Source organism: Caballeronia sp. A2-2 (genome assembly GCF_057612605.2).
Genome location: NZ_CM172587.1, coordinates 3249226 through 3304685, shown reverse-complemented (window position 1 = coordinate 3304685; position 55460 = coordinate 3249226). Strand labels below are relative to the sequence as shown.

Sequence of the window (55460 nt, the reverse complement as noted above, 5' to 3'; positions counted from 1 at the left end):
CCACGCGTGTTTCGCCGGCACCGCGATACGGCCCCACGCGGTTGCCGCGACTTCGAAGGAACAGACGGCATCGGCGCGATCGCGGCAATAGAACGACTTGAAGCGCTCGCTCCCCACGCCGAGATCGAAGTCTTTGTCACGTTCGAGCGCCCAGCGCACCGTGCGCTCGACAGCGATGATCCCCGGCCCGAACTTGGCGAACTGCGCTTCGAAGGTCGTCAGAATGCCCGTCACGGATGTCGATGCCACGCCCATCAGCCCGGCCGCGATGGGTTCGCCGTCGAGCATGACGGCGAGAATCTCGGCGCGCTCCGGACCCGCCGACGCGCTCAATATGTCCAGCAAGTACTGTCGATAACCTTCGGTCTGAAGCCAGCGCGCGCGGCGCGTGGTCTGCTCCGCCCAGTCGCGTTTGCGTTCGAGCAGCCAGTCCACCCAGCGCGGATGGTCGGCCGTGTCGCCGGGGCCGATCGCGCGGAACGTCAGCGCGCCTTCCTTCGCCAGACGCCGCTCCCGCGCGCCGGGCCGCGATGCGTTGTTGCCGCCGAGCGCTTTCCGATAAACGTCCCAGTCGGATTCGCCGCGCAGGCGCGCGGTCCATGCCTCGCCCTCGACCGCGACCAGCAAACCGCGATCGGCGCGGGCGAGCGCGTTGAGCATGGTTCCATCGGCGACGTAGGGCAGCATGAGCACGTCGGCGCCGCATTCGTGTTTCGCGGCCTGCCACGCGCGCGCGGTGGCCGCGAGGCCGATGCTGCCGGACTCGGCGAGCACGGCGGTGTGTTCGGCCGTGCCCGGCGTCAGCGGACGCAACATCGACCAGCACAACTGACGTTCGACGACCATCGGCCAGGCCAGCACGAGTTGCGTATCGTCGAACACAGCGATGATCCGCAAACGTTGTCCGCGTGGCTGTGCGACTCGCTGCCAGCTCGCACGGCATACATTGAACGCTTGCTGATGCGTGCCCGCCGCGCGCTGCCAGAGCGCATCCCATTGCGGTTGCAACGCCAGCCATGCGTCGATGTCGCGGATCACGCGCACGGTGAGGCGCGTGGCGATCGCCTCGTCGATGCCACCCAACGCCAACGCCAACGCCGGCGCACGCGTGGCGCGCTGGGTCACGTGCGCGTCGGGTGGCAGATCAGCGCGCATCGTCGGCGATCCGGTAACGCTCGAGCGCGGCGAGGATATCTCTGGGCACGGCCGGCACGTAACGTCCGGTCAGCAGCTTGGCGAACAGTCGCGTGCCGCGCGCGGCGCAATGCAGCGTGGCGCGCACGGCGGCGACCCGTGCGAGCGTGGACCGATACGCGATTTCGTTCGTTTCCAGAAAGCCCGCGGCGCGCAGCCGGCGCGTTTTCTGTTCCGGGTAATAGCGCATGCACGAGAGAAAGCGCGGCACGTGCGCGATACGCGTGGCCTGCGCGAAGCGGTCCCACAGATCGGCATCCATCGCGAGGTTGAAGCGCGGGTCCAGACCGCCCACGCGTTCGAACAGGCTGCGGCGCCAGAACATCGACGGCTGCGGCACGTAGTTGTGGTCGAAGCGCATGAGGAACTGGAAATACGGAATCTCACGCTTCTGGCGAATCAGCTTGCCGTGACCGTCGATCCACAACGCGTCGCCGTACACGGCCTGAACTTCGGGATGCTGCTCGAAGAAGTCGGAAACCGCCTGCAGCGCGCCCGGCAGCAAAAGATCGTCCGAGCACAGCCAGCCCATGATCTCGCCACGGCATCGCTGGAAGCCTTTGATGAGGGCATCCGTCTGCCCCTTGTCCGGCTCCGACACCCAGTAGTCGATGCGTGAGTCGTGCTGCCTGAGTATGTCGATGGTGCCGTCGCTCGAACCACCGTCGATGACGATGTACTCGAGTTGTGGATAGTCCTGCTCTAACACGGAGCGAATCGTCGAATCGATGAACTTGCCTTGTTGATACGAGCAAGTGACGATCGAGATGGGAAACGATGTGCTCATCGGGTGGGTCCTGAAATTGTGTTCTCTGTAGACGGTTGACGTACGCACATGCCCAGCAACAGGCCAAGGCACACCCAGATCAACATGCCCTTGTCGGGCTGAAGCATTAACGGATTGAAGGCATAGACGAACAGCGCGGTCACGCTCATGCAGGCGAACATGTGCGCCGCCGCGCCGCTTTCGCTGCGTGGCGTCAAACCGCGCGGCCCACGCTGGACGCGCAGGAACAGGCGCGTGATCCGCAGATAACCCCATGCGAGCAGACCGATGGCGACCGCGCCGCCGTTGGCGAGCAGATCGAGCACGTCGCTATGCGTCGGCAACTGGTTGCTGCCGCCTTCCACGGCCACCTCGAACGCCGTGAATAGTGTGGTCGAACGCTGTGAGAACGAAACGCCGACGATCGGCGATGCCTCGAAGCGTGCCAGCGCTTTCTCGTACGCGCGCACGCGATAGCCCGGATTGCCGTCGGGCAGCGAGACATCGTTGACCAGCATCGGTCCGGTGGCGAACCATGCCGCCAGCACGGTGGCGCACAGCAAACCGCCCGCTGTCACCACGCGATACAGCCGGGCGGGATGTTTGCGCAGCGCGATGCGCCAGTCGACGATAAACAGGTACGCGAGCGTCATCGCCATGACGATGAAGCCGGTGTTCTTCAGAAACACGATGCCGCTCGCGAGGAAGAACAGCGTGAGCGGCGTTCGCCAGCGCGGCGCGATCCTCGGACTCAACGCCATGTACACCGCGATCGGCGGGACCAGGAACTCCATCTCGTGATAGCGTCCGCCGGTCAGTTCATGCTCGACGAGCATCACGCCGATCATGATCGTCGCGCTGATCGCGAGGATCACGACGGCGCCGTGAATCAAGCGCTGCGGCGCGCGCGACAACACGACGCAACGCGCGGTGGACAGCGTCAGCAACATATAGATGCCGCTGTTCAGGAACGTGTCCGATGCGCCATTGACGAAGCGCGCGACCATCGATCCGCAGACGATCCAGACGGCAAGCAGCAAAAACGGCAGACCCGCGCGAACGACGCTCCGGCGTTGGCGGTTCGACGCGCCGAAAGCCGCAGGCCCGGCACCGGACACGTGCAACGCGCGCCCCAGATTCGCGAGCACGAAGGCGATGAGCGACACGATCAGCGGCAGATGGCGCGTGGGCGCCTGATCCTGCCAGTTCGGATTGAACGGGTTATCGACGATCACAAGCGCCAGCGTGAGCCCGACCAGCAACAGTTTGTCGGCCAGCGCCATGCCACGGTCCGCGCGGTCGAAGCGCACCGCGCCGTGGGATGAAAGGAGGTGTTCTGGCTGCGACATGGTGTCCGTTGGAAAAGGCGCGTGGTGGTGAGGGCGCGTGCATCGTGTGACCGTGTGACCTTGTGACCTTGTGACCGTTCGGTCGGGCGATGCCGCGCCGGGGCCTTACTCGACGAACACCGCGCCCGCGACCGGCACATGCGCGGCGGACAACGCCGTGGCCATGCGGCTCAACGACCGGGCGAGTGTCCGATGCCGGCGCAACAGCACCAGTGCACCGCCTGCCGCGCTCGCCACGATGCTGGCTTCGAGGAAGCGGCCGCGCGCGGGCGCGGTGAGCAGGATGACATCGAAGGAATCCGCGGCTTCGTCGAGGATGGCGCGCAACGCGTCCTGCGTCAGCAGACGCGCGACGCCATGCGCCGGCCGGCCGGCGGGAAGCGTGGCGAGCCTGCCCTGATGACTGAACTGAAGCGCCACTTCGAGCTCCACTTCGCCCGCCAGCACTTGCGCGAGACCAGGTAATTGCTGCCACGAATGACGCGACTGCACATCGTTGCCGGATTCGACCAGTTGCGTGTCGATGAGCAAGGTGCGCTGGCCGAATTCGGTGAACGACTGCGCGAGTGGCGCGCCGAGCGGCGGCGATTCTTCTTCCATCTGCAGCAACGCGAGCGCGCGCACATCGGGCTTGGCGAACCAGCCTAGTTGCAACTGAAGACGCAACGCCTCGACGTCCGTTTGCAACGGCACGGGTTCATGAGCCTGTTCACCCGTCGTGCGGCGAGCGGCGCCGGTCTGAGCGCCGGCGGCGTCGCTCGACGCATCGAGCAGACGCGGATAGTTCTGATCGATCACTTGCGACGGAAGGGGCGTCGACATGGTGTCGTAGTTCATGTGCAATCCTTATGGGTTGATGCAGTTTCCGAATCCGTTCGTTCAGGCGTTCGACCAGGCCGCGATGCGCCGCGCGAATGACGGGCGGCCGGCCAGCGGCGCACCCAGCACCGGCGCGCCGAGCAGGTCTTCGACGTCGTCGTCCGTGCGCACGCGACGGTCCAGCAATTCGCACGCGAAGGCCAGGCCCATGCCCAGCAGCAGCCCGAGCGCGAGGCCGGCGAGAAGCCACGCCTTGAGCGACAGCGAACTCGGCACCGTGGGCTCGGCGGCGGGCGTCATGACGGACACGTTGGTCTGAACCGCGTGCGCCAGCAGGCTGGCCTGCGCGTAGCGCTGCGCGACATCGCGGAAGGTGGCTTGCGCGTTGTCGCGCTCGGCGATCAGCGTTTGCAGATCGGCACGGCGCGCGGCGGATTCGATGGCGCGGTTGCGCTGCGCATCGAGCGATGCATCGACGCGTTCTTCGCGCAGGCGGCCTGCATCCGAATCGGTGCGCACGGCGCCGGTTTGCCGGCGTTGCTCTGCCGCGCGTTGAGCCTGCAATGCGTTCAGCCGCGCCTGCAGTTGCCTGAACACCGGATGCTGCGTGCCGAGATTCAAGGCTGCTTCATCCAGCCTGGCCTGTGCGTCGGCGATTTCGGTGCGCAGTTTCGAGGAAACATCGCTCGATGTCGAAGCGGGCTGACCCGCCGCCAGCTTGCTCGCCAGATCGGTGTTTTCGCCCTGCACCGCGACGAGTTGCTGCGCCAGTTGCGCAAGCCGGCCGAGGTCGGTGTCCACGCGTTCGTCCACGCTTGCCAGACCGTTCTCACGCTGAAACGCGACCAGCTTCTGCTGCGAGCGCTCGACATCCGCCTGAGCCGATTTGAGGCGTTCGGCAAGCCATTGCGCGGTCTGACGCGCGGGCGCGTTGCGCACATCGATCATGATCTGACGATATTCCTGCGCGAAGGCGTTGACGACCTGCGCGGCGAACGCCGGATCGGTGGATCGATAGGAGAGCGTGACGATGTTCGAATCCAGCTTGGGCTGAACCACGAGATCCTTCACCAGTTGGCGGCCGATCCAGGTGGCTTCGTCGCCGCGTCCGTTGGTGGCCGCGAGCCACGCCGCGTGCTGCACGGGCGATGCCGTCAGATGCAGGCGCGCCACCACGCGTTGCGCCACGGCGTCGCTGGTCATGACTTCGACCTGCGTCGGCAGATAGCTGGGCGAGCTGTTCGGCGATTGCTGCGAGCCGGTGCCACCGACGACATCGCTTGCCAGCACGTCGAAGTAGAGCATGGTGTGCGCGCTGTAATAGCGCGGCAACGCGGCGCCCAGCGCGAGCGCCAGCGCGACGCAGGCAAGAATGGTCGCCAGCACGATGCGATACCGCGCGCGCGCGACGACCCAGATCTGGATGAGTGACATGGCGGATTCCGTCAAAAGAGGCTTTCGGGCACGTACACGACGTCATCGGCGCGCACGAGATCGTTCATCTGCGGCCGGATTTCATCGGCCTTGCCTTCGTCGCCCGTGCGTTCGATATGCAGGCCGCGTTCGGTGCCGCGCTGCGTCGGTCCGCCTGCGAGCGCGAGCGCCTGCCGCACCGTCATGCCCGGCTTGATGCGATACGCGCCCGGCCGCTGCACTTCGCCGTAGATGTAGTAGATGCGCGCAGGCGGCACATACACGGTGTCGCCGTTGGCGACGGTCATGTCGTCCGCTTCGTTCGCGCCCGTCAGCAGCGTGGAGAGATCCACGCGGCGACGAAACGGCTGGCCGTCCCGCACGCCGGTGATGATGACTTCGTCGGCGCCCGAGCCATCCGCGCCCAGCGAGTTTTGCGCGTTGACGACGCCGCCTGCTGCCGCGAGGACTTCCGACAGACGCATGCCCGTAGTTTCGAGCGGAATGCGTCCCGGCTTGCTGACCTGACCGAGCACCGACACCTGATTGCCGCGCACCTGAAGCAGCGTCACCGTGACCTGCGGATGCACGACGAGATTGCGCTTGGTCAACTCCTGCGCGATGACATCGGCCGCGCCATCCAGCGTGCGCCCGCCGATCTTCACGCGGCCGATGAGCGGGTAGCTCATGTCGCCGGTTTCCCCGACGCGCGTTTCGAGCGTCAGGTCCGGATTCTGATAGACCGTGATGCGAACGGTATCGCCGCCGCCGAGCCGGTAATCGATCGAGGGTAGCTCGGCGGTATCCCGCGGTGCTTGCTCGACAGGCTCTCGCGCGGGCGCGGGGCGCGCCTTCGCCGCCGCCAGCGGCGGGAGGGGCGGCACGGCCGCCATCATCTGCGCGTACTGGGGCGCAGTGCCCGATCCTGCATGGACTGTCAGCGGTACAAGCACGCAGACGGCCGATCCCACCGTGAACATGAGCTTCTTCATGCTGCCAACTCCTCGGTAACCGTCACTCAAAAAGTGAAACTGGCCGAAATGCCCGCCACCTTGGCGGCATAGCCGAAACTGGACACATTGGAAACACGCCTGCGCCACTGTCCGTACAGCGAAACCGATGTGCGGCGCAACGGCTTCCAGTCCAGACTGATGGTGGCGTCGGCGACCTTGTCCGTGCGCAACTCCGGCGTCGCCGCCACGGGCTGACGGAACCGGTTGTAGGCCAGATCGAGCTTGCCGCTGAGCGCGAGCTTGTCGGTGAAGTTCCAGACCGGCGCGAGGCGAATCACATCGGTCACGTAGTAGCTGCTCGAATCGTCTTCGTAGTCGATCAGGTCGTGCACATAGGACAGCGAGACATCCGTTCTGGCCGTGGGTGTCCAACGCACGCTGACGCTGCCGATCGGGCCGCTGAAATCGCGCACGCTGAAACTCGATGAACGGCGCTGCATGTATCCCGCCCATGCCTGCATCGTCGTGTGACCGCCGAGCCGGTAATCGACCACGAAGCGCACGCGCTGCTGCGAATAGTGGTTATCAAGAAGCGCCTGCGGCTGCGCGTCGCGGTCGAAGTCTCCGACCGAATTACGAAAGATCACGGTCAGGCGGTTATCGGCCGTGCTGACATAGCGCAGACCGATATCGACGCTGTCCTCCGTGAACGAACCCACCTGCGTGAACGCATCCGGGTTCTCCAGCTTGAAGCGGCTCACGCCACCCACCACGTGCCAGTGGTTGGCGGCGATGGCATCGAAGGTGAAGTGCTGTTCGGTGGCCGTTTCGAGATTGCGCTGCGTGTACTGCTGGAAGTCGGAGTAATCGCTCAGCTGCTGCGTGCGCGATGCGCCCAGCGTGCCGGTGAAGCGCGGTCCGAGCGTCCAGTCCCAGTTGGCGTTGTAGTCGAGCCCGGTGAAATCGAGATAGTGGAAGTCCTGGAACGACTGATGAGTGACGTCCGCATCGACCTTGAAATGCTGTTGCGAGAACGTTTTATCGAACGACAGTGCGGCCTGCTCACTGTAAATGAAGGTCGAGCGCGTCGACTTTCCCAACAGTGCCTGCGTGTCCGCGTTGGATGGCAGATCGAAAATATTGCTGTCGTATTTCATGTCGAGTTTGGTAGTCACACTCAGTACGTCGTCTGCGTGAGCCGTTTGCATGGCGACCGCCAGCAACGCAACGGCATGGGCGGCCCCTCGAACAATGAAGCGACCGCGCGCGCTTCGCGGACTCGGGCGCGATTCGATCACAGGGTGTCGCGCGCCTCGTGCCGTGCTTTTAATGCCAATGACTTTGGATCCGCGTTCTTGTCCGGTCACCATTAACCCTGTATATGTTGTTATTTGCGGTGCTAAACGTCCGAAGAAATTGATCGCGTGAAAGTTATTGATTCCTTTATCGATTTTTAGCTGACGCCGGACTAGAAAGTGGCTGAAAGCAAACGCCGGCGGGTGCGTCGAAAATCATGGATACCGGCAGACAGGCAGGAAGTCTGAAGGCCCCATGTGACAGTCAAAGTATGCGCTGATACGATCACCCAACATATCGGATGGTCTTTTTCCGCTATGTGCGCTTATTCACACTTCCCGCATTGATGCGGCGTTCCCGCGTAACAAATACCGAGACTTGTGCTAAAAATGCGTATGGCCGCCGAAGGGCGCGCTTCCGCAGTCACCGCAAGCGGCTATCATGCTGTGGAGGCAGTCGTGCCGGGCGTTCCGGGCGGCAAAGCCACTATTTGGTTTGATTAACTTATCATAAGACGAGTTGCTTTCGCGACCCGCTGGTTTTACAAAAAAGCTTTCAAAGGGTCTTTAGCGCCTTAATTAGGACGATCGATCTTTGAGATATGTCAGAAATGTGGATCGGCAGCGGGTTTAAAAGGTTCTCAATCGAAATACTTTTTGGCGGATGTGCATCTGAAGATTTCTATGGCATGATTCGCCTGACTTTGGTTTGATCCTTGAATTAGGATACCTACAAACTAAAAAAACATTTGAGAGCGCATTTTCCGCATCTTCTTTTGGGGTAGGTATTCCCCGGCGCCGGTTTATTTGGCAGGCTGTTCAATCGCCACCAAGCAGTATTGCTTAGCTGAAACTTATTGAAGACGTGCGTTGAACGAGTTCCTTGCGACTGCCTGAATCCCTTAGGACGAGCATGAGAAGGATAACTGTGCCTGCATGTGTTCGATCCTTGATCCGATTGAGGCTCTGGTTCGCCGCAACGTTGGCATTGAGCGTATTCGTGGCTGTTCCGGCCGGAGCGCGCGAGCTTCGCGTGACACCGCGCGCTATGTCGAGCGCCGCCGCGAGCCCGTCCAATGGCGGAGCCGCTGTGTTTGCGTCGATCGGATCGGCCATGGCGGCGCTGCAACCCGGCGATCATCTCGTCATCGCGGCAGGCGTGTATCGGGAAAGCATGGTGTTTCCGAAGCGTGACTGGTCCAGCGCGGCCGCCACGGTGATCGAAGGGGAAGGGACGGTCGAGATTCGCGGTGCGGACGTCGTCACGACGTGGCGGCAGGCGGATGGCGGTGCGTGGACCACCGGCTGGCCCAGCGAGCCCGCTCAGGTCGCGGTGGACGGCAAGCTGTTGCAGCAGATCAACGGAACGGTGTTCGACAGTTATCCGGTCAACCCGCGCAGTGAGTGGGCGAACTTCATGAAGGCCGAGGGCGGAATCTGGCCGGGTCGCGTTTCCGGCAGCGCCGATAATCTGCCGGCAGGCAGCTTTGCCTATGTCGCGGGCACGCATCGATTGTATGTCCGTCCGGCGGAAGGAACGTTGGCCGGTCGCGTGGTGGAAGTCAGTAGCAGGCCTTATGGCGTGTTTGGTGAAGACCTGAGCAACGTGACGCTCAGAAACGTGTCGTTCCGTTATGGCAATACGTCGACGCAGAGCCGCGCGGCGTTCGTCACGCTGGTGGGAAAGCGGCTCGTCCTCGATCGCATCACGGTGCGCGACGCGGACAGCGTGGGAATCGAGATCAGTGGCGACGACAACATCCTGCGCGATTCAGCGGCGCTGGGTTGCGGCCAACTCGGCGTGAAGGCGCGAGGAAACCGCGTGACGATCACGCGCGTGCAGGCCGAGAACAACAACACGCGGGGCTTCAACAAATGGTGGGAAGCGGGCGGCGCGAAGTTCACGGGTGAGGGCGGCCTGCGCGATTCGGTCGTGAGCCGCTTCGAGGCGCTGAGGAACCATGGCGACGGCATCTGGTTCGACTGGGATAACCGCAACAATCTCGTCGAGGCAAACATCGCCGCTTATAACTCGGGCTTCGGCATTCAGTACGAGGCGAGCAGCGGCGGCAAGATCGTTCGCAATCGCGTGATAGGAAACGGGCAACGCGGTATCTATTTGCCGCACAGTTCGGATTCGCTGGTGGCGTGGAATCTTGTCGCGTCGAACGGACTGCAAGGCATTGCGGTAATCGACGAAGGCCGCGTGGACCCGGAGCATCGGCTCGATCTGCGTGCGCGCGACAATCGAATCTTCGCCAACGTGATCGCATGGAACCGCGGGACGCTCGTGCTTCCCGAGCAGGACGCCGACAACACGGCGAACAACAACGTGTTCGTCGATCGGGCCGGCGCGTCGCAATTCTCGCTGGGCTGGAAGGCATACCGCACCAGTTCGCTCTCGCAGTGGATTGGCCGGAGCGGGCAGGACAAGGCGTCCGTGACATACACACGAACGATCGATGACCGTTTCGAAAGCGATGTGGAAAAGGGCCGCGAGCCGCCGGACCTCACGTGGTATCACGCTTTGCGTGCCAGCCTCGCGCCGCTGCCGGCGCAAACGATCGCGATGATGGGCGCGGTGAATATCGGCCCGTCCGACGCAAAGCCGGGCCCATGAATGAAACGAACTTTCGTTAGCGTCGCGGTGACGGATATCGGTCCCGTTCACTACCCGAAGCTCTATTGCAGTTGGCGAAACTACTCCGGGATTTTCCATGGCCAACGAGTACATGAGATCGTTCGACCATCGTCTGATCGAGGCGCAGTCGCGTCCAAGCGGTTTCGACTACCTGCGCATCACGCTGGCGCTTCTGGTGCTGTTTTATAGCGCATTGACGATCACTTACGGCGAGGGTCTTTCCACGCAGTTATGGCACGGGCCGTTGCGGCCGTTGATCGCCATCGTCGGACCCATGTTCTTCTCGATGAGCGGGTTTCTCGTCGCGGGCAGTCTCGCGCGCTGCCGCAGCCTCGTGGAATTCGCGGGTCTGCGCATTCTGCGCATTCTGCCGGCGCTGATCGTCGAAGTCTTGCTCAGCGCGATGCTGCTCGGCCCGTTCTTCACCACGTTGCAGCTCGGCCAGTACTTCACCGATTTGCGCGTCTATGGCTATCTTTTGAATGTGGTCGGCTCGCTGCACTTCGAGTTGCCCGGCGTGTTCAACAGCAACTCGATGCCGAGCGTGGTCAATATTCAACTCTGGGTGTTGCCGCGCGAAGTGCGCTGCTATTTGCTGATCGCTTTCCTCGCGGCGTTCGGCTGCATGAAGCCGACACGCCAGAGCTTGCTCATGCTGGTGCTGGTCCACGTCGCGGCGTCGCTCTATTTGCTGTTTACGCATCGGCATGTACACGATCTGCCGACGATGTTCAACGGCTATCTGCTGCTGCTTTGTTTTATCGATGGCATGGCCATGTACGTGCATCGTCATCGCATTGTGCATACGCGCTTTTTGTTGCTCGGCGCCGCGCTGACTTCGCTTGCGCTGCTGACGTTTTCCGATGGCGCGTGGTTCGCGTCGCTACCCGTGAGCTACGTCGCCATCTGGCTCGGATTGTGTAATCCGCGTCGCTGGAGTCTGCTCGAAGGTCAGGACTACTCGTACGGAATTTTTCTGTACGCGTATCCGGTTCAGCAAGCCGTCGTGGCGGCCATGCCGGCGCTCTCGCATCGGCTGACGAGTCTGGCGATCGGCATGCCCTGCACGCTTGCGCTGGCCGCGGCGTCGTGGTGGCTGGTCGAGCGGCCGATGCAGCGCCTGCGGCCGCGTCTCGGGCGCATCGGCGACGAAGCGCTGGAGATGCAGAACGCCGTGCGCCTCAGGATGAGCGACTGGCTGCGTCGCAAGCTATCCAATGAATGAGCCGCGTGCGTCGCGCCCTGTGCGAAAGACCGGAGTAGATGTCATGAACCTGATTCGCCGCCGGTGGCAAGACCCGCGCGCACTGGCGTTGATCGACCAATCGCTGTTGTCCGGCACCAACTTCGTCACGCTGCTCTGGGTGAGCCGGCACGTCGATGCGGACGCGTTCGGACACTTCAGTCTCTCGGCGCTCGTGCTGCTGTTTCTTGCCAACGTGCATCGCGCGGTGATCACGCAGCAGTTGAATCTGCTCGGCGCGCGCGACGAACCCGAACGCCTGCGCGTGCGCATCGCGGTATGCCTGTGGGCGCATCTGGCGCTCGTGCCGCTTTCCGTCGTGTTCCTCGGCCTGATTGCGTGGCGCTATTTTCCGGATCCTCGCTTGTTCGTGGCCACGGCTGCCTATGCGGTCTGTTTCATGTTGCAGGAGACACTCAGACGCTATTGGTACACGATCGGTCGAATCCATTCCGCTCTGCTAAACGATATCGTCAGCTATGGTGGTCAGCTCGTTGCCATATTCGCGATGAGCCGCTTCATGCTGGTCGATGGAAATGTGACGCTTTTCATCATGGCGGCAACTTCCTTCGCTGCCTTTATGTTTGGATTACCGCAGATCGACATGGCCCGCTCGATTACGCTTCGTCATGTACGCGAAATCTCGGCGCAACATCTTGAAGCGAGTGGCTGGCTCTTTATGACCGTACTGGCGCTTTGGGGTGCGACCCAATTGCATCCGTTCTTGCTGGCGCCGCTCGGGCCGGCGGCCATCGCGGTGTTCTCGGCCAGCCGCAATCCGTTGAATGTGATCGGTGTCGCCGTGCAGAGCGTCGGCAATCTTCTGCCGATTCGCGCCGCGAGCATTCTGGGTTCACGCGGTCCGGTAGCGTTGCGCGGGCATCTCATTACCACGATCAGTCAGGCTTTCGTGGCGAGCATCGCGATTGTCGTCGTGATGCAACTGGCCGCACCGTTCGTGCTCAAGGTGTTGTACGGAGGCCGGTATGACGATGCGACGCCGATCCTGCGCATCTTGTCGTTCGGAATCGTGTTCGCGCTGAGCGGCACCGTGCTCGGCGCCTACGCCCTGGCGTTGAACGATGCACGTTCCAATTTTCTCTCGAACCTGGCGGCCACGGCCTTTACGTTCACGGGCGGTTTGCTTCTGATTCACACGCATGGGCTGGTTGGGGCGGCGGTCGGCGGCTGTCTGAGCGTGGCCATCGCGACCCTGGTGCAAGGCGCTTTCGTCTGGCGTCGTCTGCAAGTGCTGGAGAAGCAGGGCGACTCGATCGACCGGTCGCGCGCGTCGGAAGGGAGTGTGGCCGCGATGCCCATTCTCAAGGCCGGAATTGCCGAAACGGGAGCGGATAGATGAGCAGTGCGGTGCCCACAGTTCTGCATGTCGAGGATACCCGGCTCGATCGACCGTTACGGGTGCTGGTCGCGCACACCGCTTATCACTGGCGCGGCGGCGAGGATGTCGTGCGCGACCGCGAAGTCGAGTTGCTCAAGGCGGCTGGCCATCACGTCGAAACGCTCAGCCGCCATAACGATGAAATCGCCGGGATGAATCCCGTCGACATTGCCCGGCAAACGATCTGGTCCGGCGAGACGACATCCACGCTGCGCGAGCAGATCGCGCGTTTCAGGCCCGATGTCATTCACGCGCACAACACCTTTCCCTTGCTCTCGCCGTCCTTGTATTGGGAAGCGGCGCGCCACAACGTGCCCGTCGTGCAAACGCTGCACAATTTCCGCCTGCTGTGCCCGCAGGCAATGTTTCTGCGCGACGGAAAAATCTGCGAAGCGTGCAAGGGAAAGCTGCCCTGGCGCGCGGTCACGCACGGTTGCTATCGAAACTCGAAATCGCAGACGGCGGTCGTCGCGACCATGCTCGCGACGCATTGGCGGTTGCAGAGCTACACGCGCAAGGTGACGCGCTATGTCGCGCTGAGCGAGTTCAGCCGGCAAAAGTTCATCGAAGGTGGACTGCCTGCGAACCGCATCGTGGTGAAGCCGAATTTTGTCGACATCGACGATTGCGAGACTTCGGCGTCGAACGGTCCGATGTTCGCGGCGGCGCGTCATGGCGGCTTGTTCGTCGGGCGGCTGTCGGAGGAAAAGGGCATCGCCGTGCTGATGAAGGCGCTCGACCGCCTGAACGATGCGACGATCGACGTGATCGGCGACGGTCCCTTGTCGGCGGATGTGGAACGTCATCCGCGTCTGCAAGCGCTGGGCCGGCGTTCACCCGCCGAGGTGCGCGACGCGATGCGGCGCGCGTCCTATCTCGTGATGCCGAGCGTCTGGCACGAAATGATGCCGCTGACCTTGCTCGAAGCGTTCGCGTGCCGCCTGCCGGTGATCGGAAGCCGTTGCGGCGCATTGGCCGAGATGATCGACGAAGGACGCACGGGTCTGCTTTTCGATCAGGGCAATGCCGAGGATCTCGCGCGCAAACTCGAATGGTGCAATGCGCATCCGGCGGCCATGCGCGAGATGGGCAACAACGCACGTGCGGAGTATGAGCGGCGCTACACGCCCGAACGCAGTCTGCAGGACCTGATCGGCATCTATCAAGACGCAATGCATGACGCGGAAGTGTTCGCGTTAAAGGACAAGAAGATTCGGATGCAGCCGAGCGTCGAAGCGTTGGATCGCGAGGGCAGAATGAAACAAAGTGATATTCCATTATTACGACAGCCATTCGACACTCAGAAGCGCAGCGGCGGACCTGTCCCGGGTGCGCCGGGCGTCAATCTGCCGTCAGGTCCGAACAAGGCAGCAGGCTCGCTTGAGACGAACAGGCGTGCTCATCCTTTGTCGGCTGTGACGCCGGTCGTTCCCACGATGCCGGCCGCATCGGGCGACGTCGCCGATGCTTCTTCGGTGAACGCATCGCTTTCGCTTGCGTCCGAGCGCTCGGTTTTTCAGGAGCCGTGGTGGCTCGATATCGCCGCCGACGGAAACTGGAGCACGGCGGTGGTGCGTCAAAAGGGCGAAGTGGTGGGCGAGCTTCCCTATGCGTTGAGCCGCAAAGGCTTTCTGAAAATGTCGGGCATGCCCACGCTCACCCGAACGCTCGGGCCGGTGCTCAAACCATTCGAGGGCGATGAACAGAAAGCGCTGCAATTCCGTCTGGAAATGACTCATTCGCTTATTGCGCAATTGCCGCGCTTCGACAGCTTCTATCAGATCTGCGATCCGCGCATGAGCGATGCCCTCGCGTTCGGCCTCAACGGCTTCACGATCACGACGCGCTACACCTTCCAGTTCGATGGCAAGAGCAACAGCGATCAACTCTGGCGCGGACTGCGCGGCAAGACGCGCAATCTGATCAAGACAGCCGGCACGTTGATGCGTGTGGCGACGATCGAATCGCCCGAGGAATTCCTGCGCTTCTATGAAGGCAACCTCACGAATCGCGGACACGCCAACGCTTACGACAGCAGCGTGATGCGCAGGCTCGTGCTCGCGTTCGCCGAGCGCGGACAAGGCTATCTTCTCGGCGCGTATTCGCCGGACGGCAAACTCGTGGCGGCGATCGCGGTCGTGGCGGACAAATATTCGGCCTACTATCTGCTTTCGTCGCGGCTGAGCGATTCACACAGCGGCTCGATCAGCTTGCTCATCTGGACCGCCATCCGCAATGCAATGGAAAAAAGGCTGACCTTCGATTTCGATGGCATTCCGAATCCTGCGACCTTCCGCTTCCTGATGGGCTTCAACGCAACGTTGCGTCAACGCCTGGCGGTGGAGCGCTCGTCGATGACCTGCTCGGTGGCGCGCGCGGTCAGACGCTCGTGGCTCGCACGCGGTCAGGGGCCGTTCATGCCGACCATCTGACGCGCGTGGTACGGTGTTTCGTCACGATGAACGTGCCGTGCTTTCCCAGATGATGACCGAATGCTCCTCTTCGCTGCCATAGCCGATCTCGGCAGGTTCATAGGGCATGGAGCCTGAAAAACGGCGCGTGAGCAGCGGGGAAGCATCGATGAGTTCGGCGCAGGTCGGGACGATGTAGATGATAAAGAGGCGCTCGATTTCTCCCGAACGCAGCCCCGTGTGCAAGCGTTCGAGCAGCGCCGCGAGCGGCTCGGCGCCGAAGGGATTGAATAGATAAATGACGACATGCCGCGCGAATTCCTTGATGTGAGCGGCATTGGCTTCGAACACGGTGATCGGTTTGCGATCGGGAAAGCGACGCGCCACGATGAGCGCATTCTCCCGCGCGACGGCAACGAGCGGGGCGCTGATGTCGTAACCGCAGACAGCTGCAAAAGGAAACTCGGATGCAATGATCAGGGCGCGTCCCTTGCCGCAACCGATATCCATGAAAGCGAAGTTCTCGATATCGCCGAGCGATCGCAAAGCACGCCGAACGATGCTGGGTTGCGATCCCATGTAGGGATGATGTTCTTTACCGTGGGCATCGCGTTTGTCCCGCTTGTCCACGACGACGATGCCGCTCGTATCCGTGCCGAGTTGACGATCGAGCGGATGCGCGCGAAAGCAGCCGGTATAGACCGCGCGCACCAGCGGAAGATGACGCAGCACCGAACGCATTTCCGGCTTGAACATGATGTCCTGTACACCATCGGGAAGTCGTGCAATAGCTGCGATAAGCCCTGATTTGACGTCGCGTGAGAGGTTCCGCATTGAGTCGAGCATTTGGTCTTTTATCATGATGTATCGAACTGTTGACGGACGAAGCACGTTGAACTTTAACGACTTTTTTAATGCCGAGTAAGTTCGTTGCCTGGTAAATCGAAACAATTTTCGAGTAGGTCGGTCCATATGAAAATATTGCTTTCGGCGTCAGCCTGCTCGTCCGAGTGGGGCTCGGAACCGGGCGTCGCATGGAGATGGGCACAGATTCTCGGGCGCGAGCATGAGGTCATCGTGCTCACGCATCAGTATTTCGAGCGGCATCTTTCGCGGGCGAAGATCGAAGCGGGATCGAATATCACGTTCAGGTATCTCTCTATCCCGACATTCGGTTTGAGTGAAACCGTGTATCTCAACTCACGCATCTATTACGTGCTGTGGCAATTGCGCGCCTTTCTGTTTTGTCTGAGCACGGGCCTGCATCGGGATGTGGATCTCATCCATCACATGACGCTGGGAACCTTCAGATTTCCTACGTTTCTCGGCCTACTTGGCAAGCCATACGTGATGGGTCCGCTAGGCGGTGGTGATCGCGCGCCCATGCGTTTGTTCCGTCATTTGCCGTGGCGCGATAGAGCTTACGAGCGGGTGCGTCTGATCGGCGTATTGATGAGCAAGATCGATCCGGGCGTCTGGATCAATTGCCTCACGGCGGATCTCATTCTTTGCAAGACAGAGGAATCGAAGACGGCGTTGCCTTCGCGTTTTTGGGAAAAGTGCCGCATCCGTCAGGAGATCGGTGTGCAACTGCCGATCGATTCCGAACAGGCTCAAGCATCGCGCAATCGTATCGCCGAAGAAGAAACGAATACGCGCGGTCCTTTGAAGGCGCTGTATGCAGGACGTCTTATCGGACTAAAAGGAATTCATTTCGCCATCGATGCCATCGCGATCGCGCGAGCGCGCGGCGTCGACATCACACTCACGATTGCCGGGAAGGGACCGCTTCGTGAGTACCTGGATGATGTGACGCGACGCGCAGGCGTGGAGAACCACGTTCACTTCGTCGGCCATCTCGACCGCGATGAGTTGACGGCCTACTACGAAAGCCACGATGTATTTGTATTTCCCAGCCTCCATGATTCGAGCGGCAACGTCGTGCTCGAATCCATGCGCGCGGCCTTGCCGATCGTGTGTCTGGATCTTGGCGGCCCGCGCTATTACGTGACGGAAGAGACGGGCTGCGTCATCGAGGCTTCGAAGATGAGCACCACCGAGATTGCACAAGCCATCGCCGATGTTCTCGTGCGCATGGATACGGATCGCGCGTGGCTCCAGAAGATGAGCGTGCGCGCGAGCCAGAAATGCCCTGAATTTGCGTGGGAGGCTCAGGTCGAGCGTGCGTATGACGACATCAAGGCATACGTGAAGCCGGTTGAGGCTGCTCGCCTGGCTGACTAGATTCGGCTTCGCCCACATCGGCCGAGACGAAATCATGCGACTCATGCGGCCCGTTCGCGCCGTTGAGCGCATGGTCGAGCAATTGGCCCAACGCGCGCCACATGAAAATGGAATTGGCGAGCAGGTATCGCTTCCATAGGCGCTTCGGGTCTTGCGTAAGACGTCCGAGCCATTCGAGACCGTTGTTACGTGCCCAGACCGGCGGCCGCTGAACCGTTCCCGCGTGATAGTCGAACGCGGCGCCGACGCCGAGCAAAACGGAATGAAGACGATGCTTCTGTGCAAGCATCCAGATCTCCTGCTTCGGGCAACCCAGACTCACAAAGCAGATACGTGCGCCGGAGTGATTGATCGTGTCGATCACATCATCGAGTTCGTCGCGCGTGAGTGGCCGGAATGGAGGCGACATGGTCCCTGCGATCTTCAGACGCGGGAACGCCGTCATCAGACGAGATGACAGCTTCTCTAGCGTTTCGGTGCGGTTGCCGTAGAGATAAATCGGTGCGCCGGTCTGCTCGGCGAGGCCGCAAAGACGCCACATGAAATCCGGACCGCTTACACGCTTCTGGGTGCGATGTCCTAGCAGCCGCAACATCCACGCGACAGGCGCGCCATCCGGCAGCACGAGATCCGCATTGGCGTAACTTTGCGAAAGCTGAGGGTGAACCGATGCCGTGACCAGCGCATGAACGTTGCAAAAGCAAATCGTGCGTGCTTTCGCATGGTTCGTCCATCGGACGCTCGTATCGAGCGCTTCGTCCATCGAAGACGCGTGGACGAATGTGTCGAGAACCGTAGAGCCGGTCCTGTTGCCGCTGCACGATTGCACGCACGTCTCCATTTGTAAGGTTGATGCTGCTTAGAACAATGCGTATTGCAAACTCATATGCCGTTACCGGATGCAAGAACTATCCGACGCATTGGCAAACTGTCCCACCAGACTTGTCGAAGGTATTAGAAGTTGCCTCTTTTATTCATGAATGAATCACCGAAGGGCGCAATAACGCTTGTGGCGTCATGGCCGGTTCGGCTCGCTCTCGCCTTTCAAGGCGACGCGTTGCAACGGTCGTCATGGAATGACTGAACCGCAAGTCAATGAAGTCGTGCCGGTCAGACAAACCCTTCATGACACGGCGAGAAACGGTCGAGATGATTATTTCGCGCCGATGCGACTTCGTCGTTCCTATTCCATTCGAACGATCTGACACATGTGATTCTTTATGATTTTCGGCTGAAGAAAGCTGAAGCTTTTTGGATTAAGTTAGTATAACTATTTGAAATTCATGTGACTTGATCTTAGGCAATACGCAGACGCTGCCGTATAAAACTTAGCATATGTTCAATTCGTTTGCGCTCACCCGCGACCCTAGCAACAATAACTTTGTCCGTAGAGAAAAGGAAGCTAAAAGAGAAAAGTTTTATATTGTTTCTATCATAGGAATAGATCTTTTTACGGCATTCCAAGTCAATGGCATGTCTGCGCGAAGCCGGGCGCTCAGCTGAACACCTCTCTTGCTTGAGACAGCATCAGATCTCATCCGCTCCTTTCTAACTAGTCACGACTAAGCCGTGTGTTTATTGTCGGGCGGTCCGCTAAAAATTCTTCGGACAAGTGCAACTGCTCGTTCGAGGCTCGCGAGGCGGGTTCGTTTGGGCGGGACGATGACGCCTCAGGTCGACATCGGATATGGCGAATAGCACGTCAGACAGAGACCGAAGCGTCTCGATTACGCGTTGAATTGAATATCTAGAAACCGGGCTGATTGAATAAGCTCTCACCGGTGTATGGGGATTAAGTAGGTATCCAAACTAATTTGACAGATAGATTTGTGAACGAGGCCGAGAAAAATCTAAAGTGCGACATAGTAAAAACAAAAAATAAAACGTCCGTTACAAAAAATATCTCGAAAGCTCTTGTTTATCTTCAGACGTAATAATTCCCGAATCGGAAAGCCTGCTTATTTTGCCGATTTGTAAGCATTTGTTTTAAATAAATGCACATAACATCGGCTAAAAGCGAATGTAGACGGTGGTTTAAGAGAGGCTAGAGCATGAAATTGCCGTAGCGTATTGCGTTTGGAGAAGCCGCTTCTGTTTGAAATAGTGCCAAACACGATGTAATAAGATGTAAAAAAAATATTGATATGATACTAAGAAAGTAAAAATAACGATGTTCGTCACCACGGCGGGCGGTCTTGCTTCTGAAACCCTATAGCTCGTGGCGCAGCCAGGTCTGCGTTGGCTATTCTTGAAAATCCATCGCAATGTCCAAGTTTGTTAGTACCCCTATTCATCCCCCCGAAGGGCAGTCAATAGAAAGTCACGCGGATTCTCTTTCGCTTTTAGAAAGCGAGAAGGAAATAACGGCATCGCGTCGCAATTTCTTGAATTTTCTTTTGGCGGGCTCCGGCTCCGTCGTTCTGGCTGCATGCGGCGGCGGCGGCAACGACAGTGTCGGCAGTTCGGTCAATAACTCCGCAGTCGCAAACGATCAGCAAGGCGACGCCGCTCTGAACGCGGTAGGCAAGGCGGCGACGGGCGCAGGCTCGGTCGTGCCGGCGAGTTTCTTCGGCATGCACTATTCGTCGGCGACCTATAAACCTTGGCCAACCGTCAAATTCAACACGTTGAGGACGCTGGGTCAGTGGCCCGACGTCGCGTGGGCCACCCTCAATCCGTCGAACGGCGTGTATAACTGGGCCAATCTCGATGCAGTGGTCAACGCCGGCGTCAATCACGGCGTGGATATCCTCTACAGTTTCTGTGACGTTCCGCCGTGGGCCTCGACCAACACAGGCTCATGCGCGAGCGGCGTGCCGACAGGTTCCTGCGACAGACCGAATCTGACGGCATGGCGCAACTTCATCACGCAAATCACGAACCGCTATAAAGGCAAGATCAAGTACTGGGAACTGTGGAACGAGCCGAACTCGCCGAATACCGGTCCCGGCACGGTGGATGAGCAGATCGCCATGGCGGCGATTGCGTATCCGATCATCAAGGCGTCAGGCAGCATCGTTCTGTCGCCGACGCCGCAGGGCCGAAACGCCTATCAGTGGCTCGACAGTTATTTCAGCGCAGGTGGCACGGCGTACACGGATATCGTGAGCTTCCACGGTTATATCGACAGTGCGCCCGAGCAGATCGTGCCGCTGGTCGCGAATCTGAAGTCCGTCATGGCGAAGCATGGCCTGAGCGCATTGCCTCTCTGGGACACGGAACACAGTTGGGGCGATAGTTCCTGGCCGTATGGCGCGACACAGGACCAACAATCTGCTTGGCTGGCCCGTTTCATGATCCTCAGTTTCACGAGCGGCGTCACGCGTTCGATCTGGTACATGTTCGACTCGACGCAATGGGGCACGCTCGCGCAGCAGACGACACAAACCGTGCTCGAACCCGGCGTCGCGTATCAGCAGGTCTATAACTGGATGCTCGGTGCAACGTTGGGCGCGCCGACATCGGTGTACAACCTGGATCAGGTGACCGTCACGCGCTCGGGCAATTACAAAGGCCTGGTCGTATGGAAATCGAGTCTGATGGACGGACAGACCACGTCCTTCACGGTTCCGGCGGGCTACACGCAGTACAAGCAACTCGATGGCACCGTGAACAGCGTTCCGGCTAATCGTGTGGTGCAAATCGGCATGAAGCCGATCCTGCTCGAGAAGCTGTCGTAAATCGGAGCACGCATCATGCAGAGGACGACGCCGTGCAGCAGGCGTTCGCCCTCTACGTTTTTCGTGCCGCTCGACAGAGAAATAGTGTTCGCCAATTACATTAGAAAAGCCGCGAGCACGATCTCACCTCACCTTTCCTCTCTGATCGATCCGCTGCATGACGCTCGCGTGAATATCGGAAACAATCGCCGGTGAAATTTCGGTTCAACGACTTCTTCGCCTCTATGCGGTATGTGCGCCGTCGAACATTGAAGCGCACCGCGCGCACGTAGCATCTCACTTGCGGTAGCAAAGCAACTTAGGATTCCAACGGTTTTTCGGAGCCCTTGGTCAGCCAAACGTTTGCCACAAAAAAGCCGTATCAGTATTCATCAGAGGCTACCTTCCCGCACGCACTCACTGTCCCCGCTTTCCTTCGGCGTGACCGGAGCATTCGCGATCGCCACGAGAGATGTGTTTCATCTGGAGAAGCCATGAAATCGAACACTCGTACCAGGCGTGACTTCCTGAAGGAATCCGCTGCAACTGTAGCGATGATGGCGCTGCCTATTTCATCGCACTCCGCAACAGCTTTGAAAACCCGCATGGAATGGCAGCAGTTCAAGACGACGACGCATTACGCTTCGTTCCTCAACGCCGTTCAGGTGATGCGGGCGAACACCAACGCAAGCAGCAAGAACTCGTGGTTGTATTGGGTCAACGCGCACGTCAACTATTGCCCGCACGATATTCCCTATTTCCTCGCCTGGCACCGCGGGTACATGTATTACTTCGAGCAGCAACTGCGCACCGTTTCCGGCGACGCCAACCTGACGCTGCCGTATTGGGACTATTACGCGAACCCGAACATTCCGGCCGAGTTCCTTGATACATCGAGCGGCAATCCGCTCTACTCGTCGCGCGTCAACACGGACGTCTACAACGCGCTGTCGCTCGATCCGTTTCAGCCGGGCGTCATCAATTTTCAAACGGGCTTGCCGAACAACTTCGAGATCCTGTTCGAAAGCGCGCCACATGATCCAGTGCACGATCTGATCGGCGGATACATGGCCGACATGACTTCACCCATGGACCCGATTTTTTATCTGCATCATTCGATGGTCGATCGCATGTGGTACGCATGGACACTCGCGCATCCCAAGCGGATGCCTGCCAGCACGAACAGCTATTGGAAGGGGACGTTCACCTACGCGTCGAATCTGACGATGGCGCGAAACAAGACGATCGATCCCACCGGCCTCGGCTACACATACGCGAATACGTCGATGCCAACCGTGCTCCCGCCGCAGACTCGCTCGAACGAAGGGCATATCATCCGCGTTCAGGCGCAGATCACGCCGCCTACGCCGCTGACGACGCGGCCGAAGTTGCTGTCGCTCGCTACCACGCCCGCCGCAACGAAGCCGACAGACGGCGTCCAGTCGCTCGGCGGCGTAGCGAATCTTTCCGTGACGAACGATTCGGTCAGCGTGAAGGTCACGGTGCCGTCTTCGAGTCAGAAGACGGTGCAGGGCGTCATTGGCGCGCACGTCGCGACGGCCAATGCGCTTGCGCTGCAAACCACGCCGGACGCGAGCGCAGTCACGAGCGCCTCGTCCACTACGCCGACGACGGTCAACATCGTGCTGGACAAGCTCAAACTGAGTAAGTTGGGCGAGGAGGGTGGCTGGTTCTGCAAGCTCTATCTCAATCTGCCGCCCACGGGTGTTCCGCCCGAAGACCTGCCGAATTACTTGCTCGGGACGATTGGCGCGTTCCAGGTCAAAGGCATGATGCATCACAAGATGGCGACGATGACTTACCCGGCGAACGACGTGCTCGCGAGAACGGGCACTTCGGGATCGTCGGAGATGGTCCTGACGTTTGCCTTCTTCGCGGGAAACCATAAAGTCGTAGGCAAAGTGCTTAGCGTGGGCGAAGTGCGCGTGGAGTTGGCCACGCCGGATGATGCATCGGACGATTGAGCGGCTGCGCGCGCTCACGCCGAAAAGCAAAAAGCCCAGTCGAGTGATTGGGCTTTTTGTTTGATGGTTTGGGAGGGACGCGTGCGCGTTCCAACGTCAATTTGGCGTCACAGACACCGTCAATGCCGAGGTCGGACATGCGTTGATCTTCGCGATCAGGGGAGTGAAATATTTTTGCGTACTCACCATATTCGCGTAAATGGTTAAGGCGGAAGTCGCACCCTTCAAGCTGTCGATATCGGATTGGGCATTCGCCGCCTTGACTTGCGGGTGGGTGCCAGAAAACTGAGCGAGGGTCGGCGCACCCGCTGCACCGGTCATCGCAGTCTTGGCGTCGGACAGCGTGATGACCAGCGTCTTCGAAGTTGAATCCGCTTGTGCGTCGATCGTAAGTAGCGCTTGCCACACCACGGAACCGCGGCTTGCAAAGGCGTTCAGTTCGTCGATGGCGCTGTCCTTTGCCGCCTGCCCCTTTTGTAGCGCCATGTCCGCCGCATCGATCGCAGCCTGGCCTTCCGCATTCATCGCGGATGACTGGACTTTCGTGCGTGCGTCGTTGAGCGTCGCCGTTCGTTTGTCCAGTTCCTGACAGGCTGCTAAACCTGTTTCCGGCGCAACCATGCGCCGGACTTCAAGAATACGCCACCGCCCCGCGATCTTGATTCTATGAGAGCGTCAAAATTTGCCCATGCAGTTTTGCGTTTTTGAGATAGCAAAGCACTGCTAAGGAAAGAAACGCGCGCGAGTCGTATTGATTAGCTTTGCCTACACAGTGCCTACACGGACCGCGCAAAACAAAAAGCCCGGTCACGAAGACCGGGCTATCTGCTTGATTTCTTTGGTAGGCCGTACGGGATTCGAACCTGTGACCAACGGATTAAAAGTCCGCTGCTCTACCAGCTGAGCTAACGACCCAAAGAGGCAAAATTATAATTGCCGGTTCAGCTATCTGTCAACCCAATCCGGCTGATCATTGCGCGAAACGTAGAACGAAAAACGCCCGCAGCATCACAGTCAGCGGGCGCCTTCTTCGATGACATGAGCGATGAAAACGCCGCTCACTTCACCTGCGACATCTTGCTCTGCGCCGTCTGCGCGACCTCAGTGCCACCATACTGCGAGATGATCTGACTCAACGTCTGCTTGGCCGCAGCCTTCTGGCCTTGCTCGATCTGGTTATTCGCGATCGCGAGCAAGGCCTCAGGCGCGCGCGGATGCGTCGGGTACGTCTTCACCAGATTCTGCCAAATCGCAGTCGAGCCCTTGTAGTCGCGCTGTGCATACAACGCGTTGCCGAGCCAATACTGCGCGGTCGGCTGATACGGGCTCTGCGGATACTTCGCCACGAACGTCTTGAACGACGCCGCGGCGTTCTTGTAGTCCCCGTTACGGAACTGAGTCGACGCTGCGTTGAACGCCTCCGTCTCGCCAGGCTGCACCGCGCCGGACACGCCGTCGATCGTCTCCTGCTGCGGCTCGAACTTCTTGAGACGCGTGTCGAGATCGGCGTAGTAGTCCTTCTGCTGCTTCTGCAGCGTCGCGACCTGATTGGACAAGTCCTCGTTCTGACCACGAACCGTCGCGACCTGCTGATTCAACTGGTCGATGCGATTCTGTTGATCGAGGATCGTGCGCTGAGCAGCCTGCAACTGATTGGTCAAGCCATCAGTCTTGGTGCGCAGATCGAGCACGGCTTGACGCGCTTCGTTGTCGTCGAAGACGCCGGCGTGCGCAGGCGCGCCGGACAGCATCGAACCGACGACGCACGCGGCTGCGCCCACGCGCAGCAAGGAAAAGCGATACAACATAGGGCGACTCACCCGTGACTGGTTACGTTGCTGGGATTACTGCTGGTAGACGAGATCCGCGCGGCGGTTCTGCGCCCACGACGATTCATCATGACCCGTCGCCATCGGCTTTTCCTTGCCGAGGCTCACGGCTTCCATCTGCGAATCGGCCACGCCCATCAGCGACATGGCGCGACGCACCGCTTCCGCACGCTTCTGACCGAGCGCGAGGTTGTACTCGCTCGTGCCGCGTTCGTCGGTGTTGCCTTGGATCAGGACGTGACGCTCCGGATGGCTCTTCAGGTACGTCGAGTGTTGTTGCAGCAGCGGCTGATAGTCGTCCTTCACGGCATAGCTGTCGAAGTCGAAATAGATGCTGCGCTTCGCGAGCGGGCTGTTCGGGTCGTTCAGCGGGTCGATGTTGACCTGCTTCACGTCCGTCGGATTCGGCTGCGTGCTGGTTCCGCCTTTGTTTGCGCCTTCATCGAGCTTCACGCCCGAATGACACGCCGCCAATGCGCCGACCATCGCAACTGCCAGGCCGATACGAAGTTTCGACATCATGGTACCTCTCCTTGTGTTGTAGCTGAACGTTGTATGTGAAACGTTATTGCTGGACTTATTGCATGAACGGACCCCAGGACGGCTCGCGCACCACACCGCCCTGAACTGACAAGACTTGCCGCGTGCGACCATCGGTCGACACAGCCGCCAACACGCCACGTCCGTTCACTTGGGTGGCGTAGAGGATGTACTGACCATTCGCCGCGAAGCTCGGCGATTCGTCATGCGTCGTATCGGTCAGCCCCGTCGCCGTGCCGGACCCGAGGTCCTGCAAATACAGCTTGAAGCCGCCGCCCGTGCGCGAAATGTACGCGAGTTGCTTGCCGTCCGGACTCACGCGCGGGCTCGTGTTGTACGAACCCGTAAACGTGACCCGCTGGGCCGCGCCGGCGGATTCCCCGCCCGCCGGCATCTTGTAGATCTGCGGTTGGCCGCCGCGATCGCTCGTGAAATAAATCCAGTTGCCATCGGGAGAGAAAAACGGCTCGGTGTCGATGGAACTGCCTTGCGTGAGACGGCGCAGGCCAGAGCCGTCTTCATTGACTTCGAATATTTGCGTATTGCCCGTGCGCGACAAAGCGACCGCGAGCTTGCGGCCATCCGGCGACCACGCCGGTGCACTGTTGTTGCCCTTCTGATTCGACACGACCACGCGGCGTCCCGTCGGCAGATCGTGGATATACACCACCGGCTTCTTCTTCTCGAACGACACGTAGGCGACCTTCGTGCCATCCGGCGACCACGCCGGCGAGATGATCGGCTCGGGGCTGGAGAGGGCGATCTTCGCGTCCTGACCGTCCGAATCGGAAATCTGCAACTGATAACGCCCGCCCGTCTGGATGACATAGGACAGACGCGTCGCGAACACGCCGCGCCCGCCGAGCAGCTTGGCGTAGATGTAATCCGCGATCTTGTGCGCGCTCATGCGCAGACCGCCTTCGCCGGACACGAGCGACAGGCCGCCGAGGTTCTGCTGGCTCACCGTGTCATACAGACGGAAGCGCACTTCGTACTGCCCGTTCGGCAGCTTGTTGACGCTGCCCGCGACGAACGCGTTCGCGCCTTTCGCCTTCCACGTGCCGAGATCGACCGAATCGGCTTCCGACACCGGCGTGCTGCCCGCATCGATGTTGTTGAAGCGGCCGCTGCGCTGCAAATCCTGACGGATGATCGCGCTCACTTGCTGCGACGAACTTGCCTCGTTGGCGAAGTTGGCCGTCGCGATCGGGAATTGCGTGGAGCCGACGCCGGTCACGACGACCGTGAGTTCGGCGTGCGCGGCAGCGCCTGCGGCCAGCAGGCAAGACGCAAAAAGTGTTTTCAGGCCAAGCTTCGTCATCAAACTCATGCTGTTAAAAGTCCGGAAAGTAGCAAAGGTCAAGGTCTGAGACCGAAAAACAGACCCGCGGTTGCACAATTTGTTCCTGTCAAGGCGCTTAGCATGCCGTCATTCCGCCGGATGCAGCTTGATGAAAAAGCTCGGCGGCGCTTTCCCGTCGATATCGGTCGGCATCGGATCGGCGCGTTGTACCGCGCGCAGCGCTGCCTGGTCGAACTGGTCATTGCCGCTCGAACGCGTGATCGTCGCGGAAAGCAGGGTGCCCGAAGGCGAGCAGCGAACCGCCACAGTCGTTTCGAGACCGGCTGCTTCACCCGACCACACGAGGAACGGCCGCACGCGCCGCTGAACCTTCTCCGCGTAACCCGCCGAGGTCGCGTTGCCGCCTGCGCCCTTGGCCGTGCCGCTCTTCGCGAGGCCTTCGCCGCTTGCTGCCGTGCCGCCCCCCAACTGACCTTGCAACGCGGCAAGGCGTGCTTTGCGGTCTGCATCGACCTTCGCTTTCGCTTCTGCGTCGGCCTTCGCCCTGGCTTGTGCCGCTGCCTTGGCTTTCGCGTCGGCATCGGCTTTCGCCTTGGCTTGCGCGTCGGATTTCGCCTTCGCTTCCTGTTGTTCCTTGAGCTGTTCGGCCTTTTGATCGGCGGCTTGCTGCTGACGCGCCTTGTCCTGTTGCGCCTTCTGCTGTTGCTGTTGTTGCTGCTGCTTTTGCAGATCGGCCTGACGCTGCTGTTCGATCTGCTTCTGCTTGTCCTGCATCGCTTTTTGCAGCGCGGCTGCGGCGGCGGCTTGCGCGGCCACTTGCTGCTGACGCTTCGCTTCCGCTTCCTGCTGCGCCTGTTCCTGCTGACGGCGCTGCTCGGCAAGCTGGGCATCGCGCGCGGCGGCTTCCTGCTGCTTGCGCTTCTTCTCCTGCAGCGCGATGTCCGCATCCTCGTCCTTCGCGGGCGGCGGCGCGGGCTGAACCCTCACGGGCGCAGGCGGCGGTGGAGCGGGGCGGGGCGTGGGCGCGGGCGTATCCGGAATCTCGGTCCAGATTTCGGCTTCGGCGCCCGCAGGCGTGTTGTTCTGCCAGTTGATGCCGTGATACAGCAGCCAGATCAGCAGCACATGCATGAGCGCTGCGAGCGCGAACGCCTTCCCCGTACCGCGCTCACGCGGCGGACGCATGGGCCGCGCGGACGATGCGCGCGGCGGGCGTTGCTGATTGTTCCGCGAACCGATCATTGCGATTTGACTAGCAACCCGACGCGCTTGACCCCGCGCGCCTTCATATCCGACATCACGTTCATGACGACTTCATACTTCACGGTCTTGTCTGCCGCGATCACGACCGGCTGATCCGGATGCGATTCCTGCCGGTTGAGCACGAACGTATTGAGGTCTTCCTTCGTCATGCGCTGTTCCTGCGTCTGCCCGCCGTCTTCCTTATAGCGAACATTCATGCTGCCATCCGCCTTGATGTTGATGACGAGCGGAGGCTGCTGTTCCTGCGGCTGCGCGTTGCCCACGGTCGGCAGGTTGATGATCGAAGGCGACACGAGCGGCGCCGTCACCATGAAGATGACGAGCAGCACGAGCATCACGTCGATATACGGCACGACGTTGATATCGGCCATCGCGCGGCGTGAACTGCCGCGCATGCTGGAACGGGTCGGGCCTGCCATCGCGGACTCCTTCGTATTCGGTTAGTACGCGCTCAGTGCGCCTGACGCTGCAAAATGTTCGAGAACTCTTCGATGAAAGTCTCGAAGCGAATCGCCAAGCGGTCGATGTCGTGCGCATAACGGTTATAGGCGACCACGGCCGGAATCGCGGCGAACAGACCGATGGCGGTCGCCACCAGCGCTTCCGCGATACCCGGCGCCACGTTCGCGAGCGTCGCCTGCTGCACGTTGGCGAGACCCCGGAACGAATTCATGATGCCCCACACCGTGCCGAACAGACCGATATACGGACTGACCGAGCCCACCGATGCAAGGAACGCGAGATTCGCTTCGAGCACGTCCATTTCGCGCTGAAAGGCGGCGCGCATGGCACGGCGCGAACCGTCGAGAATCGCGCTCGGATCGCTGATGCGGCGCTCTTTGCCCTTCAGGAATTCGCGCATGCCGGATTCGAAGATACGCTCCAGCGCGCCGATGGTGTGGCGATTGTTCGCCGCGCTCTGATAAAGCTGCTGCAGGTCGCCGCCCGACCAGAAATCGCGTTCGAAGCGTTCGGTCTGCACCCGCGCGCGGCGAATCGCGAACCATTTGCGGAAGATGAACGTCCACGAAAGCAGCGACAGCAGCAGCAACAGCGCCATCACGGCCTGCGCGAGCAGGCTCGCATGGATGACGAGGGAAACGATCGACAGGTCTTGGGTGTTTTCCATAAAGGTCCGCTATGACGTCCGCGAGGGCCGTCCGATCAGAGGCGCGTCAGTTGTTCGCGAATCGAGTGTGAATGGAACGAAAGCAACGCCGTGGCGGGCGCTTGCTGAGAGGTGCGTTGCTGCGCCGAAGCGCGCGCTGATGTCATCGTGAATCAAGCCGGGTTGAAATTCGGGCCGCGCCGCAGTCCTTCGAGCACGGAATCCGGTACGGGCGCGGGGCGAATCGACACACGATCCACCGACGCGATGCGAATGTCTCCGCTCGCGAGCAGCACGTCGCCGCGCCACGCTTCCTGATGAAAATCCACCGATGCGCGACCCAGCCGTTCGATGCGGCTCGCCACGCGGATCTGATCGTCGAGACGCGCGGGCGAGGAATATTCGACCGCCGTCCGCCTCACGACGAACACGACGCCGTCCGACTCGGCCAACCGCTGCTGATCGACGCCGCACGCGCGCAGCCATTCGGTGCGCGCCCGCTCGAAGAACTTCAGGTAGTTCGCGTAGAAAACGATGCCGCCGGCGTCGGTGTCCTCGTAATACACCCGAATCGGCCACTCGAATACCAATGTATTGCTCACCTTTGCGCCACTCCGCTCGCGCGGCGGCTACGTGGCCCGCTCCGGCTCGCTTTTTGACAAATATTCATCGCGGGCATTTTACCGGAAGCCGAAGCGGCGTCGCCAAATACGCGGGTTTCCTGCGATTTATCCGCGGTGTATTTGCAACGGTCCGAAGGTCTGCGCGACCGGCATCATCTCGATCGTGTTGATGTTGACATGCGCCGGGCGCGTGGCGATCCAGTAGATCGCGTCCGCGATGTCTTCCGCCGTCAGCGGTTGCACGTCCTTATAGACCGATGCGGCCTTGCTGTCGTCGCCCTTGAAGCGCACGTTGGAGAACTCGGTGCCGCCGCACAGACCCGGTTCGATGTCGGTCACACGCAGCGCAGTACCGGCGAGATCCGCACGCAGATTCAGGCTGAACTGGCGCACGAAAGCCTTGGTCGCGCCATAGACATTCCCGCCCGGATACGGATAGTTCGCCGCGACCGAACCAAGATTGAACACGTGACCGCGATTGCGTTCGACCATGCCCGGCAGGAGCGCACGCGTGACGGTCACGAGGCCCGTGCAGTTCGTGTCGATCATGTTCTTCCAGTCATCGAGGCTCGCCTTGTGCGCCGGTTCGAGACCGAGCGCGAGACCTGCATTGTTGACGAGCACATCGACTTGGGCGAACGCTTCCGGCAACGATGCAATCGCCTTCTCGATCGCGGCTTCGTCGCGCACATCGAGTTCGAGCGGGAGGAGGGCATCGCCGAGTTCGGACGACAGCGCGGCGAGCCGGTCACGCCGACGCGCAGCCGCGATTACGCGATGACCGCCCTTGACGAAACTACGGGCAATGGCGGCGCCGAATCCGGCAGAAGCGCCGGTGACGAAAACGATCATGAGTGGGCTCCGGGGGCAGAGAAGTGGGCGAAACGAGCGAATGCGTTCCAGGCGCGGGCAGGCGTCCGGCATGGGCGCCAAGAGTACTTCCAATGATGCATCGCGGCAAGTAATCGTCTGTGCGAACGATCGTGCGTCGATCACCGCGAAGTGCGCGCCGGACGGGCCCGGCGGCCGGTTGCCTAAACTTCGGCCGCCTATTAAACTGTAACGCTCAAACTCCGCGTGACTGGCGATAGGATCTTCGGATCCAAGGTGGAACGACCCATCAGGAAGCGCGGAGTGTCGTTTTGCCGTTCGCCTGGGCAGCTGAGATCCGCACGCCGTCGCTGCGTTGCCGGTGGCTGTCCGTCCCGCGAAACCGGAGTCTTCCCTCATCCGTCGCGTCCGGGCCCATCTGGTGTCCGGCGTTTCCTGCGTCTGCTCGAAAGGTTTCTCGAAGCCTGCGCGCGCGGTCCGGTCAACCTGTTTAGATCTCACGGAAAACGTATGTTTGACAGAGCCGAAAGTACCCTCGCCAAGATCGATCCCGAACTGCTCAAGGCCATCGATCAGGAAAACCGCCGTCAGGAAGATCACATCGAACTGATCGCGTCGGAGAACTACACCTCGCCCGCCGTCATGGCCGCGCAAGGTTCGCAACTGACCAACAAGTACGCCGAAGGGTATCCGGGCAAGCGCTATTACGGCGGCTGTGAATATGTCGATATCGTCGAGCAACTCGCGATCGATCGCGTGAAGCAACTGTTCGGCGCCGAAGCCGCGAACGTGCAGCCGAATTCCGGCTCGCAAGCCAATCAGGGCGTGTTCTTCGCCGTGCTCAAGCCGGGCGACACGATCATGGGCATGAGCCTCGCCGAAGGCGGTCACCTCACGCACGGCTCGCCGGTGAATATGTCGGGCAAGTGGTTCAACGTGGTGAGCTACGGTTTGAACGAAGCCGAAGATATCGATTATGCCAAGTTCGAAGCGCTCGCCAACGAGCACAAGCCGAAGCTGATCGTCGCGGGCGCGTCGGCTTTTGCGCTGCGCATCGACTTCGAACGCATGGCGAAGGTCGCGAAGGCGGTCGGCGCGTATTTCATGGTGGACATGGCGCATTACGCCGGTCTGGTCGCGGCGGGTCTGTATCCGAACCCGGTGCCGCACGCCGATTTCGTCACCACGACCACGCACAAGAGCCTGCGCGGTCCGCGCGGCGGCGTCATCCTGATGAAGGCGGAATTCGAGAAGCAAGTTAACTCGGCTATTTTCCCCGGCATTCAGGGCGGCCCGCTCATGCACGTGATCGCGGCGAAGGCCGTCGCCTTCAAGGAAGCGCTCGCGCCCGAGTTCAAGACGTATCAGCAAGCCGTGCTCGACAACGCGCGCGTGCTCGCCGAAACGCTGGTGAAGCGCGGGTTGCGTATCGTGTCGGGCCGCACGGAGAGCCACGTCATGCTGGTCGATCTGCGCGCGAAGAAGATCACCGGCAAGGCAGCGGAAGCCGCGCTCGGCGCCGCGCACATCACGGTCAACAAGAACGCCATTCCGAACGATCCGGAAAAGCCGTTCGTCACGAGCGGCGTGCGTCTCGGTTCGCCCGCGATGACCACGCGCGGCTTCGGCACGAAGGAAGCGGAGATCGTCGGCAATCTGATCGCCGATGTGCTGGATCATCCGGAAGATCAGGCGGCCATCGAACGCGTGCGCGCGCAGGTGGCCGAGCTGACGCAGCGCTTCCCCGTCTATCGTTGATATCGTCAATCCCCGAGACACGCCCCGATGCGCTGCCCATTCTGCCGACACGAAGACACCCAGGTCGTCGATTCCCGCGTGTCGGAGGATGGCGCAGCCATTCGGCGGCGGCGGCGCTGTCCTTCCTGCGACAAGCGCTTCACCACGTATGAACGCGTTGAACTCGCGCTGCCGTCTGTCGTGAAGAAGGACGGCACGCGCGCGGAATTCGACCGGCGCAAGATCGTCGCGAGCATGCAGCTTGCGCTGAGAAAGCGTCCGGTCGCCGCCGATGCCATCGATGCCGCGGCTTCGCGCATCGAATATCAACTGCTCGGTTCGGGCGAGCGCGAAATTCAGAGCGAGCGTCTGGGTGAGCTTGTGATGAACGAGTTGCGCCAGCTCGACACCATCGCCTACGTGCGCTTCGCGTCCGTCTACAAGCGTTTCGAGGATGTCTCCGAGTTCGAGGACGTGCTCGAAGAGTTCCGTCGCGCGGCGCCCAAGAAATCCGCATCGCGCAAGCGCTGAGTATTTCTTCATCCTTTCCCGTTCCTTTCGAGTAGTTCGCTCGCGCAGTCTGCCGTGACGCAAACGCGCTGAACATCGGCCATTCGGCCTGGCCGTTCGGCCAATGGCGGCGAGCGTGGCGTGTCGATAGAGTGGTCATCGTTTCCGATTCCATAAGGGATGCAGATGAACCGCTCACGTCGGTCCGGCTTCACGCTGGTCGAGCTTTGCGTCGTGCTGGCCGTGATGGCGATCGTCGCGGCCTTCGCCACGCCGTCGTTTTTCGCGTGGCAGTTGCGCGATCAGGTCGATGCCCGCGCCCGCGCGCTGATTTCCACCCTCTCCTTGGCGCGCGCCGAAGCCACGCGGCGCGGTGCGCGCGTCACGCTTTGCCGGATCGATGCCGCGCGGCGCTGTCTGGTGTCGGGCAAGAGTTGCGATGACGGCATCGCGGACTGGTCGTGCGGATGGGGCTTGTTCGTCGATGTCGATGGCACGCCGACACTCCTGCGCATGCAGCCGGCGATGACGCCGGTCGCCATCTCAGGTGCAACGACCGATCTTGCGTTCACGCCGCCTTCGGGCCAGGTGATCGGCGGTTTTCGCAGCTTCGATTTCGGTCCGCGTGGGGCGGATTCGAAGGCGCATCGGTGTGTGAGGCTTGCAGCGGGTGGGCGTGCGCGGATTACACAAGGCGCTTGCGGAGCGTCGGCATGATGCAACGTGCGCTTCAAAAGGGCGATTCGCTGATCGAAGTGTTGATCGCGCTCTCCATCACGGCGGTGACGGCGCTCGGTTTCATCGCGATGCAAAACGCATTGGCACGCGGAGAACGTCTCGCGTTATTGCGCGAACGTGCCGCGCTGATCGCGGATTCGGTCGTCGAAAGCATACGCAGCGATGCGGATCGCGCGACGGCGTTGTCGCAATGGCGAACCAGAGCGGCCGCGATGCTTCCCGAGGGCGACGTCGCCGTGACGGATCGCGCCGATGGCGTGCGCATCGCCACGGTAAGCTGGCGCGCGGACGATCGCACGGACCCGTGTCCCGAAACGCTGGCGAAAGCGACGGCCTCATGCATTGCCGTGGCGTTCGCGCGATGAACTCCCGTCCTCGAAGCACAAGCGGCCACACGCTGCTCGAACTCACGATTGCGCTCGCGCTCGGCTTGCTGATCGTGACCGCAGTGTTGTCGTTGTATCGCTCGCAACGCATGGCGTTCGAACGCGCCGACGACGCCGCGCGCATGCACGATGCCGCAGCCGTCGCGCTGGATCTCATCGGTCAGCAAGCGCAGATGGCGGGCTTCGCATCGGCCGACTCGATTGTCGATGCACCGCTTTTCGCCTGCGCGCAAGGACGCGTGACGGGCGCGGACACCGCGGCATCGTGCGAATCGCTTGCAAGCCATTCGGACGGACTGCAAGTGCGCTACGCCGCCGACGCGCTTTCCACTTGGCCAACTAACAGCGGCGCGCCCACCGACTGTCTCGGCCAGGCCGTCACCGATGCCTTCATCACGAACCGCTTTTACGCGAAGGCGAGCACATCGAGCACCGAACCCGAGTTGTATTGCGACGGAAGCGGCGGCAAGCAGGCGCAGCCGGTGGTGGAAGGCATCGAGCGCATGCGGGTGATGGTTTGGCTTCCAAATATATCCAGCCCGGTTAGCGTGTCGGCCGTCCCTCGCGATCAATGGAAGGGCGCGTATGCGTTGGACATTTGCGCCGTCGTGCGCGGCTATCTGAATCAGGCGAAGCGACGCGCGAGCTATATCGATTGCGACGGCACATCCGCGATTGCCGACGATGGCCGCACGCGACAAGCATTCTGGCGACGCGTCGCGATCCGCAATGCATCGAACAGCGGAGGCGCAACGTGAGACGCAAAACGTCCCAAGGCACGGCGTTGCCGATCGTCCTGCTCATCAGCGCGATGATGCTCGTCACCGCGAGCGCGTGGCTGCAAACCTCGCTGTCGGCGTCGCGTTCGACGTTGGCGGCGCGCGAACGCATTCAGGCATTTCACGCAGCCGACAGCGCGCTTTTACGCTGTAGCCGAATGCTCGATGCCGCGTTGCCAGCGTCAAATCAGGAATCGATGCAGTGGCGCTCTAAAGCGTCGTTCGATGGAGCGTCCGCGCTTGCCGTGAAGCCGTTCGCCGACTGGCCGTATGCCCGCCGCGTGCCGCAATGCCTCATCGAGACGGTTGCATCGAACGAGTCGTATCTCATCACCGCGCGCGGATTCGGACAGAACGCCAATTCGGAAGCGTGGCTACAACTGCGAATCGACAAAGGCGTGAAGCATTGGCGGCGCGTCGTTGCCAGACCATTTTGAACAAGGGAATGATGAAACATCTTCGCAAAAAAGGGCGGGGCTTCAGCCTGCTCGAACTGATGATCGTGCTGGGCGTCGCGGCGGTCATCGCGATGTTCGCGTTGCCTTCCTATCGGGCGCACGTCGAGCGCGGGCATCGGCTGGAGGCGACGGCGGCGCTCATGCGTGCCGTGCAGTTCGTGGAAAGCGCGCGCTTCGCGCAGATGCCGGCAAACGGCAATGTCATCGCGCTGGAAGCCGGGCAGGATCAGGCGCCATCGAACGGAACGGCGATCTACCGGCTCGCGGTATTGCCCGAATCCGCGACGAACGGTGGATATGCAATCGAAGCCGCTCCCGTCATTCCCGGCGCGATGCAGGACGATGCATGCGGCACGTTCATCGTCGAAGCAACGGGTGTGCGCGCCAATCGCGCGAGCGCACCGCTGGATGCGGCGCGCTCGTCTTTATGTTGGGCGGGAAAAGGATGAACTCAGAAGACCGTGGGGTCAACCGCATCCGCGGCCGTTTCCGTTTTGGCCGTCTTCATCTGCTGATAGATGCGCCACGCTTCCCACGCGGCGAGCCCAAGCCCGCCCCATTTGAGCACCGGTTTCGCGCCGTGAACGACCTTGGTCCGAACCGGTTTGGTGAGCACGAGTGAAGCAATGGACCCGATGATCGGATACTGCCTGAACAGCAGCCCAAGCCCACCGCCGCCAGCGCCGCCGCCACCACCAAACAGCGATCCGAGAATACTGCCGATGCCGCCACCCGACGCGCCACGCTTGCTTCGCCGCGCGCCACTGCCCGGCATCAGGAACCGCAAAAAGCTGAAATGCGTCACCGATTCACGCAGGTCGACCGATGCCTGCCGCAGTTCCATGCGTTCGACATCGGCGCGCGCGATCAGCAGTTCCTTGCGCAATGCGCGCATGTGCGGCGTGCGCAGCTTTTGCGTCTTGTCGCGCTTGGGCGTCTTGAAGGTTTCGTCTTGTTGGCTCATGGGATCGATGTCGGTTTGCGGCAAAAAAACGCGTCAGGAGCGGAACGTGTCGCGATCCTTGCGGAATTCCGCGAGCGTGTCGTCGAACATGTTCGGCGCGGCGCGCAGGCTGCTGCGTGCGCGCAGCGCACAGGCAATCGCGATCAACGCATACAGCAGCGTGATGCCGCCGAGCGCCTGCCAGCGATACGTGTCCCAGAAGAATATGGCGATGAGCACGGTCAGGGAGATGAGCGCCATCATGGCGAGCATCATCGAGGCAAGCCCGAGAAAGAGCACGCCGATAAGCCGTTCCTTCTCCTCCTGAAGCTCGATGCCGATAAGCTCAAGCCGCGTCTCGAAGATGGCGAAAGCAGAGCTTACGATGCGTCGCAAGGGTCCGGGAGACGGTTGCCGCGTGGGCCGTTCTGTCGTCATGGCGTGAGTGCTTGAGGTCGAAAGGCGTGGGTGTGGCGCGTCGCCGCTTTGATGAAACCGGCGCTAGAGCAGGGAGTCGCGCGCCTGTGAAGGCACGCGAGGTCCGGTTCGACTCTCCCCCGATCAGAGGCCGCGATTGCCAACGAGTTAGCAATCAGCGGGCCATTGCGAGGAAGACAGCCGCCGCGTGATGCTTACTTGCGGTTGATCAGCAGTCCGATCACCGCGCCCAGGCCTGCGGCAATACCGATCGATGCCCACGGATGCTCATGCACGTAATCGTCCGTGGCGCGCGCGGCTTTCTTGCCGCGTTCGATCACGACGACCTGTGCATCGGCGGCCTTTTCCTTCGCTTGCTTCAGACGTGTCATGGCGGTTTCGCGCAGTTCGGAGGCGCGTTCGCCCGTGGCGGAAGCCGCTTGCTTCAACAGATCTTCGGCGTCAGCGAGAACGGTTTTGATGTCCGACATGAATCGCTCCTTATTGATTTCTGACATTAAAGGCTCCAATCGGTGAGGCTACGCGAATCGTAACCAAAGATGCGGTCGCTGACGAGGAGGCCCATGGCCAAGGTGGACGACGCAGGTTTCGTTCCAGTCGAACAAAAGATGGTGAAACGCGCGCGCCCTCGTCAAACCTTCGACACCGTTGGAAGTGGAGAGGATCTGACCCGTAAAAGTTTCAGGCGCACATCGAAAGTTACAAAGCTCGTACGTCGTTCACGGTCAGAAGAACGCTTGAATGCCCGTTTGCGCGCGGCCGAGGATCAGCGCGTGGATATCGTGCGTGCCTTCATACGTATTGACTACTTCGAGGTTGACCAGATGACGCGCCACGCCGAACTCGTCCGAGATGCCGTTGCCGCCGAGCATGTCGCGCGCAAGCCGCGCGATTTCCAGCGCCTTGCCGCACGAGTTGCGCTTCATGATCGAGGTGATCTCGACTGCCGCCGTGCCTTCGTCCTTCATGCGGCCAAGGCGCAGCACGCCTTGAAGGCCGAGCGTGATCTCGGTCTGCATATCAGCAAGCTTCTTCTGAATCAACTGATTGGCGGCAAGCGGACGGCCAAATTGCTTGCGATCGAGCGTGTATTGACGCGCGGTATGCCAGCACGCTTCTGCCGCCCCGAGCGCGCCCCACGAGATGCCATAGCGCGCCGAGTTCAAACAGGTGAACGGACCTTTGAGCCCGCGCACATCCGGCAGCATGTTTTCCTCAGGGACGAACACTTCGTCCATCACCACTTCGCCGGTAATCGATGCACGCAATCCGACCTTGCCGTGAATCGCGGGCGCGCTGAGTCCCTTCCAGCCTTTCTCCAGAATGAAGCCGCGAATCTGGTCCTTGCCGTCTTCCTCCAGCTTCGCCCAGACGACGAAGACATCCGCGATCGGCGAGTTCGAGATCCACATCTTCGTGCCGGACAGCGAGAAGCCGCCATCGACCTTCTTCGCGCGTGTGGTCATGCTGGCCGGATCGGAGCCCGCGTTCGGCTCGGTCAGGCCGAAGCAGCCGATCCATTCGCCGCGCGCGAGCTTCGGCAAGTACTTTTGCTTTTGCGCCTCGCTGCCGAAGGTGTAGATGGGCACCATCACGAGTGACGACTGCACCGACATCATCGAGCGATAGCCGGAATCCACGCGTTCGACTTCGCGCGCGATCAGGCCGTAGCACACGTAATTGAGGCCCGGTCCGCCGTATTGCTCGGGAATCGTCGGGCCGAGCAAGCCGAGTTCGCCCATCTCGCGGAAGATCGACGCATCGGTTTTTTCCTCGCGGAACGCCAGCGTCACGCGCGGCTGCAACTTGTCCTGCGCGTACGCGCGCGCGGCATCGCGCACCATGCGTTCGTCTTCGTTGAGTTGATGATCCAGCAGCAGCGGGTCTTCCCAGTTGAATGCGGCGTCGGCCATGAGCGTTCTCCTGTGGCAATCGTTAGGGCGCGTGAAAAGCATCGGCTTGACACGAGTTCCGCCTGGCGGAACAATGTTTTGAAAATCACGGGCCAGTCTAGCATTCGATGTCTTCACGCTCCAACCCGACGAATCCCGCATCTAACCCATCTTCGTCCGATGCCATCGACGAGCGCAAGTTCGTGGTCGCGCTCGCACGCGGCCTTGAATTGCTGCGCGTGTTTCGTCCCGGCGAGACCTTGCTCGGCAATCGCGATTTCGTCGAACGAACGGGTTTGCCGAAGGCGACCGTCAACCGTCTCGCCTACACGCTCACGACGCTAGGCTATCTGCGTTTCGACGATGCCGCCGGCAAATACGCGCTCGACACTGGCGTGCTGTCGCTTGGCTTCACGTTGCTGGCCGGTGCCGACACGCTGGAACTCGCGCGTCCGCACATGCGCACGCTTGCGCGCGAGATTGGCGCGGCGGTATCGCTCGCCTGCCGCGACGGTCTGGACATGATCTATCTGGAGACGATCCGCAGCGAAACCGCGCTGACGCTCGGCCTGGCGCCGGGATCGCGTTTGTCGATGCTGACGAGTTCGATGGGCCGCGCGTATCTCGCCGTGCAGGAACCGGACGCGCGTGAAACGCTGCTCAACGAACTGGCATCCGAAGGAAACGAAAACGAAGTGGAAGCCGCCCGCCAATCGATCGAAGACTTCGCCCGCGATGGCTGCTGCTATTCCTTCCGCGAGTGGCACGAGGACGTCAACGCCGTCGCCGCGCCTTTGCGCGATGTCCGTCATGGCCGATGGCTCGTGCTGTCGAGCAGCGGACCGGCATCGTCGATGGATGAGGCTTACTTTCGCGAGACGATCGGACCGAAGCTCAGGACGCTGGCCGCGCGTCTCGCATAAAGAAGAAAACTAGAGCACGGTCCGCACGTGCCATAACTCGGGAAACAGCACGACATCCAGCATCTTGCGCAGATAAGACGCGCCCGCCGTGCCGCCCGTGCCCTGCTTCATGCCGATGATGCGTTCCACCGTCGTCACATGCCGGAAGCGCCATTGCCGGAACGCGTCTTCCAGATCGACGAGTTCTTCCGCCATTTCGTAAAGCTCCCAATGCGCCTTGGGATCGCGATACACCGCGAGCCATGCCGCTTCGACGGATTCGTCGTAGAGCGTGGGCTGCGTCCAGTCGCGCGAGAGCCGCGCAGGGTCGATCGCGAAGCCGCGCCGCGCGAGCATGCGGATGACTTCATCGTAGAAGGAGGGCGCTTCTAACGCCGCGCGCACCGCGTCATGCGTTTCCGCGCGGTGCTCGTGCGGCTTGAGCATCTGCACATTCTTGTTGCCCAGCATGAACTCGATCTGCCGATATTGATGCGATTGAAACCCCGACGACGAACCGAGATAAGGCCGCATCGCCACATATTCGGAAGGCGTCATGGTCGCGAGCACGCTCCACGCTTGCACCAGTTGCTCGAAGATACGCGACACGCGCGCGAGCATCTTGAACGCAATCTGCGATTCATCGCGCGTGACCGCCGCCAGCGCGCCGTGCAACTCGTGCAGCGCGAGCTTCATCCACAGTTCGCTGGTCTGATGCTGCACGATGAAAAGCATCTCGTCGTGTTCCGGCGAGCGCGGATGCTGCGCGTTCAGGAGCGAATCGAGCGAGAGGTAATCGCCGTAGCTCATCGATTTCGAGAAGTCGAGCTTGGCGTCGTGCCAGCCTTTTGTGTCGTCGCTCATGATCGAATCCCTCACGTCACCGAGGCGCGTTCGGCGAATTGCGGCGCGCGCCAGCTTTCGGTCGCGAGCACGTCGCGCAGCACTTCCACGGCGTCCCAGACATCGACGAAACGCGTGTACAAAGGCGTGAAGCCGAAGCGCAGAATACGTGGCTCGCGATAATCGCCGATCACGCCGCGCGCGATCAGCGCCTGCATCACCTCATAACCGTTCGGATGCTCGAAGCTCGCCTGCGAGCCGCGCCGCGCGTGGTCGCGTGGCGTGGCGAGCGTCAGCGGAAACGCGCCGCAACGCGCTTCCACCAGTTCGATGAACAGATCGCTCAACGCCAGCGACTTGCGGCGCAAGGTCTGCATATCCGTTTGCAGGAACACGTCGAGCCCGCATTCGACCAGCGCCATCGAGACGATCGGCTGCGTGCCGCACAGAAAGCGCCCGATGCCATCGTCGGGACGATACACCGGGTCCATCTCGAACGGCTTTTTGTGTCCCCACCAGCCCGACAGCGGCTGCGAAAACGAATTCTGATGATGTTTCGGCACCCAAACGAACGCAGGCGAACCCGGCCCGCCGTTCAGATATTTATACGTGCAGCCGACCGCGTAATCCGCGCCTACGCCGTTCAGATCCACCGTCACCGCGCCCGCCGAATGCGCGAGATCCCAGACCGCGAGCGCGCCCGCGCGATGAATCGTCTGTGTGAGCGCAGCCATGTCGTGCATGTGGCCGGTGCGGTAGTTGACGTGCGTGATCATCGCGATTGCCGTGCGTTCGTCGATGGCGGATGAAAGCTCGGAAGGATCATCCACCAGACGCAACGCATAGCCGCGATCCAACTGCGCGATCAAACCCTGCGCGATGTACAAATCCGTCGGAAAGTTCGAACGTTCGGAGACGATCACGCGCCGCTTCGGATCGCGCTCGTTCGCGAGCTTCAGCGCCGCCGAAAGCACCTTGAACAGGTTCGACGAAATCGTGTCCGTGACGACGACTTCATCCTCGCCTGCGCCGATCAGCGGCGCGAGCTTGTTGCCGAGTCGCTTGGGCAGCGCGAACCAGCCGGCGGTGTTCCAGCTTCGGATCAGGCCATCGCCCCATTCCTCGGCGATCACGGCGGCGGCGCGCGCGGCGGCGGCTTTCGGCGGCACGCCGAGCGAATTGCCGTCGAGATAGATCACGCCATCGGACAGCGCGAACTGATCGCGCAGGGCGTTGAGCGGATCGTCACGGTCCAGTGACACGGCTTCGTCACGATGTTTCATCGAAAAGTCCCTATATTCGGAGATGATTCACGCCAGCGAGCGCAGCACGGCGCGCACCGGGCTGGCATCGAGCGAGGCCAATTTGAGCGGCAGCGCGATCAGTTCATAGTCGCCCGGCGCGATGTCGTCCAGCACGAGGCCTTCGAGAATCGCCATGCCGTGCGCGCGGATGCGGTGATGCGCGTCCATCGTTTTCGACTCCTGCGGATCGAGCGAAGGCGTGTCGATGCCGATCAGTTTCACGCCACGGCTCGCCAGCAGGTCGATGGTCTGCGGCGCGACCGCGCAGAAATCGCTGTCCCACGCGTGATGCGGCGCGCGTTCGTAAGTACGCAGAAGCATGCGCGGCGGGGCATCGTCGAGAAAAGCGGCGATGTGTTCGGGCAGCACAAGCGGCCGCGCGCCGATGCAATGCACGACCCGGCACGCGCCGATATACGTATCCAGCGCGACCGCGCCGATGGCCGCGCCGTCGCGGTCGTAGTGGAGCGGGGCATCGGCATGCGCGCCGGTGTGAGGCGACAGCGTGAGCCGCGCGACGTTCACCGGCGAGCCCGCTTCCATGCGCCACACGCGCTCGATGCGCACCGGCGTATCGCCCGGCCAAACCGGCGTGCCGGTGTCGATCGGCGGCGAAATGTCATAAAGCTTCATGGCGCGCCTAGCAGAAAGCGTGAAGATGCGTCAAATCATAGCCGTGTTATCTCGAAAAGTGATTGCAAAATAACCACCCGAAAACGCTGTACTTAGAACATAATTCGATGAAAGGGGCTTGGGGAGCTAAGAATGACCGGATTCACGCTCGATGCTACGGATTGCCGGATTCTGGCGGTACTGCAGGAAGATGGGCGGATCAGCAACCTGGACCTGGCGGAGCGCATTTCGCTGTCGCCGTCGGCGTGCCTGCGCCGAATGAGGTTGCTCGAAGAGGAAGGGGTCATCGCGAGTTATCGCGCGTGTCTGGACCGGGAACGGCTGGGCATCGAACTGGAAGCGTTCGTGCATGTGTCCATGCGCAACGATCAGGACAACTGGCATGAGAAGTTCGCATCCGCCGTGCGCGAGTGGCCGGAAGTGGTCGGCGCGTTCGTCGTGACGGGCGACACGCATTACGTGTTGCGCGTGCTGGCGCACAACCTCAAGCACTACTCGGATTTCATTCTCACCAAGCTGTACAAAGCGCCGGGCGTGATCGACATCCGCTCGAATATCGTGCTTCAGACCATGAAGGACGATGCGGGCGTTCCCGTCGCGCTGATCGAACAGCCGGACCGGCTTGCGTCGAACAAAGGCTAAAGCGGCGTCAAGACTTGAGCGATCCGAGCGTGTGAAACTCGCCCGCGTGAAAGACCAGCGGCGCGGCGAGTTCGCTCGCGCTGCGCACGCCGCAGCGTTCCACTTCGCCCACGAAGATCACGTGATCGCCTTCGTCGTAGCGGCTGCGGTTATGGCATTCGAACCACGCAATCGCGCCGTCCAGCACCGGCATGCCCGAATCGCCCGCCGCGTGCGAGACGCCCGCGAAACGGTCGCCCTTGACCGTGGCGAAGCGCCGGCACAGATCGAGCTGCGTCGCGGCCAGCACGTTCACCACGTAATGACTGTTCGAGCGGAACACCGGCATGGATGCCGATTTGGTCGCGAGACTCCACAGCACGAGCGGCGGGTCGAGTGACACCGAATTGAACGAACTCGCCGTGATACCGATGAGTTGCCCCGACTCCGTGCGCGTGGTGATGACCGTGACGCCGGTCGCGAACTGGCCGAGCGCCGCGCGGAAGTCTTTCGGATCGAAGTTCGGTGTCTTGGCGCTTGTCATTTGGCTGCTGGGCGTGCGGAGGATCGGTCTGTTCAACGAAGGCGTTTTTTGTCATGTGCCGAACCGGCCGCGCGACGCGCTGAGCACTGGTCAAGACCTTCATGTCGTACCGATTCTAGCGGAATCGGCTGTCGATAGCCGCCAAACACCCGCCGTCCGGCGGTCATTGGTCTGCGTTGTGCGCATCGGCGCACGTTTGTAAAACCCAGTAAGCTCGATGCATCGCCTGCGCTCACGGCAGGTTGAATTACGCGCATCGCGCAACCATATGGGTGATCCGCAGGCACTTCCAAAGGAGTTGGCATGACTCAGCAAAATGCGCAGACGGGACTCGAAACCGCGACGCTCGGCGGCGGTTGCTTCTGGTGTACCGAGGCCGTGTTTCTGGCGGTAGAAGGCGTGCAGTCGGTCGAATCGGGCTATGCGGGCGGCAAGGTGGTGAATCCGTCGTACGAACAAGTGTGCGATGGCGGAACCGGTCACGCCGAAGTGGTGCAGGTCGTATTCGATCCGGCCATCATCAGCTATCGCGATGTGCTCGAAGTCTTCTTCGCCACGCACGATCCGACGCAACTCAACCGGCAGGGCAACGATGTCGGCACGCAGTATCGTTCGGCGGTGTTCACGCATTCGGACGAGCAGCGCAAGACGGCGCTCGAAGTCATCGACGAGTTGCAGCGCGAGGACGTTTTTGGCGGCAAGATCGTGACGCAGGTTGTACCGCTCGACAATGACTACTATCCCGCCGAGGCGTATCACCAGAACTACTTCGCACAGCATCCGAATCAGGGATATTGCGCGGCGGTCGTCGGTCCCAAGGTCGCGAAGTTTCGCCAGAAATTCGCGCATCGGCTGAAGAAGTAACGCGTCATTCTTCTCGCGCGCGCTCGCATTCCAGCGCGATGCCGCGCGCGAGTTCGAAGCACGTCAGCGGCGCGGAGCCTTCCGCCTTGTTGTTCGCCGCGATCACCACGGGCTGGCCCGCAATCGCATAACGCGCGGCCAGTTCGGCGAGCGTCGCGCGCGTGTCCAGGTCTTCATCGACGATTCGATCGAACGGTTCGTACTTCGCCTTCGCCTGTTCGTAGCGAAAGCCGCTGTGCAGACTCCAGCGCACGATCAGCGGTCCGAGCGCGTCTTCGTCCAGCAATGCAAGCGCGTTGGCCTGACGCCGCACATCCGGCATGCGCGCGTGAATGCCGATGCAATAGCGCACCTTCGCATCCCGCAACATGCGGATGAAGCGCGGCGTGAGCATGGACGCGTCGCGTATCTCGACGGCATAGCACGCGTCGCCTGCGAGCGGCGGCAGCGCGTGCAGAAAGCCGCTCAACGGTTCGATGAAACGCGACGGCTCCACGATCATCGCATCGGGCAATGGCGAGAACTGGAACACGAGCGCGCCAGCCTTCGCACCCAGCCCGCCGATGCACGGCGTCACGAATTCATCGATGGTGATCTGCGCGTTCAGGAACGCGGGATTGTCGGCATCGGGCGTGCCGCGTTCGCCGCGCACGAAGGCATCGGTGACGGAAGCGGGCGCCTTCACGATGAAGCGAAAATGCTCCGGAACCTGCGACGCATAACGCGCGTATTCCGCGAGCGACAGCGGCGCATAAAACGAGCGATCGATGGACACACATCGCAGCAACGGATGCGCGCTATAGGCTTTAAGGCCATCGCGCGAAAGAAGCGTGTTCGAATACTCGCCGCCATACAAGATGCCGCGCCAACCCGGAAACGACCACGTCGATGTGCCGAGATGCAGCGAGCCAGGCAAGCGACGAGCGAGCGCTTCCGCTTCCGGCTGCAAGGGCGCAGGCGAAACGGAAGGCGCGCCGAACAGATCGCTCTGTTCTTCCGGCACGCCCGCCGTTTCGGAATCGCCAGGCAAGGATGGCGAGTTCAGAGCGCCTTCTCGTAGATATACCGCCGCGACCACGGCAGCGTTTTCGCGCTGCGTCCGGCCTTGCGGCAGACGACCTGATAGATCGAGACATCGTCGTTCTCGAACGCATACGCGCAACCCGCGAGATACACGCGCCAGATGCGAAAGTGCTCGTCATCGACCAGGCCTTTCGCTTCCTCGGCGCGCTCCTCGAAGTTGTTCGCCCAGATATCGAGCGTTTGCGCGTAATGGCGGCGCAGGCTTTCGACATCGACCGCTTCCAGCCCGCCGCGCTGCATCGATTCCAGCGCGAGCCCGATATGCGGCAACTCGCCATCCGGAAACACGTATTTATCGATGAACTCGCCGCCGCCGAACGAGGTTTCGCCGCTGTCGGCGTCGCTCGACGTAATGCCGTGATTCATCGCGACGCCGTCATCCACGAGCAATTCGCGAATCTTCGTGAAGTACGCGGGCAGATTCTTGCGCCCGACGTGCTCGAACATGCCCACGCTCGTGATGCGGTCGAACTGGCCCGGCACATCGCGGTAATCCTGCAGGCGAATCTCGATCTGGCCTTCGAGACCAGCGTCCTTCACGCGCTGCGTCGCGAGTTTGAACTGGTTCTCGGAGAGCGTGACGCCCACGCATTTCGCGCCGAACTTCTGCGCCGCGCGGATCACGAGCGCGCCCCAGCCGCAGCCGATATCGAGCAGACGATGCCCCGGCTCGACCTGAATCTTGGTGAGGATGTGATCGATCTTCTTGAGCTGCGCGGTTTCGAGGTCTTCGTCGCCGGTTTCGAAGTACGCACACGAGTACACCATGTTCTTGTCGAGCCAGAGCTTGTAGAACTCGTTCGACACATCGTAGTGGTACTGAATGGCCTTCTTGTCCGACGCCTTCGAGTGCGTGAAATATCGTCGCACGCGCGCGAGCTTGCTGGCGCTGGTGACCGTGCTCTTCGCCAGTGAATAGCCGATGTTGATGATATCGGTGAGCTTGCCCTCGATATCGATCTTGCCTTTCACGTAAGCTTCACCGAGATTGTCTAGACTCGGTTCGAGCAAATAGGGCAGCGCGGTCGCGCTTTTCACGTGCAGCGTGACCTGAGGCGCGGCGAAGCGTCCGAAATCATGCTGCTGCCCATCCCAAAGCACGAGGCGCGCGGGCAGATTCGCCCTGTTGCGCACTTCCTCGACCCACTCCGTCAGTTTCTTCTCCCAGAACATGCTTGCTTCTCCGCGCTAAGAAAATCAAGGGGAAGGCTCGCGCCTTCATGTTCGTTGCCGTCTTGCTGCGTTGTTTTAGATGCCCGCGCTCTTTGTGCTCTTGTGCTCTCTGTGATTACGGCGCGAGTCTCGTTATCAGCCACGGGCTGTCCGCGCTCGTGCGTGAATACACGATGCGGTCATGCAGCCTCGATGGCCGTCCCTGCCAGAATTCGATGACATCCGGCACGAGCCGGTAGCCGCCCCAGTGCGGGGGCCGCGGTGGTGCTTCGCCGAATTTCGCGATCATCTCGCGCTCGAGCGCTTCGAGCGCTTCGCGGCTTTCGATCGGCTCGCTCTGGTTCGACGCCCACGCGCCGATACGCGAGCCGAGCGGCCGTGACGCGTAGTAGGTGTCGCTTTCCTCGGCGCTCGTCTTTTCGATGCGTCCTTCCACGCGCACCTGACGTTCGAGCTCGATCCAGTGGAACAGCAGACTCGCCGCGGGATTGGCGGCAAGCTCGCGGCCTTTGCGGCTATCGTAGTTGGTGAACAGGACGAATCCACGTTCGTCGACGCCCTTGATCAGCACGATGCGCGCGGACGGCCGGCCATCCGCGCCGACGGTTGCCAGCGTCATGGCGTTCGGCTCGGGCAATTCGGCATCGAGCGCCTGCGCGAACCAGGTTTCGAACTGGCGCACGGGGTCCGGATCGACGTCGGCGGCGTCCAGTGCGCCGCGTGAATAGTTTTTGCGAAGGTCTGCGAGGGTGGTCATTTTTATGCAAACGCTACAGTCGCGTCAGTATAGCCAAGGAAAATTGTTCTTGCCCTGATTACCCCGGTGAACCTGAAAAGCGGTCAGACGATTCGTCTGCGGCTATCACGTTCAATGTATCGATAAGGCAGAATACGCAATTCGCTCGCATTTTGCATAATTGACCACGCAATGGCGAGTGTGCGATAGCTTTGTGAAAGCTTTACTTGATATACGGCAAGGCTTTTCGATTTTTATGGCTTTAGATTTGCTTTCAGTTCAGCGTTTTATTTAGGCGTGCCATGACTGTTTCGACCAAAATTCCTGCCGACGACATTGCGGACCGCGACCGCCGTTTCGGTGGCATCGCGCGGTTGTATGGTGCGCCGGCGCTCGCGGCGTTCGAGCGCGCGCATGTCGCCGTGATCGGTATTGGCGGCGTGGGATCGTGGGTCGCGGAGGCGCTGGCGCGCAGTGCGATTGGCAAGCTCACGCTCATCGATCTCGATAACGTGGCCGAGAGCAACACCAACCGGCAGATTCACGCGCTCGACGGCAACTACGGCAAGGCGAAAGTCACGGCGATGGCCGAGCGCATCCGCCTGATCGATCCGGCCTGCGAAGTCACGCAGATCGAAGACTTCGTGGAGCCATCCACCTTCGATTCCATGCTCGGCGGCGGCTTCGATTTTGTCGTCGATGCCATCGACAGCGTGCGCACGAAGACGGCGTTGATCGCGTGGTGCGTGGCGCACAAGCAGCCGTTGATTACCGTGGGCGGCGCGGGCGGGCAACTGGACCCGACGCGCATCCGCATCGACGATCTGGCCTTGACGATTCAGGACCCGTTGCTCTCGAAAGTGCGCGGACAGTTGCGCAAGATGCACGGCTTTCCGCGCGGCCCGAAGGCGCGTTTCAAGGTGAGCGCGGTGTATTCGGACGAACCGTTGATCTATCCGGAAGCGCCCGTGTGCGATGTAAGCGAAGGCGCGGAGCACTTGGAAACCGGCGCGGGATACGCGGGACCGGTCGGCTTGAACTGCGCGGGATTCGGGTCGAGCGTGTGTGTGACGGCGAGCTTCGGGTTCGCGGCTTCAGCGCATGTGCTGAAGGAACTGGCGAAGCGCGCCGTCTGATCGTGCTTGCGTCTTGCGTTTTATCGCGGCGGTCAGTTCATCGCCGCGCTCAACCTGCGCCGCCAGTGCGACACGATATCCGGCTGATTCGCCGCGAGTTCGAAGACTGACAGCATGGTCTTGCGGCCCACATCGTCCATGAAGCTGCGATCACGTTCGACGATGGCCAGTAAATGCTCCAGCGCGCCACCGAATTCGCGGCCCGCGATCAGGCGGTTTGCCAAAGCGAAGCGCGCTTCCAGATCGTCGGGATTCGCTTCGACGGCGGCATACAGCGCGTCGGCGGGCGGTAGAGCGGCGGCGGCATCGGCGGCATCGAGTTCGGTCTTCAGCGCGTTGTAGCGCGCGTCGATGCCTTGCGTCGTCTTTGGCGACAACAGCTTGTCCTCGTCCTTCGCTTCGTCGTACCGACGTTCCGCGATCAGCCATTCGATCAGGTCCATGCGCGCGTCGTCGTAGCCGGGATCGAGCGCGAGCGCGGCCTTGATCTGGTCGATGGCCTGCTTCCGGTCGCCCGCGGCCCACGCACTTTGCGCGGCCTGCCGATCCGCATCCGGTCCTGCGGGCACGAGCCGGTCGAGGAACGTGCGCAACTGACCTTCCGGCAACACACCGATGAACTGATCGACCGGGCGGCCATCCGCGAACGCGATTACATGCGGAATGCTGCGCACCTGAAAATGCGCGGCCAGTTCCTGATTCTCATCGACGTTGACCTTCACGAGCTTCCACGCGCCTGCGCCTTCGGCTTCGAGGCGTTCCAGCATCGGTCCGAGCGTCTTGCACGGGCCGCACCATGGCGCCCAGAAATCGACCAGAACAGGGGTGAGCATCGACGCGTGGATCACGTCGTTCTCGAAAGTGGCGAGGGTGGTTTCCATGTGCGTTTCTCCTGGTGCGGTGCGTCTGTCTCGATTTGCTTAGATAGGGACGTTTCGCCCGCTCTCAATACTCAATACTCAATGCTCAACGACCTGCACGCCTCATGCCTCCGGCGCGCGGTCGCTCCGGCGCGACGGCGGTAGCGGGATGAACTCCGTCTCGCCCGGCACGTGTCCCATGCGCTGCTCGCTCCACGCCACCTTCGCAGCTTCGATCTTCTCCCGCGCGCTCGACACGAAATTCCATTCGATGATGCGCGCGCCATCCAGCGGCGCACCGCCCAGAATCATCACCGATGCGCCTTCGCTGCTTTTCAGCGTGACGGGCGAGCCCGCTTCGAGCACGGCCATTTGTTGTTCGGGCACGGCTTCGCCATCGATGGCGATATCGCCTTGCACGAGATACACGCCGCGTTCCTCGTGCTCGGTATCGAGCGTGAGCGTGCTGCCCGGCGCGAAATGCGCGGCGACGTAGAGCGTCGGCGAGAAGGTGCGCGTCGGTGCTTGCTCGCCGAACGCCGTGCCCGCGATCACGCGCAGCGTCACGCCATCGCGCTCGATCTGCGGCAGCGTCGCCGCCGGATGATGCTCGAACGACGGCTCGACTTCTTCGCTCGCCACCGGCAGCGCCACCCACGTCTGAATGCCGTGCATGGTCTGGCCGCTTGCGCGTTCTTCGTCCGGCGTGCGTTCCGAATGCACGATGCCGCGCCCGGCCGTCATCCAGTTGACATCGCCGGGCGTGATCTTCTGCACGGAGCCGACGCTGTCGCGATGCATGATCGCGCCGTCGTAGAGATACGTGACCGTCGCCAGCCCGATATGCGGATGCGGACGCACGTCCAGCCCCTTGCCAGGCATGAGCGTTGCGGGACCGATGTGGTCGAAGAAGATGAAAGGCCCGACCGTGCGCGCGGCGAGCGCGGGCAGCACGCGCCTCACCGTCAGCCCGCCGATGTCGTGTTGATGAGGTTTAAGCAGCACGCGGAGCGTCGAGGGCATGGCGGTCACCGTGTCGGTAGCACGCCGGAATGACGCGCTTCGCAGCCGATTCTACCGGCGCGCGGACCGGGTTGCAGACGTCGATAAACGCAGTCGCCGGGCCTCCGGCGGCTGCAAAGCGTAGTGTGCGCATGCAGCATCGCGCAGTTCGTCAAACTTGATAAGGAGAGGAAAAAATGAGCAAGAACAAACTGTTGGTCGCTATCTCGGCAGGCATTTTCGCGGTGACGGCCGCCACCGGCGCGATTGCGCAGACGCCTTCGGGCAACTCGTCGGCGGCTGCGGGCGGCGACACCGGTTCGGCCGCACCGGATAACGCGATGAGCTCCACGCCCAAGAAGCACAAGATGCGCAAGCATTCGGGCCACGCAACCGGCGCGACCAAGAAGACGCCCGATGCCTCGACCGGCAACAACGCGGCAGGCGAGGGCGGCCAGAGCAAGTAAGCGCTCGGCCGTAACGCCAAAAGCACCGAACGCCCGTGCCGCATACAAGCGGTGCGGGCGTTCGTTTATTTCCATGACGTGCGCAGGATTTCACAATCTTGCGCATCGCCCAACGGCTACACTCGATTCCCTGTTCACGGCGTATTTCGATGAAAGGGAGCGGCGATGTCGCCAAGAGATTTGATGATCGCGATGGTGGTGATCCTCGCGTGGGGCGTGAATTTCGTCGTCATCAAGCTGGGTTTGCACGGTGTTCCGCCGATGCTGCTCGGCGCGTTGCGTTTTTCGCTCGCGGCGCTTCCCGCGATCTTCGTCAAACGCCCGCAGATTCCTTTTCGCTGGCTTTTTGCCTACGGCATCACCATTTCGTTTGGGCAGTTCGCGTTGCTGTTCTACGGCATGTCGGTGGGGATGCCCGCTGGCCTCGCCTCGCTCGTGCTTCAGGCGCAGGCGTTCTTCACGCTCATTTTCGCGGCGATGTTTCTGGGCGAGCGCATTCGCGCGGCGAATGTTGCTGGCTTGCTGATCGCGGCGGCAGGACTCGCGGTGATCGGCATGCACGGCGGCCACGCGATGACCCTCGCGGGCTTCCTGTTCACGCTCGCCGCATCCTCGATGTGGGCGCTCGGCAATGTCGCGACCAAGCGCATGGGCCGCGTCGATCTGCTGTCGCTCGTCGTGTGGGGCAGTCTGATTCCACCGTTGCCGTTCTTCGCGTTGTCGCTGATCTTTGAAGGGCCGGCGCGCATCGAGGCGAGCCTCGCGCACATTCCGCTCGTGTCGGTGGCGGCGATCATCTACCTGTCGTTTATCGCGACGATCATTGGCTATAGCTTGTGGGGAAAGCTGCTCGCGCGCTATCCGGCGGCGCAGGTCGCGCCGTTTTCGCTGCTGGTGCCGGTGATCGGCATCGTGACGGCGGCGCTCGTGCTCGGCGAGGAAATGAGCACGACGGAAATTGCGGGTGCGGTGCTGGTGATGGCGGGACTGGTGGTGAATGTGTTTGGCGGGAAGGTGGTGCAGCGGTTTGTGGCGGCGCGGTGAGTTAAAGATAATACTTGGGCAGCTTTATTGCTGCCTAAAGGCATTCGTAAAAGCATTGCACATGTGAGAAGGCAATTCTAAATAATGCTTTCGCCTTCTCTCGCTAAATTTTCAGAATAAACGTGTCCCAGGTCACTGCCAAAACTACGGTCATAGCAGTTAATATCTGTTGTCGCCTTGAGCTTTCTCTAGCAGGTGAGAGCGTCATGTCAAATGGCTCACGGTGGTACAACATGAAAAGATCGTTCTATGAAGTACATTTTCTATGAGGTAGTGCTGCCGCTGCTGTTGGTGTTGCTCGTGTATTTTCCGGGCGGCGTCACTTTGCTCCGAACGGAGGCGCATCTGTTCGAGAAAGTGTTTTCGACTGGAGACCTTCTGGGTATCGGCGTCCTCATTCTGATAAATAGCTACGTCGAGTTGGATAAGACGGAGCGGGACCTTGGAATTGACGCTTATGGTGCTTGGAAAGCATTCATTGTTCTCGCCGGCGTTTTTGTCTTCGTGGCCTATCTGTTTATCAAGGTTGGGGCGCTTCACATTAATCTTGATTCCGATCCCGTTGCGCCGTATATAACGAATTGCGCTTGGGGCAGCATGATTTGTCTAGCCTGTGCAGCGCTTATCGGCGCACTCGCGCGCTTTTTGGCCGCTAAGCGTCGTAAGGCCAACGATGAAAGGATTGGTTACTCGGCGCGCCCGCTGAAAGCGCCGATGTCGTCAACATACATGAGAGGGCATCAGTGATGGAAACAGGTTTTATCGAGCATTACGCTCCGCTCTTCCAAAACGTTGTAATGCTCGGGGCTGCGATTCTCTCCGCTTGCGCCATTTTAATGTTTTTGCGTGCCCCGACAGACCTGCGCCAAGCGGTGCAGCGCCATAACCGCGGGAAGATATCTGCCAGTCGTGCACGCTTTCGTTTCGTCGACCGTCAAGGCGTTTTGCTAGCGCTACCTGCGTGCGTCATGGTCGTGGATGCGGCATCGAATCCTGCTGATCCTTCTGCTCCGGTGCGAACGAATGGCGCTGTGCAGTCGGCGGTGGCAGCCGGGAACGCAATTCATAGCACGTCCGGCGTTGAGGGATTCAACAGGGTAATGCAGGTTTTGAGGTCATAAATCTTATGCTGGCAAGAAGGATGGATACAGATAGCAATATCGATCTCGTGCGGCAAGTCCTTGACGATATGCAGCTGATATTTCGCTCAAGCCGCAGCCAGCACTGCCATTCGGTGTCGGTGTGACACTCCTTGAGTTCGGGGAACCGCAATGGTCATGTGGGATTTTCACGATGGAGGGAAAAGCATCGCTTCGGTTCTTTGCAAGCATAGCCAAGCCGAGGCGCGCCTCTCAGGCGCGGATTCTGGAGGCGGTCAACTACGCGAACTATCATTTCCTGCTCGATTTCACGATGGATTTCGATTCCGAGAGCGGTTGGGTGAGATTGCGCGCGGCGACTAGCTGGCCTGGCCCCAGCCTGTCGCCAACAGAGGTGAGACAAGAAATCGACCTGACGCTCGCGATCTGCCAACACTGGACAGAAGTAATGACCGACGTGCTTGCTTCCAACAAGCCCATTGCTGAAGCGTTTGAGACTTCACGCACCGAAGCGAAAAGAAAAATGCGGATTCCGTTGGAGCAAAACCCGCCCAACCTGTGACAAAGCCCTTAGCGAGTCACGTCATCCGACTCTTCGCCAACGGCGGATTCGCCGCGAAATACCGCCTGATGCCCTTCAAAATCGCATTCGCCATCTTGTCCCGATACGCGTCGTCGTTCAGCCGCGTTTCTTCTTCCGGGTTGCTGATGAACGCGGTTTCCACGAGGATCGACGGAATGTCCGGCGCCTTGAGCACCGCGAAACCCGCCTGTTCGACCGATCCCTTGTGCAGCTTGTTGATGCCGCCGATCTCATTGAGCACGAAGCTGCCGTAGCGCATGGAATCGCGAATCTGCGCGGTGGTGGACATATCGAACAACGCGCGATTCACCGCCGCATCCTGACTTTTCACGTTGATGCCGCCGACCGCATCCGACGAGTTTTCCTTGTTCGCCATCCAGCGCGCCGCCGCACTCGATGCGCCATGCTCCGACAGCGCGAACACGGACGAGCCGCGCGCATCGGGCGTGGTGAAGGCATCCGCGTGAATCGAGACGAACAGGTCCGCGCCGACGCGCTGCGCCTTCTGCACGCGCACGTTGAGCGGCACGAAGAAGTCGGCGTCGCGCGTCATCATCGCGCGCATGTTGGGCTGGGCGTCGATCTTCGCGCGTAACTTCTTCGCGATATCCAGCGCGATGTGCTTCTCATACGTGCCGCCGCCGCCGATCGCGCCGGGATCTTCGCCGCCATGACCCGGATCGATCGCGACGGTGAGCAGGCGCGTGGTGCCGCGCGCTTGCTTCGGCGCGGAGAATTGGTACGAGTCGTCGTCGTCCTTCTGCGCGATAACGGGCGGTACAGACGGTGTAGGCACCGGCACGCGCGGCTTCGGCGTAACAGGCGCGGGTTCGTCGTTCTGGGCGTACTTCTGGAAGAACTGATCGGTCGAATCGCTGGAGTCGGGCGTGGCCGGTTTGGGCGGCGTGGCCGGACCGGCGAGCGTGGAAGGCGGCGGTTCCGGCGGGTTCGGATTCGAGCGGTCCAGCGCTTCCTGCTTGTGCTCGGATTGCGCAAGCAGTTCCATCAAAGGATCGGGCGCGACGGCGGGATAAAGATCGAACACGAGCCGGTACTTGTAGCTCCCAATCGGCCCGAGCGTGAACACCTGCGGCTTCACCGAGCCTTTCAGATCGAACACCATGCGCACGACATGCGGCTGATATTGCCCGACGCGCACGGCCTGAATCTGCGGATCGTTCGGCGTGATCTTGGAGACGAGATCGCGCAACGCCTGATCCAGATCGATGCCGCTCAGATCGACCACCAGTCGGTCCGGTCCCTGAAGCAATTGGTTGGCGTTTTGCAGCGGCTGGTCGGATTCGATCGTGACGCGCGTGTAATCGCGCGCGGGCCACACACGCACGCCGAGCACCGAACTGGCGTAGGCGAGCTTCGGTCCGGCCAGCGCCAGCACGATGGTCGAAGCGCCCGCGCGCAACACCTGACGACGACGCCAGTTGTGCGGCGCGCTGGCGCTCGCTTCGATCGAGGCAAACGGCTTGATCAACATCTTTCGAGACATGACTTTCCTGTTTCCCTATACGCACGCGCAGTCAGCACGCGGCCTTCTTCGTTCGAATCGGATTCCTGCGGCAGCGAGAGCCGGAACACGAGGTCCGGCACGCCGAGCAGACCGCCCGCCTGCTGCGGCCATTCGACGAGGCATACCGCGCCTGCATCGAAGTATTCGCGGAAGCCGGCATCGGCCCATTCGGCCGGATCGGCGAAGCGATAGAGATCGAAGTGATAGACATTGAGCGGGCCCGTCGCGGTATCGAGCGAATAAGGCTCGACGAGCGTGTAGGTCGGGCTTTTCACGCGCCCGTTATGACCG

55 protein-coding genes, 1 tRNA gene and 1 riboswitch (2 of these 57 only partly in view) are annotated in these 55460 nt (G+C 61.1%); of the genes, 22 read left to right on the top strand and 34 right to left on the bottom strand.

Features of this window, described 5'->3' with window-relative positions; translation table 11 throughout:
* From ACZCWR_RS15655 to epsL, 7 genes are all read right to left on the bottom strand, one after another.
* Window positions 1-1155 carry the 5' portion of a GNAT family N-acetyltransferase gene (locus tag ACZCWR_RS15655; RefSeq protein ID WP_487301634.1) on the bottom strand. Its footprint begins 75 nt before the window's first position, so only the first 1155 of its 1230 coding nucleotides appear in the window; it begins with the start codon at window positions 1153-1155; its stop codon lies beyond the left edge, outside the window.
* Window positions 1145-1981 carry a glycosyltransferase family 2 protein gene (locus ACZCWR_RS15650; protein ID WP_487301633.1) on the bottom strand — a complete coding sequence of 279 codons (837 nt, stop codon included), beginning with the start codon at window positions 1979-1981 and terminating at the stop codon, window positions 1145-1147. Before ACZCWR_RS15650 ends, ACZCWR_RS15655 begins: the two co-directional genes overlap by 11 nt.
* Window positions 1978-3309, bottom strand: coding sequence for an O-antigen ligase family protein (locus ACZCWR_RS15645; RefSeq protein WP_487301632.1), 1332 nt, complete (start codon window positions 3307-3309; stop codon window positions 1978-1980). Before ACZCWR_RS15645 ends, ACZCWR_RS15650 begins: the two co-directional genes overlap by 4 nt.
* 105 nt (window positions 3310-3414) lie before the next feature.
* Window positions 3415-4146 carry a P-loop NTPase family protein gene (locus ACZCWR_RS15640; protein WP_487301631.1) on the bottom strand — a complete coding sequence of 244 codons (732 nt, stop codon included), beginning with the start codon at window positions 4144-4146 and terminating at the stop codon, window positions 3415-3417.
* Between the two features lie 42 nt (window positions 4147-4188).
* Complete coding sequence (locus tag ACZCWR_RS15635; RefSeq protein ID WP_487301630.1) at window positions 4189-5562, bottom strand: hypothetical protein; 1374 nt, start codon at window positions 5560-5562, stop codon at window positions 4189-4191.
* A gap of 11 nt (window positions 5563-5573) precedes the next feature.
* Window positions 5574-6533: a polysaccharide export protein EpsE gene (epsE, locus tag ACZCWR_RS15630; RefSeq protein WP_487301629.1), complete on the bottom strand. Its 960-nt coding sequence runs from the start codon at window positions 6531-6533 to the stop codon at window positions 5574-5576.
* 26 nt (window positions 6534-6559) lie between these two features.
* A complete protein-coding gene (gene epsL, locus ACZCWR_RS15625) occupies window positions 6560-7864 on the bottom strand; it encodes an XrtB/PEP-CTERM-associated polysaccharide biosynthesis outer membrane protein EpsL (protein ID WP_487301628.1) in 1305 nt (434 codons plus the stop codon).
* 958 nt (window positions 7865-8822) lie between these two features.
* Between epsL and ACZCWR_RS15620 the strand changes: the two genes are divergently transcribed.
* From ACZCWR_RS15620 to ACZCWR_RS15605, 4 genes are all read left to right on the top strand, one after another.
* Window positions 8823-10409, top strand: a complete 1587-nt coding sequence (locus ACZCWR_RS15620) for a right-handed parallel beta-helix repeat-containing protein (RefSeq protein ID WP_487301627.1) — start codon at window positions 8823-8825, stop codon at window positions 10407-10409.
* Window positions 10410-10521: 112 nt separating this feature from the next.
* A complete protein-coding gene (locus tag ACZCWR_RS15615; protein WP_487301626.1) occupies window positions 10522-11655 on the top strand; it encodes an acyltransferase family protein in 1134 nt (377 codons plus the stop codon).
* Window positions 11656-11698: 43 nt separating this feature from the next.
* Window positions 11699-13033, top strand: coding sequence for a lipopolysaccharide biosynthesis protein (locus ACZCWR_RS15610; RefSeq protein WP_487301625.1), 1335 nt, complete (start codon window positions 11699-11701; stop codon window positions 13031-13033).
* Window positions 13030-15504: a GNAT family N-acetyltransferase gene (locus tag ACZCWR_RS15605; protein WP_487301624.1), complete on the top strand. Its 2475-nt coding sequence runs from the start codon at window positions 13030-13032 to the stop codon at window positions 15502-15504. Before ACZCWR_RS15610 ends, ACZCWR_RS15605 begins: the two co-directional genes overlap by 4 nt.
* Window positions 15505-15525: 21 nt before the next feature.
* On the opposite strand, the gene ACZCWR_RS15600 is transcribed toward ACZCWR_RS15605, so the two are convergent.
* Entirely contained in the window at window positions 15526-16239 is a 714-nt protein-coding gene (locus ACZCWR_RS15600) for a class I SAM-dependent methyltransferase (protein ID WP_487301623.1), read from the bottom strand.
* 216 nt (window positions 16240-16455) lie between these two features.
* On the opposite strand from ACZCWR_RS15600, the gene ACZCWR_RS15595 reads away from it, so the two are divergent.
* Window positions 16456-17727, top strand: a complete 1272-nt coding sequence (locus ACZCWR_RS15595; RefSeq protein ID WP_487301622.1) for a glycosyltransferase family 4 protein — start codon at window positions 16456-16458, stop codon at window positions 17725-17727.
* Here the strand turns inward: ACZCWR_RS15595 and ACZCWR_RS15590 are convergent.
* Entirely contained in the window at window positions 17681-18568 is an 888-nt protein-coding gene (locus tag ACZCWR_RS15590) for a WecB/TagA/CpsF family glycosyltransferase (RefSeq protein WP_487301621.1), read from the bottom strand. The two genes, ACZCWR_RS15595 and ACZCWR_RS15590, sit on opposite strands and share 47 nt — an antisense overlap.
* Window positions 18569-20111: 1543 nt before the next feature.
* On the opposite strand from ACZCWR_RS15590, the gene ACZCWR_RS15585 reads away from it, so the two are divergent.
* On the top strand, window positions 20112-21407 hold the full coding sequence (locus tag ACZCWR_RS15585) for a glycosyl hydrolase (RefSeq protein WP_487301620.1): 1296 nt from the start codon (window positions 20112-20114) through the stop codon (window positions 21405-21407).
* Between the two features lie 473 nt (window positions 21408-21880).
* A complete protein-coding gene (locus ACZCWR_RS15580; protein ID WP_487301619.1) occupies window positions 21881-23371 on the top strand; it encodes a tyrosinase family protein in 1491 nt (496 codons plus the stop codon).
* A gap of 96 nt (window positions 23372-23467) precedes the next feature.
* Here ACZCWR_RS15580 and ACZCWR_RS15575 read toward each other — a convergent pair whose 3' ends face one another.
* From ACZCWR_RS15575 to ydfG, 10 genes are all read right to left on the bottom strand, one after another.
* Complete coding sequence (locus ACZCWR_RS15575) at window positions 23468-23992, bottom strand: hypothetical protein (RefSeq protein ID WP_487301618.1); 525 nt, start codon at window positions 23990-23992, stop codon at window positions 23468-23470.
* Window positions 23993-24210: 218 nt separating this feature from the next.
* Window positions 24211-24286: transfer RNA gene (locus ACZCWR_RS15570), tRNA-Lys, on the bottom strand.
* Window positions 24287-24429: 143 nt separating this feature from the next.
* Window positions 24430-25179, bottom strand: a complete 750-nt coding sequence (ybgF, locus tag ACZCWR_RS15565) for a tol-pal system protein YbgF (protein ID WP_487303346.1) — start codon at window positions 25177-25179, stop codon at window positions 24430-24432.
* A gap of 36 nt (window positions 25180-25215) precedes the next feature.
* Window positions 25216-25722 carry a peptidoglycan-associated lipoprotein Pal gene (gene pal, locus ACZCWR_RS15560; RefSeq protein ID WP_487301617.1) on the bottom strand — a complete coding sequence of 169 codons (507 nt, stop codon included), beginning with the start codon at window positions 25720-25722 and terminating at the stop codon, window positions 25216-25218.
* A gap of 55 nt (window positions 25723-25777) precedes the next feature.
* Window positions 25778-27070: a Tol-Pal system beta propeller repeat protein TolB gene (gene tolB / locus ACZCWR_RS15555; protein WP_487301616.1), complete on the bottom strand. Its 1293-nt coding sequence runs from the start codon at window positions 27068-27070 to the stop codon at window positions 25778-25780.
* Between the two features lie 99 nt (window positions 27071-27169).
* Entirely contained in the window at window positions 27170-28285 is a 1116-nt protein-coding gene (tolA, locus tag ACZCWR_RS15550) for a cell envelope integrity protein TolA (protein WP_487301615.1), read from the bottom strand.
* Complete coding sequence (gene tolR, locus ACZCWR_RS15545) at window positions 28282-28725, bottom strand: protein TolR (protein ID WP_487301614.1); 444 nt, start codon at window positions 28723-28725, stop codon at window positions 28282-28284. The genes tolA and tolR overlap by 4 nt, the downstream gene beginning before the upstream one ends.
* Before the next feature lie 32 nt (window positions 28726-28757).
* Window positions 28758-29435, bottom strand: coding sequence for a protein TolQ (gene tolQ, locus ACZCWR_RS15540; protein ID WP_487301613.1), 678 nt, complete (start codon window positions 29433-29435; stop codon window positions 28758-28760).
* A 152-nt stretch (window positions 29436-29587) separates the two neighbouring features.
* A complete protein-coding gene (ybgC, locus tag ACZCWR_RS15535; RefSeq protein ID WP_487301612.1) occupies window positions 29588-30016 on the bottom strand; it encodes a tol-pal system-associated acyl-CoA thioesterase in 429 nt (142 codons plus the stop codon).
* 126 nt (window positions 30017-30142) lie between these two features.
* On the bottom strand, window positions 30143-30889 hold the full coding sequence (gene ydfG, locus ACZCWR_RS15530; protein ID WP_487301611.1) for a bifunctional NADP-dependent 3-hydroxy acid dehydrogenase/3-hydroxypropionate dehydrogenase YdfG: 747 nt from the start codon (window positions 30887-30889) through the stop codon (window positions 30143-30145).
* 215 nt (window positions 30890-31104) lie between these two features.
* A riboswitch (ZMP/ZTP riboswitch) is annotated at window positions 31105-31203 on the top strand.
* A gap of 175 nt (window positions 31204-31378) precedes the next feature.
* On the opposite strand from ydfG, the gene glyA reads away from it, so the two are divergent.
* The 7 genes from glyA (at window position 31379) to ACZCWR_RS15495 (ending at window position 35925) form a co-directional block, all read left to right on the top strand.
* Window positions 31379-32626 carry a serine hydroxymethyltransferase gene (gene glyA / locus ACZCWR_RS15525; RefSeq protein ID WP_487301610.1) on the top strand — a complete coding sequence of 416 codons (1248 nt, stop codon included), beginning with the start codon at window positions 31379-31381 and terminating at the stop codon, window positions 32624-32626.
* A gap of 27 nt (window positions 32627-32653) precedes the next feature.
* The gene (gene nrdR, locus ACZCWR_RS15520) at window positions 32654-33136 is read left to right on the top strand and encodes a transcriptional regulator NrdR (RefSeq protein WP_487301609.1); all 483 of its coding nucleotides are present in this window, start codon (window positions 32654-32656) and stop codon (window positions 33134-33136) included.
* Between the two features lie 159 nt (window positions 33137-33295).
* Window positions 33296-33832: a GspH/FimT family pseudopilin gene (locus tag ACZCWR_RS15515; RefSeq protein WP_487301608.1), complete on the top strand. Its 537-nt coding sequence runs from the start codon at window positions 33296-33298 to the stop codon at window positions 33830-33832.
* A complete protein-coding gene (locus ACZCWR_RS15510; RefSeq protein ID WP_487301607.1) occupies window positions 33829-34218 on the top strand; it encodes a type IV pilus modification PilV family protein in 390 nt (129 codons plus the stop codon). The genes ACZCWR_RS15515 and ACZCWR_RS15510 overlap by 4 nt, the downstream gene beginning before the upstream one ends.
* Window positions 34215-34997 carry a type IV pillus assembly protein gene (locus ACZCWR_RS15505; protein ID WP_487301606.1) on the top strand — a complete coding sequence of 261 codons (783 nt, stop codon included), beginning with the start codon at window positions 34215-34217 and terminating at the stop codon, window positions 34995-34997. Before ACZCWR_RS15510 ends, ACZCWR_RS15505 begins: the two co-directional genes overlap by 4 nt.
* Window positions 34994-35455, top strand: coding sequence for a pilus assembly PilX family protein (locus ACZCWR_RS15500; RefSeq protein ID WP_487301605.1), 462 nt, complete (start codon window positions 34994-34996; stop codon window positions 35453-35455). The genes ACZCWR_RS15505 and ACZCWR_RS15500 overlap by 4 nt, the downstream gene beginning before the upstream one ends.
* Window positions 35456-35466: 11 nt before the next feature.
* The gene (locus tag ACZCWR_RS15495; protein WP_488876488.1) at window positions 35467-35925 is read left to right on the top strand and encodes a type IV pilin protein; all 459 of its coding nucleotides are present in this window, start codon (window positions 35467-35469) and stop codon (window positions 35923-35925) included.
* A 2-nt stretch (window positions 35926-35927) separates the two neighbouring features.
* On the opposite strand, the gene ACZCWR_RS15490 is transcribed toward ACZCWR_RS15495, so the two are convergent.
* From ACZCWR_RS15490 to ACZCWR_RS15475, 4 genes are all read right to left on the bottom strand, one after another.
* Complete coding sequence (locus ACZCWR_RS15490; RefSeq protein WP_487301603.1) at window positions 35928-36440, bottom strand: DUF3318 domain-containing protein; 513 nt, start codon at window positions 36438-36440, stop codon at window positions 35928-35930.
* A gap of 33 nt (window positions 36441-36473) precedes the next feature.
* The gene (locus ACZCWR_RS15485; RefSeq protein ID WP_487301602.1) at window positions 36474-36857 is read right to left on the bottom strand and encodes a phage holin family protein; all 384 of its coding nucleotides are present in this window, start codon (window positions 36855-36857) and stop codon (window positions 36474-36476) included.
* A gap of 194 nt (window positions 36858-37051) precedes the next feature.
* On the bottom strand, window positions 37052-37354 hold the full coding sequence (locus ACZCWR_RS15480) for an ElaB/YgaM/YqjD family protein (protein WP_487301601.1): 303 nt from the start codon (window positions 37352-37354) through the stop codon (window positions 37052-37054).
* Window positions 37355-37582: 228 nt separating this feature from the next.
* The gene (locus tag ACZCWR_RS15475) at window positions 37583-38770 is read right to left on the bottom strand and encodes an acyl-CoA dehydrogenase (RefSeq protein WP_487301600.1); all 1188 of its coding nucleotides are present in this window, start codon (window positions 38768-38770) and stop codon (window positions 37583-37585) included.
* A 107-nt stretch (window positions 38771-38877) separates the two neighbouring features.
* On the opposite strand from ACZCWR_RS15475, the gene ACZCWR_RS15470 reads away from it, so the two are divergent.
* Window positions 38878-39672, top strand: a complete 795-nt coding sequence (locus tag ACZCWR_RS15470) for an IclR family transcriptional regulator (protein WP_487301599.1) — start codon at window positions 38878-38880, stop codon at window positions 39670-39672.
* A gap of 9 nt (window positions 39673-39681) precedes the next feature.
* On the opposite strand, the gene kynA is transcribed toward ACZCWR_RS15470, so the two are convergent.
* From kynA to kynB, 3 genes are read right to left on the bottom strand one after another with little or no spacing between them, the layout of a single operon-like run.
* Window positions 39682-40515 (bottom strand): tryptophan 2,3-dioxygenase, encoded by an 834-nt coding sequence (gene kynA / locus ACZCWR_RS15465; RefSeq protein ID WP_487301598.1) that lies wholly within the window; start codon window positions 40513-40515, stop codon window positions 39682-39684.
* Between the two features lie 11 nt (window positions 40516-40526).
* Window positions 40527-41777, bottom strand: coding sequence for a kynureninase (kynU, locus tag ACZCWR_RS15460; RefSeq protein WP_487301597.1), 1251 nt, complete (start codon window positions 41775-41777; stop codon window positions 40527-40529).
* A gap of 27 nt (window positions 41778-41804) precedes the next feature.
* A complete protein-coding gene (kynB, locus tag ACZCWR_RS15455; protein WP_487301596.1) occupies window positions 41805-42431 on the bottom strand; it encodes an arylformamidase in 627 nt (208 codons plus the stop codon).
* Window positions 42432-42563: 132 nt separating this feature from the next.
* Between kynB and ACZCWR_RS15450 the strand changes: the two genes are divergently transcribed.
* Window positions 42564-43073 (top strand): Lrp/AsnC family transcriptional regulator, encoded by a 510-nt coding sequence (locus ACZCWR_RS15450; protein ID WP_487301595.1) that lies wholly within the window; start codon window positions 42564-42566, stop codon window positions 43071-43073.
* 7 nt (window positions 43074-43080) lie between these two features.
* Here ACZCWR_RS15450 and ACZCWR_RS15445 read toward each other — a convergent pair whose 3' ends face one another.
* Window positions 43081-43596 carry a flavin reductase family protein gene (locus tag ACZCWR_RS15445; protein WP_487301594.1) on the bottom strand — a complete coding sequence of 172 codons (516 nt, stop codon included), beginning with the start codon at window positions 43594-43596 and terminating at the stop codon, window positions 43081-43083.
* A 303-nt stretch (window positions 43597-43899) separates the two neighbouring features.
* On the opposite strand from ACZCWR_RS15445, the gene msrA reads away from it, so the two are divergent.
* A complete protein-coding gene (gene msrA, locus ACZCWR_RS15440; protein ID WP_487301593.1) occupies window positions 43900-44460 on the top strand; it encodes a peptide-methionine (S)-S-oxide reductase MsrA in 561 nt (186 codons plus the stop codon).
* A 4-nt stretch (window positions 44461-44464) separates the two neighbouring features.
* Here msrA and ACZCWR_RS15435 read toward each other — a convergent pair whose 3' ends face one another.
* The 3 genes from ACZCWR_RS15435 to pdxH form a co-directional block, all read right to left on the bottom strand.
* Window positions 44465-45505: a DUF72 domain-containing protein gene (locus ACZCWR_RS15435; protein WP_487303345.1), complete on the bottom strand. Its 1041-nt coding sequence runs from the start codon at window positions 45503-45505 to the stop codon at window positions 44465-44467.
* Window positions 45502-46716: a class I SAM-dependent methyltransferase gene (locus ACZCWR_RS15430; protein WP_487301592.1), complete on the bottom strand. Its 1215-nt coding sequence runs from the start codon at window positions 46714-46716 to the stop codon at window positions 45502-45504. Before ACZCWR_RS15430 ends, ACZCWR_RS15435 begins: the two co-directional genes overlap by 4 nt.
* A 115-nt stretch (window positions 46717-46831) precedes the next feature.
* The gene (gene pdxH, locus ACZCWR_RS15425) at window positions 46832-47473 is read right to left on the bottom strand and encodes a pyridoxamine 5'-phosphate oxidase (protein ID WP_487301591.1); all 642 of its coding nucleotides are present in this window, start codon (window positions 47471-47473) and stop codon (window positions 46832-46834) included.
* 281 nt (window positions 47474-47754) lie between these two features.
* Between pdxH and ACZCWR_RS15420 the strand changes: the two genes are divergently transcribed.
* Window positions 47755-48588 carry a tRNA threonylcarbamoyladenosine dehydratase gene (locus ACZCWR_RS15420; protein WP_487301590.1) on the top strand — a complete coding sequence of 278 codons (834 nt, stop codon included), beginning with the start codon at window positions 47755-47757 and terminating at the stop codon, window positions 48586-48588.
* 32 nt (window positions 48589-48620) lie between these two features.
* Here the strand turns inward: ACZCWR_RS15420 and trxA are convergent, their stop codons facing one another.
* Window positions 48621-49469 carry a thioredoxin gene (gene trxA, locus ACZCWR_RS15415; RefSeq protein WP_487301589.1) on the bottom strand — a complete coding sequence of 283 codons (849 nt, stop codon included), beginning with the start codon at window positions 49467-49469 and terminating at the stop codon, window positions 48621-48623.
* 102 nt (window positions 49470-49571) lie between these two features.
* Window positions 49572-50471: a pirin family protein gene (locus ACZCWR_RS15410; protein WP_487301588.1), complete on the bottom strand. Its 900-nt coding sequence runs from the start codon at window positions 50469-50471 to the stop codon at window positions 49572-49574.
* Window positions 50472-50647: 176 nt separating this feature from the next.
* Here ACZCWR_RS15410 and ACZCWR_RS15405 point away from each other — a divergent pair, with 176 nt between their 5' ends.
* From ACZCWR_RS15405 to ACZCWR_RS15390, 4 genes are all read left to right on the top strand, one after another.
* The gene (locus ACZCWR_RS15405; protein WP_487301587.1) at window positions 50648-50917 is read left to right on the top strand and encodes a hypothetical protein; all 270 of its coding nucleotides are present in this window, start codon (window positions 50648-50650) and stop codon (window positions 50915-50917) included.
* Between the two features lie 165 nt (window positions 50918-51082).
* Window positions 51083-51961 (top strand): EamA family transporter, encoded by an 879-nt coding sequence (locus tag ACZCWR_RS15400; RefSeq protein ID WP_487301586.1) that lies wholly within the window; start codon window positions 51083-51085, stop codon window positions 51959-51961.
* Between the two features lie 249 nt (window positions 51962-52210).
* On the top strand, window positions 52211-52708 hold the full coding sequence (locus tag ACZCWR_RS15395) for a hypothetical protein (RefSeq protein WP_487301585.1): 498 nt from the start codon (window positions 52211-52213) through the stop codon (window positions 52706-52708).
* Between the two features lie 546 nt (window positions 52709-53254).
* Window positions 53255-53623 (top strand): hypothetical protein, encoded by a 369-nt coding sequence (locus ACZCWR_RS15390; protein ID WP_487301584.1) that lies wholly within the window; start codon window positions 53255-53257, stop codon window positions 53621-53623.
* A gap of 16 nt (window positions 53624-53639) precedes the next feature.
* Here the strand turns inward: ACZCWR_RS15390 and ACZCWR_RS15385 are convergent, their stop codons facing one another.
* Together ACZCWR_RS15385 and tsaE are read right to left on the bottom strand one after the other, a co-directional pair.
* Window positions 53640-55148: an N-acetylmuramoyl-L-alanine amidase gene (locus ACZCWR_RS15385; RefSeq protein ID WP_487301583.1), complete on the bottom strand. Its 1509-nt coding sequence runs from the start codon at window positions 55146-55148 to the stop codon at window positions 53640-53642.
* Window positions 55130-55460, bottom strand: partial view of a tRNA (adenosine(37)-N6)-threonylcarbamoyltransferase complex ATPase subunit type 1 TsaE gene (gene tsaE, locus ACZCWR_RS15380; protein WP_487301582.1) — the 3' portion only. 245 nt of this gene lie beyond the right edge of the window; only the last 331 of its 576 coding nucleotides appear in the window; the start codon falls outside the window, past its right edge; the stop codon is at window positions 55130-55132. The genes ACZCWR_RS15385 and tsaE overlap by 19 nt, the downstream gene beginning before the upstream one ends.

Excerpts from the sequence above, each read along its gene's own strand:
- ACZCWR_RS15490 (WP_487301603.1), bottom strand. The coding sequence starts at position 36,440 with ATGAGCCAACAAGACGAAACCTTCAAGACGCCCAAGCGCGACAAGACG.
- ACZCWR_RS15385 (WP_487301583.1), bottom strand. The coding sequence starts at position 55,148 with ATGTCTCGAAAGATGTTGATCAAGCCGTTTGCCTCGATCGAAGCGAGC.
- kynA (WP_487301598.1), bottom strand. The coding sequence starts at position 40,515 with ATGAGCGACGACACAAAAGGCTGGCACGACGCCAAGCTCGACTTCTCG.
- ACZCWR_RS15645 (WP_487301632.1), bottom strand. The coding sequence starts at position 3,309 with ATGTCGCAGCCAGAACACCTCCTTTCATCCCACGGCGCGGTGCGCTTC.
- glyA (WP_487301610.1), top strand. The coding sequence starts at position 31,379 with ATGTTTGACAGAGCCGAAAGTACCCTCGCCAAGATCGATCCCGAACTG.
- ACZCWR_RS15615 (WP_487301626.1), top strand. The coding sequence starts at position 10,522 with ATGAGATCGTTCGACCATCGTCTGATCGAGGCGCAGTCGCGTCCAAGC.
- tolB (WP_487301616.1), bottom strand. The coding sequence starts at position 27,070 with ATGAGTTTGATGACGAAGCTTGGCCTGAAAACACTTTTTGCGTCTTGC.
- tolR (WP_487301614.1), bottom strand. The coding sequence starts at position 28,725 with ATGGCAGGCCCGACCCGTTCCAGCATGCGCGGCAGTTCACGCCGCGCG.
- ACZCWR_RS15395 (WP_487301585.1), top strand. The coding sequence starts at position 52,211 with ATGAAGTACATTTTCTATGAGGTAGTGCTGCCGCTGCTGTTGGTGTTG.
- ACZCWR_RS15650 (WP_487301633.1), bottom strand. The coding sequence starts at position 1,981 with ATGAGCACATCGTTTCCCATCTCGATCGTCACTTGCTCGTATCAACAA.
- ACZCWR_RS15495 (WP_488876488.1), top strand. The coding sequence starts at position 35,467 with ATGAAACATCTTCGCAAAAAAGGGCGGGGCTTCAGCCTGCTCGAACTG.
- ACZCWR_RS15510 (WP_487301607.1), top strand. The coding sequence starts at position 33,829 with ATGATGCAACGTGCGCTTCAAAAGGGCGATTCGCTGATCGAAGTGTTG.
- ACZCWR_RS15605 (WP_487301624.1), top strand. The coding sequence starts at position 13,030 with ATGAGCAGTGCGGTGCCCACAGTTCTGCATGTCGAGGATACCCGGCTC.
- pdxH (WP_487301591.1), bottom strand. The coding sequence starts at position 47,473 with ATGACCACCCTCGCAGACCTTCGCAAAAACTATTCACGCGGCGCACTG.
- tolQ (WP_487301613.1), bottom strand. The coding sequence starts at position 29,435 with ATGGAAAACACCCAAGACCTGTCGATCGTTTCCCTCGTCATCCATGCG.
- ACZCWR_RS15485 (WP_487301602.1), bottom strand. The coding sequence starts at position 36,857 with ATGACGACAGAACGGCCCACGCGGCAACCGTCTCCCGGACCCTTGCGA.
- ACZCWR_RS15410 (WP_487301588.1), bottom strand. The coding sequence starts at position 50,471 with ATGCCCTCGACGCTCCGCGTGCTGCTTAAACCTCATCAACACGACATC.
- epsL (WP_487301628.1), bottom strand. The coding sequence starts at position 7,864 with ATGGTGACCGGACAAGAACGCGGATCCAAAGTCATTGGCATTAAAAGC.
- pal (WP_487301617.1), bottom strand. The coding sequence starts at position 25,722 with ATGATGTCGAAACTTCGTATCGGCCTGGCAGTTGCGATGGTCGGCGCA.
- ACZCWR_RS15515 (WP_487301608.1), top strand. The coding sequence starts at position 33,296 with ATGCAGATGAACCGCTCACGTCGGTCCGGCTTCACGCTGGTCGAGCTT.
- ybgF (WP_487303346.1), bottom strand. The coding sequence starts at position 25,179 with ATGTTGTATCGCTTTTCCTTGCTGCGCGTGGGCGCAGCCGCGTGCGTC.
- kynU (WP_487301597.1), bottom strand. The coding sequence starts at position 41,777 with ATGAAACATCGTGACGAAGCCGTGTCACTGGACCGTGACGATCCGCTC.
- epsE (WP_487301629.1), bottom strand. The coding sequence starts at position 6,533 with ATGAAGAAGCTCATGTTCACGGTGGGATCGGCCGTCTGCGTGCTTGTA.
- ACZCWR_RS15590 (WP_487301621.1), bottom strand. The coding sequence starts at position 18,568 with ATGGAGACGTGCGTGCAATCGTGCAGCGGCAACAGGACCGGCTCTACG.
- ACZCWR_RS15610 (WP_487301625.1), top strand. The coding sequence starts at position 11,699 with ATGAACCTGATTCGCCGCCGGTGGCAAGACCCGCGCGCACTGGCGTTG.
- ACZCWR_RS15575 (WP_487301618.1), bottom strand. The coding sequence starts at position 23,992 with ATGGTTGCGCCGGAAACAGGTTTAGCAGCCTGTCAGGAACTGGACAAA.
- ACZCWR_RS15505 (WP_487301606.1), top strand. The coding sequence starts at position 34,215 with ATGAACTCCCGTCCTCGAAGCACAAGCGGCCACACGCTGCTCGAACTC.
- nrdR (WP_487301609.1), top strand. The coding sequence starts at position 32,654 with ATGCGCTGCCCATTCTGCCGACACGAAGACACCCAGGTCGTCGATTCC.
- ACZCWR_RS15595 (WP_487301622.1), top strand. The coding sequence starts at position 16,456 with ATGAAAATATTGCTTTCGGCGTCAGCCTGCTCGTCCGAGTGGGGCTCG.
- ACZCWR_RS15390 (WP_487301584.1), top strand. The coding sequence starts at position 53,255 with ATGGAGGGAAAAGCATCGCTTCGGTTCTTTGCAAGCATAGCCAAGCCG.
- ACZCWR_RS15475 (WP_487301600.1), bottom strand. The coding sequence starts at position 38,770 with ATGGCCGACGCCGCATTCAACTGGGAAGACCCGCTGCTGCTGGATCAT.
- ydfG (WP_487301611.1), bottom strand. The coding sequence starts at position 30,889 with ATGATCGTTTTCGTCACCGGCGCTTCTGCCGGATTCGGCGCCGCCATT.
- ACZCWR_RS15600 (WP_487301623.1), bottom strand. The coding sequence starts at position 16,239 with ATGTTCAAGCCGGAAATGCGTTCGGTGCTGCGTCATCTTCCGCTGGTG.
- ACZCWR_RS15480 (WP_487301601.1), bottom strand. The coding sequence starts at position 37,354 with ATGTCAGAAATCAATAAGGAGCGATTCATGTCGGACATCAAAACCGTT.
- ACZCWR_RS15635 (WP_487301630.1), bottom strand. The coding sequence starts at position 5,562 with ATGTCACTCATCCAGATCTGGGTCGTCGCGCGCGCGCGGTATCGCATC.
- ACZCWR_RS15470 (WP_487301599.1), top strand. The coding sequence starts at position 38,878 with ATGTCTTCACGCTCCAACCCGACGAATCCCGCATCTAACCCATCTTCG.
- ACZCWR_RS15640 (WP_487301631.1), bottom strand. The coding sequence starts at position 4,146 with ATGAACTACGACACCATGTCGACGCCCCTTCCGTCGCAAGTGATCGAT.
- ACZCWR_RS15405 (WP_487301587.1), top strand. The coding sequence starts at position 50,648 with ATGAGCAAGAACAAACTGTTGGTCGCTATCTCGGCAGGCATTTTCGCG.
- tolA (WP_487301615.1), bottom strand. The coding sequence starts at position 28,285 with ATGATCGGTTCGCGGAACAATCAGCAACGCCCGCCGCGCGCATCGTCC.
- ACZCWR_RS15580 (WP_487301619.1), top strand. The coding sequence starts at position 21,881 with ATGAAATCGAACACTCGTACCAGGCGTGACTTCCTGAAGGAATCCGCT.
- ACZCWR_RS15445 (WP_487301594.1), bottom strand. The coding sequence starts at position 43,596 with ATGACAAGCGCCAAGACACCGAACTTCGATCCGAAAGACTTCCGCGCG.
- kynB (WP_487301596.1), bottom strand. The coding sequence starts at position 42,431 with ATGAAGCTTTATGACATTTCGCCGCCGATCGACACCGGCACGCCGGTT.
- trxA (WP_487301589.1), bottom strand. The coding sequence starts at position 49,469 with ATGGAAACCACCCTCGCCACTTTCGAGAACGACGTGATCCACGCGTCG.
- msrA (WP_487301593.1), top strand. The coding sequence starts at position 43,900 with ATGACTCAGCAAAATGCGCAGACGGGACTCGAAACCGCGACGCTCGGC.
- ACZCWR_RS15430 (WP_487301592.1), bottom strand. The coding sequence starts at position 46,716 with ATGTTCTGGGAGAAGAAACTGACGGAGTGGGTCGAGGAAGTGCGCAAC.
- ACZCWR_RS15420 (WP_487301590.1), top strand. The coding sequence starts at position 47,755 with ATGACTGTTTCGACCAAAATTCCTGCCGACGACATTGCGGACCGCGAC.
- ACZCWR_RS15450 (WP_487301595.1), top strand. The coding sequence starts at position 42,564 with ATGACCGGATTCACGCTCGATGCTACGGATTGCCGGATTCTGGCGGTA.
- ACZCWR_RS15400 (WP_487301586.1), top strand. The coding sequence starts at position 51,083 with ATGTCGCCAAGAGATTTGATGATCGCGATGGTGGTGATCCTCGCGTGG.